50 protein-coding genes, 1 tRNA gene and 1 other RNA gene (1 of these 52 running past the window's edge) are annotated in these 57,671 nt (G+C 62.5%); 14 read left to right on the forward strand and 38 right to left on the reverse strand.

Translation table 11 applies throughout. The features are described 5' to 3' along the window. Window positions 1-349 precede the first annotated feature (349 nt). The 13 genes from rpsO to rlmE all read right to left on the reverse strand — a co-directional run bounded on the left by rpsO (window position 350) and on the right by rlmE (window position 13,438). A complete protein-coding gene (gene rpsO / locus GQB00_RS09190; RefSeq protein WP_111494389.1) occupies window positions 350-619 on the reverse strand; it encodes a 30S ribosomal protein S15 in 270 nt (89 codons plus the stop codon). Between the two features lie 99 nt (window positions 620-718). Further along, window positions 719-1,627 carry a tRNA pseudouridine(55) synthase TruB gene (gene truB, locus GQB00_RS09195; protein WP_165855995.1) on the reverse strand — a complete coding sequence of 303 codons (909 nt, stop codon included), beginning with the start codon at window positions 1,625-1,627 and terminating at the stop codon, window positions 719-721. Then, entirely contained in the window at window positions 1,624-2,040 is a 417-nt protein-coding gene (rbfA, locus tag GQB00_RS09200) for a 30S ribosome-binding factor RbfA (protein WP_165855996.1), read from the reverse strand. The genes truB and rbfA overlap by 4 nt, the downstream gene beginning before the upstream one ends. Window positions 2,041-2,172: 132 nt before the next feature. Further along, a complete protein-coding gene (gene infB, locus GQB00_RS09205; RefSeq protein WP_165855997.1) occupies window positions 2,173-4,698 on the reverse strand; it encodes a translation initiation factor IF-2 in 2,526 nt (841 codons plus the stop codon). A gap of 18 nt (window positions 4,699-4,716) precedes the next feature. After that, on the reverse strand, window positions 4,717-6,210 hold the full coding sequence (gene nusA / locus GQB00_RS09210; RefSeq protein WP_111494381.1) for a transcription termination factor NusA: 1,494 nt from the start codon (window positions 6,208-6,210) through the stop codon (window positions 4,717-4,719). 43 nt (window positions 6,211-6,253) lie between these two features. Beyond that, a complete protein-coding gene (gene rimP / locus GQB00_RS09215; protein ID WP_111494379.1) occupies window positions 6,254-6,715 on the reverse strand; it encodes a ribosome maturation factor RimP in 462 nt (153 codons plus the stop codon). Between the two features lie 317 nt (window positions 6,716-7,032). Further along, window positions 7,033-7,117, reverse strand: a tRNA-Leu gene (locus tag GQB00_RS09220). Between the two features lie 7 nt (window positions 7,118-7,124). Continuing rightward, window positions 7,125-7,550: a preprotein translocase subunit SecG gene (secG, locus tag GQB00_RS09225; protein WP_165855998.1), complete on the reverse strand. Its 426-nt coding sequence runs from the start codon at window positions 7,548-7,550 to the stop codon at window positions 7,125-7,127. Between the two features lie 11 nt (window positions 7,551-7,561). Continuing rightward, a complete protein-coding gene (gene tpiA / locus GQB00_RS09230; protein ID WP_111496749.1) occupies window positions 7,562-8,308 on the reverse strand; it encodes a triose-phosphate isomerase in 747 nt (248 codons plus the stop codon). A gap of 82 nt (window positions 8,309-8,390) precedes the next feature. After that, window positions 8,391-9,737 (reverse strand): phosphoglucosamine mutase, encoded by a 1,347-nt coding sequence (glmM, locus tag GQB00_RS09235; protein WP_165855999.1) that lies wholly within the window; start codon window positions 9,735-9,737, stop codon window positions 8,391-8,393. After that, a complete protein-coding gene (gene folP, locus GQB00_RS09240) occupies window positions 9,734-10,561 on the reverse strand; it encodes a dihydropteroate synthase (protein ID WP_165856580.1) in 828 nt (275 codons plus the stop codon). Before folP ends, glmM begins: the two co-directional genes overlap by 4 nt. A 129-nt stretch (window positions 10,562-10,690) precedes the next feature. Further along, window positions 10,691-12,643: an ATP-dependent zinc metalloprotease FtsH gene (gene ftsH, locus GQB00_RS09245; protein WP_228276689.1), complete on the reverse strand. Its 1,953-nt coding sequence runs from the start codon at window positions 12,641-12,643 to the stop codon at window positions 10,691-10,693. Between the two features lie 171 nt (window positions 12,644-12,814). Continuing rightward, complete coding sequence (gene rlmE / locus GQB00_RS09250) at window positions 12,815-13,438, reverse strand: 23S rRNA (uridine(2552)-2'-O)-methyltransferase RlmE (protein WP_111494369.1); 624 nt, start codon at window positions 13,436-13,438, stop codon at window positions 12,815-12,817. 190 nt (window positions 13,439-13,628) lie between these two features. Here rlmE and yhbY point away from each other — a divergent pair, with 190 nt between their 5' ends. After that, a complete protein-coding gene (yhbY, locus tag GQB00_RS09255) occupies window positions 13,629-13,940 on the forward strand; it encodes a ribosome assembly RNA-binding protein YhbY (protein WP_111494367.1) in 312 nt (103 codons plus the stop codon). Between the two features lie 85 nt (window positions 13,941-14,025). Here yhbY and greA read toward each other — a convergent pair whose 3' ends face one another. From greA to grpE, 7 genes are all read right to left on the reverse strand, one after another. Continuing rightward, window positions 14,026-14,505 (reverse strand): transcription elongation factor GreA, encoded by a 480-nt coding sequence (gene greA, locus GQB00_RS09260; protein ID WP_111494365.1) that lies wholly within the window; start codon window positions 14,503-14,505, stop codon window positions 14,026-14,028. 5 nt (window positions 14,506-14,510) lie between these two features. Continuing rightward, on the reverse strand, window positions 14,511-17,726 hold the full coding sequence (gene carB, locus GQB00_RS09265) for a carbamoyl-phosphate synthase large subunit (protein ID WP_165856001.1): 3,216 nt from the start codon (window positions 17,724-17,726) through the stop codon (window positions 14,511-14,513). 76 nt (window positions 17,727-17,802) lie between these two features. Continuing rightward, window positions 17,803-18,945, reverse strand: a complete 1,143-nt coding sequence (carA, locus tag GQB00_RS09270) for a glutamine-hydrolyzing carbamoyl-phosphate synthase small subunit (RefSeq protein ID WP_165856002.1) — start codon at window positions 18,943-18,945, stop codon at window positions 17,803-17,805. 341 nt (window positions 18,946-19,286) lie between these two features. Further along, window positions 19,287-20,093 carry a 4-hydroxy-tetrahydrodipicolinate reductase gene (dapB, locus tag GQB00_RS09275; protein ID WP_165856003.1) on the reverse strand — a complete coding sequence of 269 codons (807 nt, stop codon included), beginning with the start codon at window positions 20,091-20,093 and terminating at the stop codon, window positions 19,287-19,289. A gap of 11 nt (window positions 20,094-20,104) precedes the next feature. Continuing rightward, the gene (gene dnaJ, locus GQB00_RS09280; RefSeq protein WP_165856004.1) at window positions 20,105-21,229 is read right to left on the reverse strand and encodes a molecular chaperone DnaJ; all 1,125 of its coding nucleotides are present in this window, start codon (window positions 21,227-21,229) and stop codon (window positions 20,105-20,107) included. Between the two features lie 165 nt (window positions 21,230-21,394). Further along, on the reverse strand, window positions 21,395-23,323 hold the full coding sequence (dnaK, locus tag GQB00_RS09285; RefSeq protein WP_111494355.1) for a molecular chaperone DnaK: 1,929 nt from the start codon (window positions 23,321-23,323) through the stop codon (window positions 21,395-21,397). 114 nt (window positions 23,324-23,437) lie between these two features. Continuing rightward, window positions 23,438-24,031, reverse strand: a complete 594-nt coding sequence (gene grpE / locus GQB00_RS09290; protein WP_165856005.1) for a nucleotide exchange factor GrpE — start codon at window positions 24,029-24,031, stop codon at window positions 23,438-23,440. Between the two features lie 225 nt (window positions 24,032-24,256). On the opposite strand from grpE, the gene recN reads away from it, so the two are divergent. Next, window positions 24,257-25,936 carry a DNA repair protein RecN gene (gene recN / locus GQB00_RS09295; RefSeq protein WP_165856006.1) on the forward strand — a complete coding sequence of 560 codons (1,680 nt, stop codon included), beginning with the start codon at window positions 24,257-24,259 and terminating at the stop codon, window positions 25,934-25,936. A 224-nt stretch (window positions 25,937-26,160) separates the two neighbouring features. On the opposite strand, the gene fur is transcribed toward recN, so the two are convergent. Continuing rightward, on the reverse strand, window positions 26,161-26,577 hold the full coding sequence (gene fur, locus GQB00_RS09300; protein WP_111496748.1) for a ferric iron uptake transcriptional regulator: 417 nt from the start codon (window positions 26,575-26,577) through the stop codon (window positions 26,161-26,163). Window positions 26,578-26,696: 119 nt separating this feature from the next. Between fur and GQB00_RS09305 the strand changes: the two genes are divergently transcribed. After that, window positions 26,697-27,035, forward strand: a complete 339-nt coding sequence (locus GQB00_RS09305) for an outer membrane protein assembly factor BamE (RefSeq protein WP_111494349.1) — start codon at window positions 26,697-26,699, stop codon at window positions 27,033-27,035. Window positions 27,036-27,054: 19 nt separating this feature from the next. Here GQB00_RS09305 and GQB00_RS09310 read toward each other — a convergent pair whose 3' ends face one another. From GQB00_RS09310 to GQB00_RS09320, 3 genes are all read right to left on the reverse strand, one after another. Beyond that, the gene (locus tag GQB00_RS09310) at window positions 27,055-27,336 is read right to left on the reverse strand and encodes an RnfH family protein (RefSeq protein WP_207950762.1); all 282 of its coding nucleotides are present in this window, start codon (window positions 27,334-27,336) and stop codon (window positions 27,055-27,057) included. Window positions 27,337-27,341: 5 nt separating this feature from the next. Next, window positions 27,342-27,788: a type II toxin-antitoxin system RatA family toxin gene (locus GQB00_RS09315; RefSeq protein ID WP_111494347.1), complete on the reverse strand. Its 447-nt coding sequence runs from the start codon at window positions 27,786-27,788 to the stop codon at window positions 27,342-27,344. 72 nt (window positions 27,789-27,860) lie between these two features. Further along, window positions 27,861-29,507, reverse strand: coding sequence for a sodium-dependent transporter (locus GQB00_RS09320; protein ID WP_165856007.1), 1,647 nt, complete (start codon window positions 29,505-29,507; stop codon window positions 27,861-27,863). A 305-nt stretch (window positions 29,508-29,812) separates the two neighbouring features. On the opposite strand from GQB00_RS09320, the gene smpB reads away from it, so the two are divergent. The 3 genes from smpB to ssrA all read left to right on the forward strand — a co-directional run bounded on the left by smpB (window position 29,813) and on the right by ssrA (window position 32,321). Further along, window positions 29,813-30,298, forward strand: coding sequence for an SsrA-binding protein SmpB (gene smpB, locus GQB00_RS09325; RefSeq protein ID WP_111494343.1), 486 nt, complete (start codon window positions 29,813-29,815; stop codon window positions 30,296-30,298). A 139-nt stretch (window positions 30,299-30,437) separates the two neighbouring features. After that, complete coding sequence (locus tag GQB00_RS09330; protein WP_165856008.1) at window positions 30,438-31,880, forward strand: wax ester/triacylglycerol synthase family O-acyltransferase; 1,443 nt, start codon at window positions 30,438-30,440, stop codon at window positions 31,878-31,880. Between the two features lie 74 nt (window positions 31,881-31,954). After that, window positions 31,955-32,321: a transfer-messenger RNA gene (gene ssrA, locus GQB00_RS09335) on the forward strand. Window positions 32,322-32,381: 60 nt separating this feature from the next. Here ssrA and GQB00_RS09340 read toward each other — a convergent pair. Further along, window positions 32,382-32,609, reverse strand: a complete 228-nt coding sequence (locus tag GQB00_RS09340; protein ID WP_165856009.1) for a hypothetical protein — start codon at window positions 32,607-32,609, stop codon at window positions 32,382-32,384. Between the two features lie 340 nt (window positions 32,610-32,949). Here GQB00_RS09340 and GQB00_RS09345 point away from each other — a divergent pair, with 340 nt between their 5' ends. Further along, window positions 32,950-33,951 carry a Solitary outer membrane autotransporter beta-barrel domain gene (locus GQB00_RS09345; protein ID WP_111494337.1) on the forward strand — a complete coding sequence of 334 codons (1,002 nt, stop codon included), beginning with the start codon at window positions 32,950-32,952 and terminating at the stop codon, window positions 33,949-33,951. Between the two features lie 18 nt (window positions 33,952-33,969). Here GQB00_RS09345 and GQB00_RS09350 read toward each other — a convergent pair whose 3' ends face one another. Further along, a complete protein-coding gene (locus tag GQB00_RS09350) occupies window positions 33,970-34,413 on the reverse strand; it encodes a copper chaperone PCu(A)C (protein ID WP_165856010.1) in 444 nt (147 codons plus the stop codon). A 494-nt stretch (window positions 34,414-34,907) separates the two neighbouring features. Between GQB00_RS09350 and GQB00_RS09355 the strand changes: the two genes are divergently transcribed. Next, complete coding sequence (locus GQB00_RS09355) at window positions 34,908-36,044, forward strand: efflux RND transporter periplasmic adaptor subunit (protein WP_111494333.1); 1,137 nt, start codon at window positions 34,908-34,910, stop codon at window positions 36,042-36,044. Beyond that, window positions 36,044-39,115, forward strand: a complete 3,072-nt coding sequence (locus tag GQB00_RS09360; protein ID WP_165856011.1) for an efflux RND transporter permease subunit — start codon at window positions 36,044-36,046, stop codon at window positions 39,113-39,115. The genes GQB00_RS09355 and GQB00_RS09360 overlap by 1 nt, the downstream gene beginning before the upstream one ends. A gap of 89 nt (window positions 39,116-39,204) precedes the next feature. Here the strand turns inward: GQB00_RS09360 and GQB00_RS09365 are convergent, their stop codons facing one another. Then, a complete protein-coding gene (locus GQB00_RS09365) occupies window positions 39,205-40,935 on the reverse strand; it encodes a carbohydrate-binding module family 20 domain-containing protein (RefSeq protein ID WP_165856012.1) in 1,731 nt (576 codons plus the stop codon). 297 nt (window positions 40,936-41,232) lie between these two features. Continuing rightward, window positions 41,233-42,732 (reverse strand): malate dehydrogenase (quinone), encoded by a 1,500-nt coding sequence (gene mqo, locus GQB00_RS09370; RefSeq protein ID WP_111494327.1) that lies wholly within the window; start codon window positions 42,730-42,732, stop codon window positions 41,233-41,235. Window positions 42,733-43,005: 273 nt separating this feature from the next. On the opposite strand from mqo, the gene nhaD reads away from it, so the two are divergent. Continuing rightward, window positions 43,006-44,253 (forward strand): sodium:proton antiporter NhaD, encoded by a 1,248-nt coding sequence (nhaD, locus tag GQB00_RS09375; protein ID WP_165856013.1) that lies wholly within the window; start codon window positions 43,006-43,008, stop codon window positions 44,251-44,253. A gap of 22 nt (window positions 44,254-44,275) precedes the next feature. Here nhaD and GQB00_RS09380 read toward each other — a convergent pair whose 3' ends face one another. Further along, window positions 44,276-45,031 (reverse strand): lysophospholipid acyltransferase family protein, encoded by a 756-nt coding sequence (locus tag GQB00_RS09380; RefSeq protein WP_165856014.1) that lies wholly within the window; start codon window positions 45,029-45,031, stop codon window positions 44,276-44,278. A 255-nt stretch (window positions 45,032-45,286) separates the two neighbouring features. On the opposite strand from GQB00_RS09380, the gene GQB00_RS09385 reads away from it, so the two are divergent. The 3 genes from GQB00_RS09385 to GQB00_RS09395 all read left to right on the forward strand — a co-directional run bounded on the left by GQB00_RS09385 (window position 45,287) and on the right by GQB00_RS09395 (window position 47,705). Beyond that, entirely contained in the window at window positions 45,287-46,495 is a 1,209-nt protein-coding gene (locus tag GQB00_RS09385; RefSeq protein ID WP_165856015.1) for a sulfite oxidase, read from the forward strand. Window positions 46,496-46,508: 13 nt separating this feature from the next. Then, window positions 46,509-46,868: a c-type cytochrome gene (locus GQB00_RS09390; RefSeq protein WP_165856016.1), complete on the forward strand. Its 360-nt coding sequence runs from the start codon at window positions 46,509-46,511 to the stop codon at window positions 46,866-46,868. Window positions 46,869-47,057: 189 nt separating this feature from the next. Next, window positions 47,058-47,705 carry an NAD(P)H-binding protein gene (locus GQB00_RS09395; protein ID WP_165856017.1) on the forward strand — a complete coding sequence of 216 codons (648 nt, stop codon included), beginning with the start codon at window positions 47,058-47,060 and terminating at the stop codon, window positions 47,703-47,705. 43 nt (window positions 47,706-47,748) lie between these two features. Here GQB00_RS09395 and msrB read toward each other — a convergent pair whose 3' ends face one another. Further along, the gene (msrB, locus tag GQB00_RS09400) at window positions 47,749-48,177 is read right to left on the reverse strand and encodes a peptide-methionine (R)-S-oxide reductase MsrB (protein WP_111494315.1); all 429 of its coding nucleotides are present in this window, start codon (window positions 48,175-48,177) and stop codon (window positions 47,749-47,751) included. A gap of 11 nt (window positions 48,178-48,188) precedes the next feature. Continuing rightward, window positions 48,189-48,836 (reverse strand): peptide-methionine (S)-S-oxide reductase MsrA, encoded by a 648-nt coding sequence (msrA, locus tag GQB00_RS09405; protein ID WP_165856018.1) that lies wholly within the window; start codon window positions 48,834-48,836, stop codon window positions 48,189-48,191. 243 nt (window positions 48,837-49,079) lie between these two features. Between msrA and GQB00_RS09410 the strand changes: the two genes are divergently transcribed. Next, the gene (locus GQB00_RS09410; RefSeq protein WP_165856019.1) at window positions 49,080-50,054 is read left to right on the forward strand and encodes a metallophosphoesterase; all 975 of its coding nucleotides are present in this window, start codon (window positions 49,080-49,082) and stop codon (window positions 50,052-50,054) included. Window positions 50,055-50,227: 173 nt separating this feature from the next. Here the strand turns inward: GQB00_RS09410 and GQB00_RS09415 are convergent, their stop codons facing one another. From GQB00_RS09415 to pqqE, 7 genes are all read right to left on the reverse strand, one after another. Next, window positions 50,228-50,716, reverse strand: a complete 489-nt coding sequence (locus tag GQB00_RS09415; RefSeq protein ID WP_228160497.1) for a CDP-archaeol synthase — start codon at window positions 50,714-50,716, stop codon at window positions 50,228-50,230. Between the two features lie 3 nt (window positions 50,717-50,719). After that, a complete protein-coding gene (locus GQB00_RS09420; RefSeq protein WP_165856020.1) occupies window positions 50,720-52,099 on the reverse strand; it encodes a class II fumarate hydratase in 1,380 nt (459 codons plus the stop codon). A 113-nt stretch (window positions 52,100-52,212) separates the two neighbouring features. Next, window positions 52,213-52,497: a hypothetical protein gene (locus GQB00_RS09425; RefSeq protein ID WP_111496745.1), complete on the reverse strand. Its 285-nt coding sequence runs from the start codon at window positions 52,495-52,497 to the stop codon at window positions 52,213-52,215. A gap of 144 nt (window positions 52,498-52,641) precedes the next feature. Further along, window positions 52,642-54,399, reverse strand: coding sequence for a NahK/ErcS family hybrid sensor histidine kinase/response regulator (locus GQB00_RS09430; protein ID WP_165856021.1), 1,758 nt, complete (start codon window positions 54,397-54,399; stop codon window positions 52,642-52,644). After that, a complete protein-coding gene (ercA, locus tag GQB00_RS09435; protein ID WP_165856022.1) occupies window positions 54,383-55,546 on the reverse strand; it encodes an alcohol dehydrogenase-like regulatory protein ErcA in 1,164 nt (387 codons plus the stop codon). Before ercA ends, GQB00_RS09430 begins: the two co-directional genes overlap by 17 nt. A 107-nt stretch (window positions 55,547-55,653) precedes the next feature. Beyond that, a complete protein-coding gene (locus tag GQB00_RS22065) occupies window positions 55,654-57,492 on the reverse strand; it encodes a prolyl oligopeptidase family serine peptidase (RefSeq protein ID WP_165856023.1) in 1,839 nt (612 codons plus the stop codon). A gap of 7 nt (window positions 57,493-57,499) precedes the next feature. Then, a protein-coding gene (gene pqqE, locus GQB00_RS09445; RefSeq protein ID WP_207950647.1) for a pyrroloquinoline quinone biosynthesis protein PqqE crosses the window boundary here: on the reverse strand, window positions 57,500-57,671 show its 3' portion. Its footprint extends 956 nt past the window's final position; only the last 172 of its 1,128 coding nucleotides appear in the window; the start codon falls outside the window, past its right edge; it ends in the stop codon at window positions 57,500-57,502.

Here is a 57,671-nt window from a genome sequence, read left to right on the forward strand (position 1 = left end):
GGCTTTCATCACCGACCGGTGTCGGAAACAGCTCTGGATGTCCTGCGATAACCGAATTGTGCCGGCGGGACTGGCGATACTCGACAGGGCGGTCGTTCGTGACGGGCCCATGGCAAGGACCGACAGCGTCGGCATTGCGCCGGATCCCCGGGCCATAGCCCCGAATCCGGTGTTCGCTGCGGCGCAGCGTGAAAGGCGAGATAGACTGCCGGGAGAGCAGAGCTCTCCGGGCAGAACCGGCAGGGACCCGGTTCCATCTTTTCAGCATCGGCACCCTTGCGGACGCCTGAGCTGCAAGACAACGGAGGCCGGGACGCACTGCCGTTTCAGACAAAGACTCAGTCGTCTCTTAGCGACGCAGACCGAGACGCTGGATCAGGTCCAGGTAGCGATCGGCGTTCTTCTTTTTCAGGTAGTCCAGCAGCTTACGACGCTGGTTAACCATCCGAATCAGGCCACGGCGGGAATGGTGATCCTGCTTGTTGGCCTTGAAGTGATTCTGCAGCTTGTCGATGTTGGCGCTCAGCAGTGCAACCTGCACTTCCGGGGAACCGGTGTCGCCTTCACCTTGCTGAAAATCAGTGACGATCTGTGACTTCTCTGCGGCAGACAGTGCCATAACTCACCTCTTGGTTTGCGATGCCTTTCGTATTCGGCCGAACCGCGCATCTCTACAGCCCGGCTAACCTGACCGCCCGCTACACAGCGTTAACGGCGTTCAGGCCTGCTTCACCAGACGACGCGGGCTAACCCGACCATCCGGCAACTGCTCGCCCAATCCGAGAAAGCGCTCGTCTCCGTAGAGGCGAACCCATCCCGGCGGGTGACCCGACATTTTAACGGGTTGTCCGTTCAATATCGATACAATCTGCTCATCCTGAAGCATTATTTTCGGGAAGGCTTCCAGCGCGGCGTCCACCGGAACCAGCAGCGGGTCCAGCGACTGGCCTTCCTCGCGCATCCGTTCCAGCTCGGCGACGTCGTGCGCCTGATCAAGCCCGAAACCCGCGGCGCCGGTACGACGCAACCTCGTGACGTGCGCCCCGTAGCCCAGAGCCTCGCCAATGTCCTCCACCAGCGAGCGGATGTAGGTGCCCTTGCTGCAGGACACGGCAATGTCGAAGTGGCGGCCGTCGAACGACAGCAGCTCCAGGGAATGGATGGTCACCGGCCGCGCCGGTCGCTCAATCTCGATGCCTTCGCGAGCATACTCGTACAGCGGGCGCCCCTTGTGCTTGAGCGCCGAGTACATCGACGGGACCTGTTCGATCGCCCCCCGAAAACGCGGCAGCACCGCCTCCAGATCCACCTGCGACAGCCCTTCGGGCAGCGCCCGCTCGGCCATCACGGTGCCGTCGCTGTCGCCGCTGTCGGTGATCACGCCAAGTTGCCCGGTGGCGACGTAGGCTTTATCGCTGTCGAGCATCAGTTGGGAAAACTTGGTGGCTTCGCCGAAGCAAAGCGGCAGCACCCCGGTCGCCAACGGGTCCAGACTACCGGTGTGGCCGGCTTTGGCGGCGCCATACAACCGCTTGACCTGCTGCAGAACGCCGTTGGAGGTGACCCCCTGGGGCTTATCGATCACCAGGATGCCGTTCACCTCACGGCCTCGACGACGCCGGCTCAATCCCGGCTCTCCTCGTCGGAGTCGTCGGACGGTCCGACCGCCGGCTTCTTGCCCATAGCCTGGTCGATCAGGCTGTCGATGTGACGGCTCTGACCACCCAGCGTGTCGAAGTGGAAACGCAGCTGGGGAACCACCCGCAGCTTCATCGCCCGCCCGAGCTGGCTGCGCAGGAAGCCCGCCGCCTTACGCAGAACCTTGAGCGAATCCTGAACGCTTTCATCGTCTTCCGTGACCTCGTCGGCGGTCAGCAGCGAAATGTAAACGTCGGCATAGCCCAGGTCCCGGCTGACCTTGACGGCATTGATGGTGACCATGCCCAGACGCGGATCCTTGATCTCACGCTGGACCATTACGGCCAGTTCCTTCTGGATCTGGTCCGCAACCCGGTCAACCCGACTGAATTCTTTTGGCATGGTTACGCCCTGTCGTTTCGGCACCACCACAAACTGGAGGTGCCTTTTGCGAGCGGCTCAAGGCCCCTCTGAATGCACGGCGCCCCGGAGTCCGGGGCGCCAATCTGAGCTAGTGTCTAACCGGTCCGGCGATCAGCTTTCCAGCTGACGCTCGACCCTGACCCGGTCGAAGACCTCGATCTGGTCACCGACCTTGACGTCGTAGCCCTTAACACCGATACCACACTCGATGCCCTTCTTCACTTCCTGGACATCGTCCTTGAAGCGGCGCAGGGATTCGAGTTCGCCTTCGAAGATCACCACGTTGTCACGCAGGACCCGGATCGGCTTGTTACGGTAGACGGTGCCCTCGGTGACCATACAGCCAGCCACCTGACCGAACTTCGGCGAGCGGAACACATCGCGCACATCGGCGATGCCCACGATGTCCTCGCGGAACTCCGGTGCCAGCATGCCGGTCAGCGCTGCGCGCACATCATCGATCATGTTGTAGATGATGCTGTAGTAGCGCAGGTCGACGCCTTCCTGCTCCACCAGTCGCTTGGCGGAGGCATCGGCACGGACGTTGAAACCGAAGAGTACGGAGTCGGTGGCCAGTGCCAGGCTGACGTCGGTTTCGGCAATCCCGCCCACGCCGGAGGACACGATCTTGACCTGCACTTCTTCGTTGCCGATTTCCTGCAGAGCCTTGGTGATGGCTTCCAGGGAACCGCGCACGTCGGTCTTGAGGACAACGTTGAGGGTCTTGACCTCGTCTTTGCCCATGTTCTCGAACAGGTTCTCCAGCTTGGCCGCCTGCTGGCGCTGCAAACGCTGCTCACGCTCGCGCTTCTGGCGGAACTCGGCCAGTTCCTTCGCCTTGCGCTCGTCCGCTACCACGAAGAACTCGTCGCCGGCGTCCGGTGTTCCGTTCAGGCCCAGGATCTCGACCGGAATGGACGGACCCGCTTCCTTCACCTGGTCGCCGGTCTCGTTCATCATCGCCCGGACCTTACCGAAGTAGGCTCCGGCCACGATCATGTCGCCCTGACGGACGGTACCGTTCTGGACCAGGATAGTCGCCACAGAGCCGCGACCTTTTTCCAGGCTGGACTCAACGACAACACCCGCACCCGGTGCGGTCGGCACGGCCTCCAGCTCGAGGATCTCGGACTGCAGCAGAACCGCTTCGAGCAGATCATCAATGCCCTGACCGGAATGCGCGGACACGGGCACGAACTGTACGTCGCCGCCCCAGTCTTCCGGAATCACGTCCATACCGGCCAGCTCGGTCTTGATCCGGTCCGGGTCCGCCTGTTCCTTGTCCATCTTGTTGATGGCCACAACAATCGGAACACCCGCGGAACGGGCGTGATCCACGGCTTCCTTGGTCTGCGGCATCACGCCGTCATCGGCCGCCACAACCAGGATAACGATATCGGTGCTCTGGGCACCGCGCGCCCGCATGGCGGTAAATGCCGCGTGGCCCGGGGTGTCGAGGAAGGTGACCATGCCCTGGTCGGTTTCCACGTGGTAGGCACCAATGTGCTGGGTAATACCACCGGACTCGCCAGCCGCCACCTTGGTGCGGCGGATGTGATCCAGCAGAGAAGTCTTACCGTGGTCGACGTGGCCCATCACACTGATGACCGGGGCCCGTTTGACCTTCTCACCCTCAAAGGAAATTTCGCTCAGGACTTCTTCCTCGAACGCATCCTCGCTGGTGGTCTTGGGCTTGTGACCGAGCTCTTCAGTCACGAGCACAGCGGTTTCCTGATCCAGAGGCTGGTTGATGGTGGTCATGACCCCCATCCCCATCAGCGTCTTGATAACATCGGCCGCTTTTACGGCCATACGCTGGGCCAGGTCACCCACCGTAATGGTTTCCGGAATCTCTACTTCACGCACCATGGGTTTGGTCGGTTTCTCGAAACCATGCCTCTTCTGTTTGGGTTTCTTTTTCGCCCGCAGCGGTTTACGCGCGCCACCGTCGTCGTCCTCACTGAAGGACACCGGCTCGGCCGGACGGTTACGCGGTCCACGGTGGCCCGCCGATTTCTTCTTCGGCTTGCCATCGTCGCTGTCATCGGCGCGTTCGCGAGATTTATCCTTTTTCTTCTTCGCCTTGCGGTCTTTGCCACCATCAGCGTCGACCGGCGGTACCGGCACATCCTCGACAGGCACCGGCGCCTCGGCGTCCACCTCAGGCTCCGCTGCTTCCGGCTGTTCCGGCTCGGCCGGCGCCTGCTCCTCTGCAGCCGGGGCTTCAGCAGGACGTTCCTGCTCGGCTACCGGCGTTTCTACAGGGGCTTCCGGAGCCGCCTGGGGCGTTTCCTCGGCCACCGGCGCGTCTTCCTGCTCCGGCTGCTGCGTTTCAGTGCGCTTGATGTATGTGCGCTTCTTGCGAACCTCTACGTTGACCGTCTTGCCGCGTGTAGCGCCACTGCCACCGGTTTTCAGGGTGGTGGTGGTCTTGCGCTTGAGCGTGATCTTGCGCGGCTCGGCGTTGGCTTCGCCGTGGGTCTTGCGCAGGAAAGCCAGCAGTTGCTGCTTCTCATCACTGCTGACAGCGTCATTCTCAGAACGGGCTTTCAGGCCAGCCTCTACGATCTGGCGCAGCAAGCGGTCCACGGGAGCGCCTACATCATCGGCCAGCTGTTTTACGGTTACTTCAGCCATCTGGTCCTCCTCTCCCGATTATTCCTGGTCCTGGAACCAGGGCGCACGTGCGGTCATGATCAACTGGCCCGCACGCTCTTCGTCCATACCTTCGATGTCCAGCAGGTCATCCACGGACTGCTCTGCCAGATCGTCCATGGTCCGCACGCCCATACCGGCCAGCTTGAATGCCAGCGCACGGTCCATGCCGTCCATCGTCAGCAGATCTTCAGCCGGCTCGTTGCCCTCCAGGGCCTCTTCGCTGGCCAGAGCCTGATTGAGCAGGCGGTCCTTGGCGCGAGTACGGAGCTCGCTGACCATATCCTCATCGAATCCATCGATGGCGAGCATCTCGTCCATCGGTACATAAGCCACTTCTTCCAGGGTGGTAAAGCCTTCTTCGATCAGGACCCCGGCCAATTCCTCGTCGACATCGAGGTTCTCGGTGAAATGGTTCAGCAGGCGGTTGTATTCCTGCTCCTGGCGCTCGCCGGCCTCTTCCTCGGTCATGACATTGAGGGTCCAGCCGGTCAGCTCGCTCGCCAGGCGCACGTTCTGCCCGTTGCGACCGATGGCCTGGGCCAGGTTGTCCTCGGCGACCGCCACTTCCATGGTCTGGCGATCCTCGTCCATAACGATGGACGCCACTTCCGCCGGCGCCATGGCATTGATCACCAGCTGTGCCGGGTTGTCGTCCCACAGCACGATATCAACGCGCTCGCCGCCCAGTTCATTGGATACGGCCTGGACACGTGAACCCCGCATGCCCACACAGGCGCCAACCGGATCGATACGGCGGTCGTTGGTCTTGACCGCAATCTTGGCGCGGGAGCCGGGATCGCGGGCGGCGCCACGGATTTCGATCAGGTCCTCGGCAATCTCCGGCACCTCGATGCGGAACAGCTCGATCAGCATGGCCGGGTTGGTACGGCTCAGGATCAGTTGCGGCCCACGGTGGTCGGTCCGGATCTCGAGCAGCAGCGCGCGAACGCGATCGCCCATACGGAAGGTCTCCCGCGGAATCAACTGGTCACGCGGCAGCAGGGCTTCGGCGTTAGCACCGAGGTCCACAATCACGTTGTCACGGGTTACTTTCTTGACGGTACCGGAAATCAGCTCGCCGACCCGGTCGCGGTAGCTGTCGACGATCTTGGTACGCTCGGCTTCACGCACCTTCTGGAAAATAATCTGCTTGGCCGCCTGCGCGCCGATCCGGCCAAAGGCCACGGATTCGACCTTCTCTTCATGGACATCGCCCGGCTGGAGGCTGGTATCGATCTCCTCGGCCTCCTGCATGGTCAGCTCGGTACCCAGTGCGGGAACGGCCTCGTTGTCCACCACCAGCCAGCGCCGGAAAGTTTCATAGTCACCGGTGCGACGATCGATTTCGACGCGGATGTCCGCTTCCTCGTCTTCGTAGCGTTTCTTGGCTGCTGTCGCCAGGGCAAGTTCGATGGCCTCGAAAATGACCTCTTTTTCCACACCCTTCTCGTTGGAGACGGCTTCAACTACCAGCAAGATCTCTTTACTCATCAGATTGCCCTGCCCTTAACCCTTAGACTTGCAGTCAAACGAATTATTTAAAAACCGGAACGATGTTGGCTTTTTCGATACTGTCGATCGGAAGCAGATATTCGTGATCGTCCACGATCACGATGACGTCACTGCCCTCGACACCTTTGAGAAGGCCTTCAAACTTGCGGCGTCCCTCAAAGGCCATGCGCAGGCGGATTTTGACATTGTGCCCGGCCCAGGCTTCGTACTGTTCGAGCCGGAACAGAGGCCGGTCCATGCCCGGCGACGACACTTCCAGCGTGTATTCCGTCTGAATCGGGTCCTCAACGTCCATGACGCCGCTGACCTGGCGACTGACGGTTTCGCAGTCGTCCACGCTGACGCCGTTTTCCGCGTCATCTATAAAGATCCGGAGCATGGACTTGTGGCCCTGGGAGCGGAATTCAAGGCCCCAGAAATCGTAGCCAAGCCCTTCAATCACGGGACGCAGGATACTTTCGAGTTGCTTTACTTTGGCTGACAAGCTGTTGTCATCTCCACTCGTTTTCGTTCGGCACAAACAAAAAAAGGGCCTGTTATTCAGCCCTTTTTCGTGCAATCGGGCCTTGCGCCAGGCCCCTGAACCAAGAAGCCCCATCACGACACCGGGGCCTTCTGAAGTCATTACGTGCCAGAGGACGACTTCACCCGCGCCCTCTGCCGACAGACACCTGGCCTGCCTGAGCGGGCACGGCGCAGCCGATACCCACTGCAATAATCGCCGGAGTATAAGGACGCCGACAACACTGGTCAAGGACTGACCAAAAAAAACGGCTTGGAACTCCAAGCCGTTTTCTAAAATGGTGCCGAAGGCCGGACTCGAACCGGCACGGCTTGCGCCACTACCCCCTCAAGATAGCGTGTCTACCAGTTCCACCACTTCGGCAACAACCTTACTCAAGCTCGGGAAGCGAGGACTCGCTCCCGGCTTCAGGCTGATCTTCACCCGCGCCTTCAGAAGGCTGGGAGTCTTCCAGCGCCGGGGCCTCATCGGAGGCTGCTGCGTCGCTGTCGTCAGACTGCTCCGCGGCCGGCGCCTGCTGGACGGTCGGAATACCCGCTTCGCCGGCCACTTCGGCCCGCTGCTTGGCAAACACCGCCAACGTAAAACTCGTTACAAAAAACAGGATCGCGAGAAACGTGGTCACACGGGTCAGGAAGCTACCACTGCCCTGACTGCCGAACACGGTCTGCGATGCGCCGCCACCAAACGCTGCACCCGCGTCGGCGCCCTTGCCCTGCTGAATCAGAACAAGACCCACCAGCGCCACAGCAATTACGACGTGCGCAACGACAACCAGCGTTTCCATCCAATCCATATCAAACTCTCTTAAACCGCCTTACAGATGGCCAGAAAATCCTGCGCTTTCAGGGAAGCGCCGCCAATCAATCCGCCATCAATGTCTGGCTGGGCAAACAATTCCGCTGCATTTGCCGGCTTGACGCTGCCCCCATATAACAGGCTCAGCTCATCGGCCGGCGCCCCCAGTTCCGCGAGCACTTTGCGCATCGCCTGGTGCACGCCCTGGGCATCTTCCGCTGTCGCTGTCTTACCGGTACCAATGGCCCAGACGGGCTCGTATGCGACAACGATCTGATTCCACTGCTCGCCGCTGACGGACTTGAGCGCTTCTTTCAACTGCGCGCTCACCACATCAACTGCAAGCCCGGCTTCCCGCTGCTCCAGGGTCTCACCGACACACAGGATCAGGGCAATACCGCTCTCAACCCCCTGGACGATCTTGTCCGCAATAACCGCATCGGTTTCAGCGAACAACTCGCGACGTTCGGAATGACCCACAATAGCGTATTGACACCCGACATCCGCCGCCATGCGCCCGGACAGCTCACCGGTGTAGGCCCCTTCAGACCAGGGCGCAATATTCTGCACCCCAACCGGCGCGCTTCCCTGAAGAAGCGACTGCACGTCAGTGACGTACAGAGCGGGAGGAATAATAACAACCTCAACGCCATTATCAAGCGCGGACAAACCCTGCCGCACCTCGCCGACCAATTCTTTGGCCAACGTCCGCGAACCGTTCATTTTCCAGTTGGCGGCTACGATCTTACGTCGCATGAACATCCCTCATTCCAAGGGAGGGCGCACTATACAGGAGTCCTATAACGGACACAACCGAGTGACACCCTCATTTGCATTTTCAGGCGGCGGGCGCCTGCCTCACCACATCGGCGAGCTTCTCGGCCCACTGCCGCATTTGAGCCTCATCCTGCCCTTCGGTCATCACCCGAATCAGCGGCTCGGTCCCCGAGGCCCGCAGCAGCACGCGGCCGGTTCCCCCCATGGCCGCCTCAGCCTCGGCGACAGCATCCACGATCGCCGGCCGGGACAAGGGGTCGAAACGCTCGTCGACGCGGACGTTGATCAATACCTGCGGCAGCCGGGTCATTTCACGACGCAACTCGGCTACAGACCGGCCAGACCGCCAGGCCGCGAGCAACACCTGCAGCGCAGACACGATGCCGTCGCCGGTGGACGTGCAATCGCGCACCACCAGATGCCCGGAACCTTCGCCCCCGAGCTGCCAGTCGTTCGCCACCAGACGCTCCATGACGTAACGGTCACCCACCTTGGCCCGCTCGAACGGAATACCACGATCCTTCAGCGCGAGTTCGACGCCAAGGTTGGTCATCAGGGTACCGACGACACCACCGCGCAGCCGGCCTTCAGCCTGCCGCTGGGAAGCGATGATAAAGAGCAGCTCATCGCCGTCGATCACGCTGCCGTCATGATCCACCATCATGACCCTGTCACCGTCACCGTCAAAGGCAATGCCAATATCAGCCTGTTCGGCCTGAACCTTCTCCCGCAGCGCGTCCAGGTGTGTGGAACCTACGTTCAGGTTGATGTTGAGCCCATCAGGCTGGTTTGCCATAACGCTGATGGACGCCCCCAACTCCCGGAAGACTTTGGGAGCCACGTGGTAGGTCGCGCCGTGGGCACAATCCAGCACCACACGCAGCCCTTCCAGGGTAAACGCATTGGGCACCGTGCTTTTGCAGAATTCGACATAGCGCCCCGGGGCATCGTCAATCCGGGACGCCTTACCCAGCTCTTCCGGCTCACACACCTCGATCGCCCGGTCGAGCCAGGTTTCGATAGCCTCTTCGACGTCATCACTCAACTTAACGCCTTCGGCGGAGAAGAACTTGATGCCGTTGTCTTCGTGGGGATTGTGCGACGCGCTGATGACGATACCGGCGGACGCCCGGAACGTTCGTGTCAGGTAGGCGATGGCCGGCGTTGGCATGGGGCCCAGCAGCGACACGTCGACGCCCGCGGCCGACAACCCCGCCTCCAGGGCGGACTCGAACATATAGCCCGACAAACGGGTGTCCTTGCCGATCAGCACGCGATTGCGCTGCCCCTGCTTCTTGAAGACCTGCCCGGCAGCCCAACCCAGTTTAAGCATGAAGTCCGGGGTAATGGGGCCATCGCCCACACGCCCGCGGATCCCGTCCGTTCCAAAATATTTGCGTTCCGTCATTGAGCGACGTTCCTCAGTGCGGTGACCACTTTAACGGCGTCCACGGTTTCGCTGACATCATGTACACGTATAATCGCGGAGCCCGACATGGCGGATATTGTCGCGACTGCGAGACTGGCAGGCAACCGCTCACTCACTTCCCGTCCGGTAATATCGCCCAACATGGTCTTTCTGGACATGCCCACCAACAGCGGATAGCCCAGCGCGTTCATCTGTCCCAGCCCGGCCAGCAGCTGCAGGTTGTGCTCCAGGGTCTTGCCGAAACCAAACCCCGGGTCGAGGATAATATTCTCTCCCCGAACCCCCGCCGCCTTGGCCTCGGCCACCCGATCCATCAGGAAGGCACTCACGTCCGCCACCACGTTATCGTAATGGGGCTGCGCCTGCATCGAGCGCGGCTGACCCTTCATGTGCATCAAACACACGGGCAATCCGGTTTCAGCCGCTGCCTCCAGGGCGCCATCCAGCTGTAAGGCCCGCACATCGTTGATCAATCCGGCCCCGCGGGCGGCGGACTCGCGGATCACCTCCGGCTGACTCGTGTCGACGGAGATCGCCACATCCAGACGCTCACGGATCGCCTCGACCAGGGGGCACACACGGTCCAGCTCTTCCTGCACGGACACGTCCGCCGCGCCGGGGCGGGTGGACTCGCCGCCGATATCGATAAACGTGGCACCGTCACGAACGAAGCTCTCGGCCCGAACCAGCGCCGCATCAAGGCGATTGTAATTGCCACCATCGGAAAAGGAGTCCGGCGTCATATTGACGATCCCCATCACATGCGACTGGGAAAGGTCGAGCTCATGACCGGCGAAATTCATCTTCACAGGGATACTCCTCTTCTGGTGGGACCCATGCCCGTGAGCGGGCACGTAAAACAAAAACGCCGTCCCGCGGGACGGCGTTTGCAACTGCTTTGGCGACCGGAGTCAGCCGGGGCGGCAAGCGTCTCAGTGCTCGCCGGCCGGACCTCCGATGCCTTCGCCGGGGCGACGCCCGTTGCCCGAATCGGAAGACGGGCTCGAAGCCGGAGCCACATCGTCGTCCGAGGCATTGCCACCGGCGCCCGGGCCATTCCAGCCCTGCGGCGGCCGCGGCGTCTTGCCGGCCATGATGTCATCGATCTGGAAGCGATCGATGGTTTCGTAGCGCATCAGCGCATCAGCCATCATTTCCAGCTTGTCGCGGTTTTCGATCAGGATATTACGCGCCGTTTCGTAGCAGTCATCAATGATCGAACGTACTTCCTCATCGATACGCTGCGCCGTCTCCGGCGAGTAAACCGTCTGACTCTGGCCGGCCGAGCGGCCCAGGAACGGCTCTTCGCTGTCAGTATCGTACTGCAGCGGTCCCAGCTTCTCGGACAGCCCCCAGCGGGTCACCATGTTGCGCGCCAGACTCGTGGCCCGCTCAATGTCGTTGGAGGCGCCGGTGGTGACGCCGTCAAAGCCCAGCGTCAGCTCCTCGGCGATACGGCCACCGAACAGGCTACAGATCGAGCTGATCAGGTAGCGCTTGGAGTGACTGTACTTGTCCTCTTCAGGCAGGAACATGGTCACACCCAGCGCGCGGCCACGCGGAATAATGGTCACCTTGTAGACCGGGTCGTGCTCAGGCATCAGACGCCCGACAATCGCATGACCGGACTCGTGAAAGGCCGTATTCAGCTTCTCTTTCTCGTTCATCACCATGGACTTGCGCTCGGCGCCCATCATGATCTTGTCCTTGGCCAGCTCCAGCTCCTCCATGGAAACCAGGCGCTGGTTACGACGCGCCGCAAACAGGGCGGCCTCGTTCACCAGATTGGCCAGATCGGCGCCAGAGAAGCCCGGCGTACCGCGAGCAATGACCTTCGGATCGATATCGTCGGCCAGCGGCACCTTCTTGAGGTGCACTTTAAGCACCTGCTCCCGGCCAATGATGTCGGGCAGGCTGACCACCACCTGGCGGTCGAAACGGCCCGGGCGCAACAGCGCCGGGTCGAGAACGTCCGGACGGTTGGTGGCGGCGATGACGATAACGCCCTCGTTGCCCTCAAAACCATCCATCTCAACCAGCAACTGGTTCAGGGTCTGCTCGCGCTCATCGTGACCGCCACCCAGGCCGGCGCCACGATGGCGACCGACGGCATCGATCTCATCGATAAAGATGATGCACGGGCTCTGCTTTTTGGCCTGCTCGAACATGTCGCGGACACGGGACGCGCCGACACCAACGAACATTTCCACGAAGTCGGAACCGGAGATGGAGAAGAACGGCACCTTGGCCTCACCGGCAATGGCCTTGGCCAGCAGGGTCTTACCGGTACCCGGCGGGCCCACCATCAACACGCCTTTGGGAATGCTGCCACCCAGGCGCTGGAACTTGCTGGGATCACGCAGGAAGTCGACCAGTTCTTTGACGTCTTCCTTGGCTTCGTCGCAACCGGCCACGTCACCGAAGGTGGTCTTGATCTGGTCCTCGCTCATCAGGCGGGCCTTACTCTTGCCGAAGGACATGGGGCCCTTGCCGCCTCCGCCACCCTGCATCTGTCGCATGAAGAACACGAACAGGGCGATGATGATGAGGATCGGGAAAGACGCTACCAGCAACTGGGTCCAGATGCTCTGGCGGTCAGGCTCCTTACCCACGATCTCGACGTTGTTGGCCAACAGATCGTCCATCAGCTTGTTGTCAGGCACCTGCGGACGGATTGTCTGGAACCGGGAGTTATCCTCGCGCACCCCCTGGATCTCCAAGCCATCCACCGTGACCTGCTTGACTTGTCCCTGCTGCACCATTTGCACGAACTGGGAATAATTTACCTGCTGACCACTCGTCGTCGGCGAAAAGTTTTGGAAAACCATCAGCAAGACGGCCGCTATGATCAGCCAGAGAACCAGATTTTTAGCCATATCGTTCAAGGATCGTCACCTGTGAATGTTTGGACCGCCCCGCAGCGCGATCCCTGGGGAAGAAGCCAGACTCATGGCCAAGCACTCCCTTTTACCTCAACCTTACATCAATTGTACGCCCCTTCACTAGGAATGGAGCTGCGTCGAGGCGGTCCGGACGGCAAAACCGCTCAGCCGTCCTCATCCGCCGCGAAAACCGCGACAGACCTGATAGACCTCCCGGGAACGTGAGCGTGACGCTCCCGGCTTACGACTCACAACAGAGCCGAAATTATCCTTCATATCCTTGAGAAGGGCGTCGAAACCCTCCCCCTGAAAAACCTTGGCGACAAACACGCCATCCGGCCGCAGCACCTGCTTGGCCATGTCCAGGGCCAGTTCCACCAAATCCATGGCTTTGGGAATATCCACGGCCGGCATACCACTCATATTGGGGGCCATATCGGAAATTACAACGTCGGCGCGCGCATCCCCGAGGCGATCGAGCAACTCGTCCAGCACCGACTGCTCGGTGAAATCGCCCTGGACAAACTCAACACCGGCGACCGGATTCATCTCCAGTATATCGCTGGCCAGCACACGGCCATTGTGGCCGACCCGCTCCATGGCCACTTGGGACCACCCGCCCGGCGCCGCCCCCAGGTCGACAACCATCTGACCCGGCTTGAAAAAGCGGTCCTTGTCGTCAAGTTCGATCAGCTTGTAGCTGGCCCGGGAGCGATAACCGTCCACCTGGGAACGCTTGACGTACTCGTCATCAAAATGCTCTTTCAACCAGCGCTTGCTGGACTTGGAACGCGCCAAACCTGACCTCCGAAAGCCGACACCGGAACCTTTACGAGCGCTAACATGCCCGAGACGGCCCTGATTCATAATACGTAGTGACGGCGATTCACCGCCCTTGGACGGACTGGTACACTTTCAGGATTATACGGGATCGGCCCAGCCCATGCCGCCCGAGAATTTTAAATCGCATTCATAAAGAGACTGAATTATGAGCCTGTCGCCCGAACAGCGCCGGGAGTACCGCGCCATTGCCCACCATCTCAAGCCTGTTGTCATGATTGGCGACAAGGGATTGAGCGAAGGCTTGCAGCAGGAACTGGAGCGCGCCCTGGACGACCATGAACTGATCAAGGTCAAAATCGCCAGCCCGGACCGTGACGAGCGCCGCGAAGCCATCGAAGCGCTGTGCCAGGAGTCGGGCGCCGAACTGGTGCAGATGATCGGCAAGATTGCCGTCATTCTCCGCCGCGCGGCCAAGCCGAACCCCAAGCTGTCCAACCTCCAGCGCCACAAAAACTAAGGCGCCCCGGCGCGCCTCTACAAGCGCCAGGCGGAATCAAAAAAGCCGGCATGTCGCCGGCTTTTTTGGGTGTGGCGGGTACGGATCAGAGGTGCTCGACACCTTCGATTTCGTACTCGACCGTGCCGGAAGGCACGCGTACCGCAACCACGTCCCCCTCGTTCTTCCCGATCAGGGCACGCGCAATCGGCGAGGTCACTGACAGCTTGCCGGCCTTGATATCCGCCTCATCCTCGCCACAGATCTGGTAGCGAACCTCTTCCTCGGTCTCCACATTGACCAGCTGCACAGTGACACCAAAGATCACCTTGCCGGTGTTATCCAGCTTGGTTACATCGATGATCTGGGCGGCAGACAGCTTGGATTCGATTTCCTGGATCCGGCCCTCAATGAAGCTCTGCTGCTCACGCGCGGCGTGATATTCGGCGTTCTCTTTCAGGTCGCCGTGCTCACGCGCTTCGGCAATGGCCTCGATCACACGGGGACGATCTTCGGACTTGAGCTTCTGCAGCTCCTCCCGGAGACGCTCCTCGCCATTGACGGTCATCGGCACTCGGTTGTTCATAATCTTCAAATTCCTGCGTGTAAGTCCTGGAGCCGACGCACAGTCCGCTCCGGTCCGAATTTAATGGCGCGACAGAAGGCTTCGCCACCCGCCAGGGTCGTGGTGTAGGTCACCTTGTGCTGCAACGCAGACTGGCGGATCTGGGCGGAATCGGAAATCGCCTTGCGCCCTTCGGTTGTGTTGATGATCAACTGGATCTGATCGTTCTTGATGGCGTCGACAATGTGCGGACGGCCTTCGCGCACCTTGTTGACCCGCTCAACGTCGATGCCAGCTTCAGCCAGCGCTTTGGCGGTTCCGGTCGTGGCCACGAGACGGAAACCGGCGTCGATCAGGTCCCGGGCCACCGCCGCGGCTCCGGCCTTGTCGACATCGCGCACGGAGATAAACGCGGTACCCTTGGCGGGCAACTGGGTGCCGGACGCCAGGGACGCCTTGGCGAAGGCCTCATCGAAGCTGTCACCCAGACCCATCACCTCACCGGTGGACTTCATTTCCGGCCCCAGGATCGGGTCGACCGACGGGAACTTGTTGAACGGGAAGACCGACTCCTTCACGGCATAATACGTGGGCACCACCTCTTCCGTGAAGCCCTGCTCCTGCAGGCTGACACCGGCCATGCAACGGGCCGCCACCTTGGCCAGCGACACACCGATCGCCTTGGACACAAACGGCACGGTGCGCGAGGCCCGCGGGTTCACTTCGATCACGTAGATGGTGTCGTCCTGCCAGGCCAACTGGACGTTCATCAGCCCCACCACTTCCAGTTCGATGGCCATGCGCTTGACGGTTTCGCGCATCTCGTCCTGGACGTCCTTGGGCAGCGTGTAGGGCGGCAGCGAACAGGCGGAATCGCCGGAGTGCACGCCGGCCTGCTCGATGTGCTGCATGATGCCGCCGATCACCACGTCCTTGCCGTCGGATACCGCGTCGATATCCACCTCGATGGCCGCGTTGAGGAAATGATCCAGCAATACCGGGCTGTCGTTGGAGACCAGAACGGCGTTGCGCATGTAGCGCACCAGCTCTTCCTCGTCGTAGACGATTTCCATGGCCCGACCGCCCAGGACATAGGACGGGCGCACCACCAGCGGATAACCGATTTCACGTGCTGCCATGACGCCTTCCTCATGACTGCGCACGGTGGCGTTCCTGGGCTGCCGCAGGTTCAGGCGGCCAATCATCTGCTGGAAGCGCTCACGGTCCTCGGCACGGTCGATAGCATCCGGGGTGGTGCCGATAATCGGCACGCCGGCCGCTTCCAGGCCACGCGCCAGTTTCAGCGGCGTCTGACCGCCGAACTGGACGATCACACCCGCCGGCTTCTCGATGTTCACGATCTCGAGTACATCTTCCAGGGTGATCGGCTCAAAGTAGAGGCGATCGGAAGTGTCGTAGTCGGTGGACACGGTTTCCGGGTTGCAGTTGATCATGATGGTCTCATAGCCGTCATCGCGCATGGCGAAGGCGGCATGGACGCAGCAGTAATCAAACTCGATGCCCTGACCGATGCGGTTCGGGCCGCCACCGATCACGACGATCTTCTTGCGGTCGGACGCTTCGGCCTCGCACTCCTCCTCGTAGGTTGAGTACATGTAGGCGGTATCGGACGCGAACTCCGCCGCACAGGTATCGACCCGCTTGTAGACCGGGCGGATGTCCAGATCGTGCCGGTGCTTGCGCAGGCTCGCCTCGGAAATGCCCAGCAGCTTGGCCAGACGCGCGTCGGAGAAGCCTTTACGCTTGAGACGGAACAGGGTGGCGTGGTCGATATCGGTCTTGCCGGCGGTCTTGAGCGCGGCCTCTTCCTTGACCAGGTCTTCAATCTGGACCAGGTACCAGGGATCCACATGCGTATGGCGATAGACCTCTTCCACGGTCATGCCGGCACGGAACGCATCGCCGATGTACCAGATACGCTGGGCACCGGGCACGTTCATTTCCTGGATCAGGGTCTCACGACCATCTTCGGTCTCGACATCGACCATTTCCTCGAAGCCTTCGGAACCCACTTCCAGACCGCGCAGCGCTTTCTGCATGGACTCCTGGAAGGTCCGACCGATGGCCATGACCTCACCCACGGACTTCATCTGGGTGGTCAGGCGGGCGTCGGCCTGGGGGAACTTCTCGAAGGTGAAGCGCGGAATCTTGGTAACGACGTAGTCGATGCTCGGCTCGAACGACGCCGGCGTCACACCGCCGGTGATGTCGTTCTGCAGCTCGTCCAGGCTGTAGCCAACCGCCAGCTTGGCGGCGATCTTGGCGATCGGGAAGCCGGTCGCCTTGGACGCCAGCGCGGAGGAACGGGACACCCGCGGGTTCATCTCGATCACCACCATGCGGCCGGTGTCCGGGTGAATACCGAACTGGACGTTGGAGCCGCCGGTTTCCACGCCGATCTCACGCAGGACCGCCAGGGAGGCGTTCCGCATGATCTGGTATTCCTTGTCGGTCAGCGTCTGGGCCGGCGCGACAGTGATGGAATCGCCAGTGTGCACGCCCATGGCGTCGAAGTTTTCGATGGCACACACGATAATGCAGTTGTCGTTCTTGTCCCGAACGACCTCCATCTCGTATTCCTTCCAGCCGATCAGCGATTCGTCGATCAGCAGCTCGTTGGTGGGAGACAGGTCAAGACCGCGTTCGCAGATCTCCTCGAATTCCTCGCGGTTGTAGGCAATACCGCCGCCGGAGCCGCCCATGGTGAAAGACGGACGGATGATGCAGGGGAAGCCAATGTTGTCCAGCACCTGGAAGGCTTCTTCCATGGAGTGGGCCATGGACGCTCGCGGGCACTCCAGGCCGATGGACTTCATGGCCTTGTCGAAACGGTCGCGGTCCTCGGCCTTGTCGATGGTGTCGGCGTTGGCACCGATCATTTCCACGCCAAGCTCTTCCAGCACGCCGTGCTTTTCCAGGTCCAGAGCGCAGTTGAGCGCGGTCTGGCCGCCCATGGTCGGCAGCAGGGCGTCGGGGCGCTCTTTCTCGATGATCTTGGCGACCGTCTTCCAGGTAATCGGCTCGATGTAGGTGGCGTCGGCCATGGCCGGGTCGGTCATGATCGTGGCCGGGTTGGAGTTCACCAGGATGACCCGGTAACCCTCTTCTCGCAGCGCCTTGCAGGCTTGCGCCCCGGAATAGTCGAATTCGCACGCCTGCCCGATAACAATGGGTCCGGCGCCCAGGATCAGAATGCTCTTGATGTCAGTACGTTTTGGCATTTCTCAGTAAACCCGTCAGCAGCTTGATTCAGTCTTCAGCGAGGGCCGCGCCCGCCGGCGCGGCATGGCAGGTGCTTCAGGAGCCCTGCGTGGCTGCCCTCTGATCCATCAGGCGGATAAAGGCATCGAACAGCGGCGCCACATCATGCGGCCCCGGGCTGGCTTCCGGGTGCCCCTGGAAGCTGAAGGCCGGACGATCGGTTCGGCGAATGCCCTGCAAGGTGCCGTCGAACAGGGATTTGTGGGTCATCACCAGGTTGTCCGGCAAGGTGGACTCGTCCACCGCAAAACCGTGGTTCTGGCTGGTGATCATCACCGTACCATCCTCCAGGTTCTGCACCGGATGGTTGGCGCCGTGATGGCCGTGGCCCATTTTCAGGGTCTTGGCACCGCTGGCCAAAGCCAGCAACTGATGACCGAGACAGATGCCGAACACCGGCAGCTCGGTTTCGAGAATCTCGCGGATCGCCTCGATGGCGTAGTCGCAGGGCTCCGGGTCGCCCGGGCCATTGGACAGGAACACGCCGTCCGGCTTCATCGCCAGCACCTCGGCGGCCGGCGTCTGCGGCGGCACAACCGTGATGTCACAACCCCGGCTGGCCAGCATGCGCAGGATGTTGTACTTGATGCCGTAATCGTAGGCGACAACCTTGAATCGCGATGCGCCCTGCTCACCGTAGCCATCCGCCAGGGTCCAGTCCGTCTGACTCCACTTGTAGGTGGTGGTGCTGCCCACTTCCTTGGCCAGATCCATGCCCTTGAGCCCCGGAAACGCCCTGGCCAGCTCCAGCGCTCGCTCTTCGGTGGCGTTCTCGCCGGCGACGATGGCGCCGTTCTGGGAACCCTTGTCACGCAGGATGCGGGTCAGTCGGCGGGTATCGATGCCGGCGATTCCGATGCGGTTGCTGTCCTTCAGGTACTGGTCCAGGGTCTTGGTCTGGCGCCAGTTGGAAGCGAGGAGCGGAAGATCCCGGATAATCAGGCCGGCGGCCTGGATGTCGGCGGATTCGACGTCTTCTTCGTTGACACCGGTATTGCCGATGTGGGGATAGGTCAGGGTGACAATCTGGCGGGCATAGGACGGATCGGTAAGAATCTCCTGGTACCCGGTCATGGCCGTATTGAAGACGACCTCGCCACTGGTTTCACCATCGGCGCCGATGGCGATTCCTTTGAACAGGCTTCCGTCTGCGAGGGCAAGGATTGCTGGTGTACTCAAGGCTTGTATCCTCATCGAGTGGCGTATCGTAAGTTCCGGATCAGGTCTGACCCTCTCGCGGGCAAGAGCGACGACCCCAACGTCACGAACAGGAACGCAAGCGCAAATTCAGGTCGCAAAAAAGCGAGAGGGAGATAGCACTCCGTCCCGCTTCTTTGTCTGCCAGTGAAGATGGCGTGCGCTTCCCTGGCTCTTTAAAAATTACGCTTGGTGCAGCTAAACCGCCTTATTATAAAATCCGGGCACCTCAATGTCCATTGAAAAGCACCACCGGACGCCCCGACACCAGGTCGACAGGCATCCGTGATAACCGGCACCCGTCTCGTTCAGCCACACTCCCTTCAGGATCCCTTCAGGCCGAGCACGTCCTGCATGTCGTACAGACCGGCCGGGCGATCCTGGAGCCACTGGGCCGCCCGCACCGCGCCCTTGGCGAACGTCATACGGCTGCTGGCCTTGTGGGTCACCTCGACACGCTCACCGATACCGGCGAACAGGACCGTGTGATCCCCGACCACATCGCCACCGCGAATGGTCTCGAAGCCGATCTCGTGACGCGGGCGCTCGCCGACGAAACCTTCACGGCCGTAGACGGCGCATTCCTTCAGATCGCGCCCCAGCGCATCGGCCACCACTTCCCCCATACGCACCGCGGTGCCGGACGGGGAATCTTTCTTGTGCCGATGGTGCGCCTCGATGATTTCCACATCGTAGTCGTCACCGAGAGCCTGGGCCGCGGTCCGCAGCAGATTGAGCACGACGTTCACACCCACACTCATGTTGGGCGCGAACACCACCGGAATGGCGTCCGCCGCCTGGGCCAGCTCGGCCCGCTCGGCCTCGGTCATGCCCGTGGTGCCGATCACCATCATCTTGCCGTGCTCATTGCAGAAGCGGGCGTTGTCCAGCGTCAGGTCCGGGAAGGTGAAATCCACCAGCAGATCGAAGGCATCCCGGACGTCGGCCAGACTGGACGCCAGCGCCACGCCGTTGCGACCAATACCGGCCACTTCGCCGGCATCGGCGCCCACCAGGCTGCTGGTCGGATCGACGATCGCCGCCCCCAGCTCCAGGCCTTCCGCCTCATCGACCGCCTCGATCAGGACTTTACCCATGCGCCCGGCGGCGCCGATGATTGCTACCTTCATGCTGCCCTTCCCTAGAATTTCATTTCGTCAAAGAAGCTCTTCACACCCTCGAACCAGGAGGTCTTGCGCGGCGCGTGGTTGCTGCCACTCTGCCCGTCCAGGGTCTGCTGGAACTCCTCAAGCAACTCTTTCTGGCGCTTGGTCAGCTTGACCGGCGTCTCCAGGATCACTCGGCACAGCAAATCGCCGGCCGGCCCGCCGCGCACCGGAGTGACGCCCTTGTTGCGCAGGCGGAACAGTTTGCCGGTCTGCGTCTCCGGCGGGATCTTGAGTTTGACCCGACCATCCAGCGTGGGCACTTCCAGCTCCCCACCCAGGGACGCATCCACGATACTGATCGGCACCTCGCAATACAGATTACGACCGTCGCGGGTGAAAATGGAATGCTCGCGCACGGAGACCTGGACGTAAAGGTCGCCGGCCGGACCACCGTCAATGCCCATTTCACCCTCACCGGACAAACGGATACGGTCGCCGGTGTCGACACCCGGCGGCACTTTTACCGACAGGGTCTTGGGTTGCTCGAGACGGCCGGCGCCCCGGCACTTCTTGCACGGATTCTTGATAACCTTGCCCGACCCCCGACAGGTCGGACAGGCCTGCTGAACCGCGAAGAATCCCTGCTGCATGCGCACCTGACCGATACCACCGCAGGTACCGCAGGTTTCCGGCTGACTGCCCTTCTCGGCGCCGGAGCCATCACACTCGTCGCACTCGACGTGTCCCGGCACATTGATCTGCACGGTGGTGCCTTTCACCGCCTCTTCCAGATCCAGCTCCAGGGTATAGCGCAGGTCCGCACCACGGTTGCTGCGACCGCGGCCGCCCCCGAAGATATCGCCAAAGACGTCACCAAAGATATCAGAGAAGCTGGCGCCACCGCCGCCGAAGCCGCCACCACCGGCCTGGCCGTCCACACCGGCGTGGCCGAACTGGTCATACGCGCTGCGCTTGCCCGCATCGGCCAGCACTTCATAGGCCTCGCTGGCTTCCTTGAACTTGTTCTCGGCCTCCGTGTCATCCGGATTACGGTCCGGATGGTATTTCATCGCAAGCTTACGATACGCGCGCTTTATTTCCTTGTCGTCCGCATCCCGGGAAACTCCGAGAACTTCGTAATAATCGCGTTTGGCCATGACTGATACCTGTTGCAGACCCCGGCCTCACCGGGATCTTGTGACTGCCTATTCCCATTGCCCCCGGCGCACGCTGGCCACCGGGCACAATTTCTCAAACCTTCAAACGCGCAAAACGCGGGGAGATGAATCCCCGCGTTTTGCGGCTAGCGGAAGACGTTGCGCTTAGCGCTTGTCTTCATCTTTCACTTCTTCGAACTCAGCGTCGACGGCGTCGTCGCCGCTGGACTGGGCCTGCTCACCCTGGGCGGCGCCTTCGGCACCTTCCTGAGCGGCCTGGTCGGCGTACATCTTCTGGGCCAGTTCAGAAGAGACCTCGGTCAGCTTCTGGGTCTTGGCCTCGATGTCGTCCTTGTCGTCACCCTTCAGCGCCTCTTCCAGCTCGCTGATCGCGGTTTCGATGGACTCTTTTTCCTGCTCGTCGACCTTGTCGCCGGCTTCGCTCAGGGTCTTGCGTACGGCGTGAACCATGCCGTCGCCCTGGTTGCGAGCCTGGATCAGCTCCTCGAACTTGCGATCCTCTTCGGCGTTCGCCTCAGCGTCGTGGACCATCTGATCGATCTCGTCCTCACTCAGGCCGGAAGAAGCCTTGATCACAATGGACTGTTCTTTACCGGTGGCCTTGTCCTTGGCGGACACGTTCAGGATGCCGTTGGCGTCGATGTCGAAAGTGACCTCGATCTGCGGCACACCGCGCGGCGCCGGCGGAATGTCGGCCAGATCAAAACGGCCCAGCGACTTGTTCTGGGTCGCCTGCTTGCGCTCACCCTGGACCACGTGGATGGTCACAGCGGTCTGGTTATCATCGGCGGTCGAGAAGGTCTGCGACTTCTTGGTCGGGATCGTGGTGTTCTTCTCGATCAGCGGCGTGGCCACACCACCCATGGTTTCGATACCCAGGGTCAGCGGGGTCACGTCCAGCAGCAGAACGTCTTTCACGTCACCAGACAGAACCGCCGCCTGGATGGCCGCGCCCATGGCAACCGCTTCGTCCGGGTTCACGTCCTTGCGCGCGTCCTTGTTGAAGAAGCTCTTAACCTTCTCCTGGACTTTCGGCATACGGGTCTGACCGCCCACCAGAATCACTTCGTCGATCTCGGAAGCGTCCACACCGGAATCCTTCAGCGCGACCTTGCACGGCTCGAGACTGCGGTCGACCAGGTCTTCCACCAGCGCTTCCAGCTTGGCGCGGGTCAGCTTCAGGTTGAGGTGCTTGGGACCGCTCTGGTCCGCCGTGATGTACGGCAGGTTGACGTCGGTCTGCTGGCTGCTGGACAGCTCGATCTTGGCTTTCTCAGCCGCTTCCTTCAGGCGCTGCATGGCCAGGGAGTCGCCGCGCAGATCAATACCGCTGTCCTTCTTGAACTGGTCCGCCAGGTACTCGATGACCTTCAGGTCGAAGTCTTCACCACCCAGGAAGGTGTCACCGTTGGTGGCCAGCACTTCGAACTGGTGCTCACCGTCCACGTCGGCGATCTCGATGATGGAGATATCGAAGGTACCGCCACCCAGGTCGTAGACAGCAACCGTGCGATCACCGCCCTTCTTGTCCAGGCCGTAGGCCAGGGCCGCCGCGGTCGGCTCGTTGATGATCCGCTTGACGTCCAGACCGGCGATCTTGCCTGCGTCCTTGGTGGCCTGACGCTGACTGTCGTTGAAGTAGGCCGGAACGGTGATGACCGCTTCGGTGACTTCTTCGCCGAGGTAGTCTTCGGCGGTCTTCTTCATCTTCTTCAGCACTTCCGCGGAAACCTGCGGCGGTGCCATCTTCTTGCCCTTCACTTCCACCCAGGCGTCACCGTTGTCGGCCTTGGCGATCTTGTAGGGCACCATCTTGATGTCTTTCTGGACAACGTTGTCCTCGAAGCGACGACCGATCAGTCGCTTGATGGCATACAGGGTGTTGTCCGGATTGGTGACGGCCTGACGCTTGGCTGACTGGCCGACCAGCGTTTCACCGTCTTCGGTGTAAGCGATGATGGACGGCGTGGTGCGATCGCCTTCCGCGTTCTCGATGACCTTGACCTTGTCACCATCCATGATGGCTACACAGGAGTTCGTGGTCCCCAGGTCGATACCAATAACTTTGCTCATTGATTGACTCCAGTTCCTTTAGTTGCCGAATCTGCCTGATTCGCAATGGTTCATTCTGTCTTTGGCTCGGCTTGTCGAGCGTTTACTGCCTATATTGGCTCGGTAAGCGCGTTTTCAAGCCTGCTCGTCGATTTTTGCGCTGTCGTCGGGACGTGCCACGACCACCATGGCCGGACGCACCAGACGATCGTTCAGGGTGTACCCCTTCTGGATGCAGGACACCACGCTGTTGGGCTCCGCATCCGGCGCGGGCACCATGGACATGGCTTCGTGGAGCTGCGGATCGAACGGCTCGCCAACGGGATCAACGGCCTGCACGTTGAACTTCTCGAGACTGCTGCGGAACAGGCTCAGGGTCATTTCCGCTCCCTCGCGAATGGAGGCAACCACGTCGTCCGATGCCGACTTGCCCTCGGTGCTCTCGACGGCCTTTTCCAGGCTGTCGATCACCGGCAGCAGTTCCTTGACGAACTTCTCCAGCGCGAACTTGCGCGCCTTTTCCACATCGATGTCCGCGCGACGACGCACATTCTGCATTTCCGCCTGGGTGCGCAGGACCAGGTCCTTCTGCTCGGAAAGCTGGGCCTGAAGGACTTCAACCTCGCCCTGCCCCTCGGCGACGGGCTCCTCGGTCGGCGCTTCAGTCGCCTCGGGTGCCTCGTTCAGCTCTTCCTCAACCTGCTCGTTGCGGGATTCATCTGCGCTCATCAGTCACTCCTGATCTATCTGCAAAATGGCGGCATGCCGCCCTTCTTGACTAGCTTGCCGGGGATATGGGGATCACCCGTGAGGACTTCAACCACTTTGGCGAGATTACTTGCAGACTGAATAAACACTGTATATATTCACAGCCACTGTATGAATTAACAGTGATAACGCATCCAACCAGACTTCACCGCGCCATTCAGGGCGCACACGATCCGGGAGGGCTTCATGCTGAACCAACTGATCGTCGCCAACTACGCCATTGCCGAGCGCGTTGAACTGCGGTTCCGCCAGGGCATGACCACGCTGACGGGGGAAACCGGGGCGGGCAAGTCCATCGTCCTTGACGCCCTCGGTCTGGTCCTCGGCGGCCGCGCAGACGCGGGCGCCGTGCGGCACGGAGCCAAGCGGGCCGACATCACCGCCCGCTTCGACGTCAGCCGGATTCCCGAAGCCACCGACTGGCTGGAAGCCCACGACCTGGACGACGAGCATGAGTGCATCCTGCGCCGCGTGATCAGCAGGGACGGTCGCTCACGTGCCTACATCAATGGCCAGCCCTGCCCGCTGGCCGACCTGCGCCAGCTTGGCGGCATGCTGATGGACATCCACAGCCAGCATCAGCATCAATCCCTGCTGCAGAAAGACACCCACCGCAAACTGCTGGATGAGTTCGCCGGCGCCGAGAAGCTTGCCGAGTCCACGCGAGACGCCTGGAAAGCCTGGCAAAAAAGCCGGCAACGGCTCACCGAACTGCGCAGCAACCGCGACGAGAATGAGGCAAAACTGCAATTGCTTCGCTATCAGGTGGAAGAGCTGGACCGTCTGGCGCTGGCCGAAGGCGAGCTCGACGATCTGGAGGCGGAACAGGCCCGGCTGGCCCACTCCGAAACGGTTCTGCGCAACTGCCATCAGGCCGCCCAGCTGTGCAGCGAAGAAGAGCCCAGCGCAGCGTCACTGATTCAGCAGGCCCTGCAGCAACTGGAGCAGCTTCCGGTGGACGTCCCGGCTCTGGCCGACACCCTGCAGATGCTCAACGAAGCCCAGATCCAGATTAACGAGGCGGGTAACAACCTGCAGCATTTCGTGGAAGATTACGACGCCGACCCGGCTCGCCTGGAAGAGGTGGAAGGTCGCCTGAGCACGGTCTACGAACTGGCCCGCAAACACCGGGTCGGCCCCGAGCAGCTGCTGGAACTGCACCGGCAACTGCAGGAGGAACTCGCGCAACTGGACGGCGGCGAAGGCAGCCTGGAGCAGTTGGAAGCTGAAGTCGACGCGTTCCGGCAGACCTGGCAGGAACAGGCGGACGCGCTGACCGCAAAACGCGAAGACGCGGCCGCACGGCTGGACACACGCATTGCCGAGGAACTGGCGTCGCTGAGCATGCCCTCGGTGCAGTTCGTCACCCGGCTCGCGCGCCAGGAATCGGACACCCCAGCCGCGGTTGGCAACGAGGACATCGAATTCCTGATCAGCGCCAACCCGGGGCAGCCCGCACGGTCACTGAGCAAGGTGGCCTCGGGCGGCGAACTGTCCCGGATCAGCCTGGCCATCCAGGTCGTCGCGGCCCAGACATCAACAATCCCCACCCTGGTCTTCGACGAAGTCGACGTGGGTATCGGCGGCGGCACCGCCGAAGTGGTAGGTCGCCTGCTGCGACAGCTCGGCACCAATGGCCAGGTCCTGTGCGTGACCCACCTGCCCCAAGTAGCGGCACAGGCTCACCAGCACCTGTTCGTCAGCAAGTTCAGCGAGCGGGACGCCACCTTCTCACGTATTGAAACACTCAACGACGACGGTCGCGTCCGTGAGGTCGCCCGCATGCTGGGCGGCGTGGACATGACCGACCAGACCCTGGCCCACGCCCAGGAGATGTTCCAGAAGGGGCAGGCCGTTCACCACTGAACGGAACGGCTTGGCCCAAACAGGAACTGATAGCGGCACTGTGGCGCCCGCAGCACCACGGCGCTCACACTGACATTTCCCCCACGCTCAACCCCGAGCGGATTCCGAGGCAGGTTTTCCTGCCTCTTTTTTTTATTGCACGTCCCGATGACTGAAACAAAAACGCCCCCGAAGCGGAACTTCAGGGGCGCTGGCATGCCTGACACGGAAACCGGAAGCGCTGATCAGCTCTTCTTGGCCGGTTTTACGTACAGGATCAGACTGTGATCAACAAGCTCGTACCCGTGCTCTTCGGCGATCTTGCGCTGCCGTTCCTCGATGACCTGATCAACAAATTCGACCACTTCACCACTTTCGGTACAGACCATATGGTCGTGGTGATCTTCCCGCGCAATTTCGAACACGGCGTGACCGCCCTCGAAATTGTGCCGCAGGACGAGGCCCGCCGCCTCAAACTGGGTCAGGACTCGATAAACGGTCGCCAGACCGACGTCATCACCGGCTTCGAGAAGTTTCTTGTAAACATCTTCTGCACTGAGATGATGTTCATCGGATGCTTTCTCAAGGATGTTGAAAATCTTGACCCGAGGCAGGGTCACCTTGAGGCCAACCTTGCGTAATTCAGCGTTTTCGGATGACATGCTGGTGTTTCGCTCTTTGGTGATGTGTCTGCTTCCGTTATGATAGCCAGCCAGACGGTTACCGGCCATTTCCAGGGCCGCCCCTGTAAGCATCTCAAGATAGAGGATTTCACCCCCTGATGCAAAAGCCCGCCGCCTTACTCTCCCTTGTCCTGACAGCCATTCTGAGTGCCGGCTGTGCGTTCCCTGGCGTGTATAAAATCAACGTCCAGCAGGGCAACATCGTGGACGACGAATCCCTGGCTCAACTGGAAAAAGGGATGCCCCGAAACCAGGTCCACGCCATCCTCGGAACCCCCATCATGCTTAACGCGGTGGACGATTCGAGGGAGTACTACCTGTACACCTTCCAGGAGGCTGGAGGGGACATTCAGGAGCAGCGGGTGATCGTCTATTACGAGGGGGATTCGTACGATCACTTCGAAGCTCAGATGCTCGAAGAAACCCCCGCATATTGAACCTCTTAATCGAGGATATTTAACTTTTTTTGCGTGCCCGGTTCAGCCGGGCCTGCTTGGGATCGATTTGCAGCGGTCGGTAGATTTCCACCCGGTCGCCCGCCCTCAAGGGATGGCTCCTGGGCGCTTTGATGACCTTGCCGAAAATCCCCATGTCGGCGCTTTCCGCATCAATCTCCGGAAACAGGGTCTGGATGTCCGATGCCATCACCGCGTCGAACGCAGACGTCCCCTCCGGCACGTCCACCGGACGAATTTCCTGACGCTCCGGCGTGGCATAAGCCACTTCCACGCGAATCAACGAGCTCACGCCGTCGCCTCCCCATACACAGCCAGGGCCCGCTGACAGAACGCATCCACCATGGTATTGGCGGCCTGGCTGACAATGGCGTTCAGGGTCATGCGAGCCAGCGAGCTATTGGGCTCGAATTGCAGTCGCAGCACCACTTTACAGGCCCTGTCCTCCAGGGCGATGAACTCCCAGGATCCGCCGAGGTTGCTGAATGGCCCTTCCACCAGGGACATATGGATCGCACGGGGCGCCTCAAGGCTGTTGCGGGTGGTCAGCCGATGGCGCACACCGGACTTGGCCACCTCGATGGACGCCACGATTTCCTGATCGTCCGCCTGGTGGATCTCCGTGCCGGCACACCAGGGCAGGAATTCCGGGTAACGGTCAATATCATTGACCAGGGCGTACATCTGCTCGGCGGAATGCCAGACCAGTGCTGATTTCTCGATCACTTGAGCCATGCGTGAACTACAACTTTCCGGTTGAACAAAAAAGGACCTGCGAAGCAGGACGCGGGCGACCTGCCAACGGCGTCAGACACTATGATAAAGCAAATCATCGCTCGATGGGGCCGCCTCCTGCCCCGCCCCGGAAGGAGCCGCCTGCTCCAGCGGTCTCAAACCGGCCTCGCCTTCGCCGGACGCGTCCGGCAAGACCTCCGGCTCCGATGTCGGTTCCAGCGAGGGAGTATCGGAGCGTGCCGGCGAGGCCGGCTCCCCGGCGCCCTCAGCGGGCATTGCATCAGGCCCGGCAGCCGGCGCGCACCAGAACAGCTTGTGGTTCCCGGAACACAGTGAAGAACCGGACTGCATGGCGTAATGGATGCCCACGTACAGGATGATCACCGGCAGAACCAGACGGATGGTCCACAGCCAGAGCCCCTTGAACAGTCGGGGCGCTCTGCCGATCAGCCTGTAGGTCACGACTTCCGGCAGCGCCCAGCCAACGAAGAACGCCAGCAGCAGACTGACCACCGGGATCAGGACCGTGCTGGTCAGCAATTCGATCCAGCGATAGGCGGTCCCGCCGAGGATGCTCGCCTCGGACCAGATGTTGAACGAAAACAGGCTCAGCAGACCGACAAGCCAGGCCGCTACGCCGACCAGCAGCACACTCCAGCCCCGCGGCGCCGCCAGCCGCTCCTGCAACCAACTCACCGCCGGCTCCAGCAACGCCAGCGACGAGCTCCACGCCACCAGCACGATCAACACAAAGAACGCGGTCGCCACGAACTGACCACCGGGCAGCATGGACAGGCTTTCCGGCAGGGACAGGAACACCAGACTGAAGCCCTGCACAGCCCCCGGCAGGCTGGCGGTTCCGGAAAAAACCAGGGCATAGATGACCAGACCCGCCAGCATGGCAATGAGAGTGTCCACCAACGCGACCGCAAACACGGAGCGCTTGATCGGCGTCGTGGGTGCCGAATAGGCACCGAAAACGATCAGGATGCCGGTTCCCAGCGAAAGGGTGTAGAACGCATGGGTCAACGCCATGCGCACCCCATCCAGGGTGACGTCCTCGGGACGCATGCGCAGCAGGAAATCCACAGCGGCCGGCAGGTTGCCGAAGACGGCGCTGTAATAAAGCAGTGCCAACAGCAGCACCATGAACAACGGCAGCACCACGCGCATCGCCCGCTCCAGGCCGTTGACGACCCCCTGTCCGGAGACCACCAGAACCATCACCAGGAAAGCCGCATGCCACCCCATGAACGCCCGGTACCCATCGGCCTGCTGGACCAGCGAACTCAGGTTGGACGCCAGCGCCGCCGGCGCCGCATCGGTGAGCTGACCGTAGGCCGCGTAAAACACATAGGCCAGGCAGATACCGCCGATCACGGCGTAGAAGGACAGGACCAGAAAACCGGCCAGCACACTCAACCGCCCACTCCAGACCCAGCGGGTCGGCGCTCCGGCCTCACGTCGCAGGGCATCGATGGACAACACCACCCCATGCCGGGCTCCGCGCCCGATCACCGACTCGGTCAGCATCAGGGGAACAATCAGCCCCAACAGGCAAAACAGATAGACCAGGATGAAAACTCCGCCGCCGTTGTCACCCGCCATCGCCGGAAAGGTCCAGATGTCGCTCAGCCCGACGGTCGCCCCGGTGGTGGCCCAAAAGAAAGTGGTTCGGTGGGTCCAGGAACCGACTGGTGTTTGATAACGTCCCCGCATTCAAGGAGCCTCTGACTCGTTCCTCAGTTAAGACCAGGGGAACGACATGCCGCCCCTGAATTCCAATGCCGACGAAGCCGTCCCAAACCATCCAGTCCCCAGGGCTTCCAGGCGTCCATTGCTGGGCGGCATTGTAGCGGAAACCCGCAAAACCATTCACCTGCGCCGGACTGCCCCGTGACCCGTTTGACATTACTGGGCTACAATGCGTCGTTTCGCCGGGGCGGGCATCGGCTGCCGCAACTGGACAGACCGGACGGCGCCAACGCTCCACCAAGGCTTTTTCGAGGACAAACCACGCATCCATGAGCAAGAAGAAACCGGGCAAACCGACCAGCAGCACCATCGCGCTGAACAAGAAGGCCAAACACGAATACCACATCGAGGAACGCTTCGAGGCCGGGCTGGCGTTACAGGGCTGGGAGGTCAAATCCCTGCGTGCGGGCAAGGCACAGCTGGTGGATGCCTACGTCCTGCTCAAGGGCGGTGAGGCCTTCCTGCTGGGCGCGCACATCACCCCGCTCAACACAGCGTCCACCCACGTCATCTGCGACCCGATACGGACCCGCAAGCTGCTGCTGCACGCCAAGGAAATCGCCAAACTGATCGGCGTCACCCAGCAACAGGGCCACACCTGCATCCCGCTGGCCCTGTACTGGAAGAAGAACATGGTCAAATGCGAAATCGCGCTGGTGAAAGGCAAGAAGCAGTACGACAAACGCCAGACTGAAAAAGAGCGCGACTGGAACCGTCAAAAGCAGCGGATCTTGCGTGAAGTCAATCAGGGCTGACGTTTAATCCTTCTTAATTTTTACGTTCTTCCGAGCGGGCAAAATCTGGGTCTATACTGACTTGTCCGGGTGGAATCGCCGTCGCAGCAAAGCCGGCGACATCCCCATCCTCTCCACACGGACAGAAGAGAGGCTCGCAATGACTCGCACTCGAACGCCCATGACAGCCGTTGACCGCGCGTGGCTGCGCATGGAATCCCAGGAAAGCCCGATGATGATCGGGGCCGTACTGATTTTTGACGAGGCGCTCGATCTGACGCGCTTTCGGCAGGTACTGGAAGAACGCTTCCTCCGTTTCCGCCGCTTCCGGCAGATCGTCGAACACCGCGGCGACAAAACCTACTGGCGGGACGACCCCACCTTCGACCTGGACAACCACCTGCACGTTGTCGCCCTGCCCGGCGACGCTGGCCAGGATGCCCTGCAGGACCTGGCCAGCGACCTCAACAGCACGCCCCTGAGCCCCAGCAGACCACTGTGGCAGGTGCATTACATCGAGAACTATCAGGGCGGCAGCGCGCTCATCGCCCGCATCCACCACTGCATCGCTGACGGCATTTCACTGGTGCGCGTCCTGCTGGCACTGACCGACAACAAGCCGCACCGACACCTGCATACCGTCCCGGCCACCCCACGCTACGATGAGTCGCGCTGGGAGCGCTTGGGGCGCAAGGCCAGGGAACTCAAGCACAGCGCCGGCGCCGGCATCGAGCAACTGCGCCACTTCGGCCACAACGTCTGGAAAAAACCCACCTACCCGCTCGAACTGATGCGCACCGGCGGGGAGGTGGGCCTGGAGTGCCTCAAACTGGGACTGACACCATCCGACCCACCCACACTACTCAAGGGCGACCTGGGCGGCCGCAAACAGGTGGCCTGGGCCAACCTGCCCCTCAAGGACGTCAAGACCACCGCCCGGGCCCTCAAGGGCACGGTCAACGACGTCTTGATGACGGCGGCCACCGGCGCCATCCATCAATACTTGACCGATCAACAGGAAACCCCGCCCGACTGCGGCATCCGCGTGGCCGTGCCGTTTAACCTGCGTCCGCTGCAGCAACCGATCGAGACCCTGGGCAACCAGTTCGGCCTGGTGCTGGTGCCGCTGCCGGTGGACGTGGACTGCCCGCGCATGCGCTTCCGCCAGGTGCAGGACCACATGAACCGCCTCAAGCGCAGCTGGCAGGCGCAAGTCACCTACAGCCTGCTGGATCTATTCGGACGCGGCCCCGATATTCTCGAACGCCGCGCCCTGCGACTGCTCAGCCGCAAGGCCTCTGCGGTGCTGACCAACGTGCCCGGCCCGCGGCGCCCGGTGTACCTGGCCGGCGCCCGTCTGTCGACGCCCATGTTCTGGGTGCCCCAGACGGGCGGCATCGGCATCGGCATGAGCATCTTCAGCTATGCCGACCGGGTGCTGTTCGGGATCATCGTGGACAAGAAACTGGCGGTGGATCCGCAGCGAGTGATGGACGCGTTCGAGACGAGCTTCTACGACCTGGCCGAGGTAGCAGGCACGCCCGGCACCTATCCTCAAGTGGAACGACGCGCGGTGGAGCGCCGCAAGGCGTCCTCGTTCTAAGCAGAAATAACCATGCCGGCCCGGTCGATAATCCTTGAAGTCACCGGGACCGGCCCCATATACTTGTTGTGCAAGGGGACGATATGGCTTCGACGCCGGTGACGAACCCTTGGGTGCATGTCGAGATGGCAGCCAATCTCGTTAATCCAAAGCTGCTTTAAAATAGTCGCAAACGACGAAAACTACGCACTGGCGGCGTAAGCCGTTCCAGTCGTCCTGACTGGGGTGCCTACTACCCAGAAGCAACACCTCAGGACGTCATCATTAGTAGGACGCTCTATCCGTCAGAGCTCACTGGCTGATAGCTAAGATATAAAGAGCTCGCCTCTTACACCCTGACCTTCGGGTCGTTTGAGGTTAAACGAATAGAAGGAAACTAAGCATGTAGATCTCAAGGCTGAGTGCTGGCGGACGCGGGTTCGATCCCCGCCGTCTCCACCAAACACCCAGAAAAAAGCCGCTCAATCGAGCGGCTTTTTTTATGTCTTCGAACTCAACACATCACTGCCCAACCGCCACCGGCGATGCCCCCACCTGGCGCGCCTCGATGTCGACGGTCAAAGCGCGCAGCAATGCGTCGGCCTGGGGGCGGGTCATGCCCACCTGCACCAGCTCACCGTCCGGGTCCACAATGACGTGATGCTCGCGAATGACGCCTCCGTCCTCACCGCTGTGGGACACCTTCATCAGCTTGTAGCCATCTTCGTTCTTCAGCACGGTAACCGGCATTCGGCCCTCCCAGTGTTGATGTCACCGTTATAAAGCCAGTGTGCCATGCCGCCATAAGCGATAGTGTAGCGTTTTGAAATGCAATTGTTTTCTGGATTTCACATTTTGCACTTTCGTAGCTGATTGTTTTCTCGACATTTCCATAAAATTACGTGAACAATCAATTCCATGCCCACAATGAAACATCGCGTGTATCGTCTCATCGCCAGCCCGGCAGGTTGCCATTGATTCCCGGCCATTACGTTCGGTAAAGCCGACTACAAAAAACTACCCGCCGCCAACACGCCACCCGGAGTTGGCTAAACTGCACGTGTCGACCATCAAACGGGAGATTTCTTGCATGCCGAGGGCGATCCGTTTCTGCTGGCCGATGGTGGCGCTCTTCTGCCTCAGCAGTCATGCCCATGCCGACAGCGACATCGACCGAGCCACCCAGAACGTTCTGTCTGCCAACTATACCCTGGGCGCCCTGCTGACCAACGGCGAAGCCGTCCGTTTCGGCTTCTGGGATTTCAATCCCAACGACGTCTTCGAGCTGGATAACGACGAGTTCGGCAACACCGACTCCGCCCAACTGCGACAAAGCATCGCCACCGCCAGCCTGCCCTTTAACTGGACCTACCCGTTTCGCGATACGGACGACCAGATCCTGCTTTCGGCGCACCTGGCGTACATCTCCCAGTCCCAGGATGTGAAACTGGTCGTGTCCGACGAGTCCGGTACCGACAAGCTGGAGGAAACCCTGCTATTCGCAGGCGTTGGTGCCGGCTTTCGCCACCACATAGGCGACCGGACGGATGTAACCGTTGGATCCTCGCTGAGCTGGGTGCGCTACCGCAACGATACGAACTACCGTACAGAAGCTTCCCGCGAGGTGCAGTCCGAGCTGGACGGCCTGCTGACCAACATCAAGGTCGACGCCGTGCTCGCCGAGCCGCGACTGCAGGTGACCCACACACTGCCCATGCTGGGCGCCCGCTGGCATTTCTTCAGCGATTACCACTACCTGTTCGGCACCACAATCAACACCGATCGCAACGCCCACGAGGCCAAGCCGGAAGCCTGGTACTGGTTCAACGGCTTCAAGATTCGCGACCCCCTGTTCTCGCGCTGGCTACCGGGGCAGAACATCTGGTTCCGACTGGCGCGGGTGGACGTAGGCGGCGATATCGGCGATCAGCTGGGTAACGATCATTACTACGAAGCGGGTCTGGCGTGGCTGCTGCGGACCGGCAGCCGCGTGCCTTTCCTCGACAACATCGGCATTGGCATCAATTTCAATTATGGCAGCGTGCTGCGGGGCGGCAGCCTGGTGCTGATGCTGAACGAGGACTGGTTCTGAGACGGAGGTCGGCCACCGTCAGTTTTGAGACGGAGCGTCCGCTTCGGATTCGCGAGCGGGCACCTGCCGGACCTGGACCTCGATATCAACGCTCTCACCGTGGAATTCGAGCGTCATGGGGAAGCGATCCCCCTCTTTCAGGGGGTCGGTCAAATCCATCAGCATGACGTGATAGCCGTTGGGCTCGAACCGCATGGTTTCACCGGGCCCGATCAGAACCCCGCCATCCACGACTTCCATACGGACGGTGCCACCTTTCTGGCGGCTCTGGTGCAGGCTGGCGTGAGCCGTCCAGGGTGCCTGAACCGCCTCCAGCCGGATAGGCTCGTCGCGATGGTTGGTCACCGAAAAATAGACAGCCCCGTTGATGGGCGATACCGGCGGCGTGGGTCGGGCCCAGGGATGATGCACTTCAATCCCTTCCTGCTCGACCTCTTCAGCGCCAGTCAGACCGGCTGACATCAGCAGCACACCCGCCAGTAGCGCACACGCGAATCGACGCCCCGTCCGCACCTTGTCCCCTCCAGCCATTCCAGCGCACTGTTCTTTTTAGACGTTCGTTCTTTATTATTCCTTCATACTAGAAGAGCCCCTACCAAGCGTCACGCTTCCCTGCGGCACAGAATGGCGTCCGGATCGGTCGCAAAAGCGTAACAAATTGATCGCAATGCACCTTTTTGCCTATCCTAGTGGGTGGCAAAATCAACCACCCGTATCGTCTTGGATGGTGCCCGATTGTGACCATTAGCATTCCCTCGCCCAACCCGCTTCGCCGGGACGGTCCATGAGGGCGACGATGCCTCGCAGCCGGCCATCGATCAGGAAGGCCCGAGCGGTCCACCAACAGCGTCGCGACAATGCCTGTACGACAATGCCTGCGGGGCAGTGTCATCATGTCGTGACGCTGGTCTGGTGGACTAAATCCGTGACCATGTGTTGAAAATCAGGACTTTCTCATGCGCACCGCCTCACGCTTTGCCGTTGTCATTATTGCCCTGCTGGTCGTACTCGGCGGCATTTTTGGCTATACCTTCTATCGCTTCGGCGAAATGCAGAAGCAGTTTTCGCAACCGCAGCCGCCAGCCATCATCGAGGCGACAACCGCCGAGCAGGCGTCCTGGACGCAGTCAATCAAGGCCGTGGGCAGCGTGACCGCCGTCAACGGCATCGAAATCGCCAACGAGGTCGCCGGGGTGATCGAGGAACTGCGCTTCGAATCCGGTGACCGGGTGGAGCGGGGCGACATCCTGCTACGCCTGGACAGCGCGACCGACGAGGCCGCCCTGCGCACCCAGCGCGCCGAAGCCAAGCTGGCGGAACAGCAGTTCAAGCGCACCGCCGACCTGCTGCCGCGCAAGGCCATCTCCCAGGCGGAATACGACGAAGCCCAGGCCAACCTGGAAGCGGCCAACGCCCGCACCAACGAGGCCCAGGCGACGCTGGAGAAGAAGGTCCTCAAGGCGCCTTTCGCCGGCACCCTGGGTCTGCGTCTGGTGGATCAGGGCCAGTATCTGGCAGCCGGCACCTCCATTGTTGAAATCAACATGCTCGACCCGATCTACGTGGATTACACCGTGTCCGAGAAAGAGCTGGCCAGTATCGACGTGGGCCACCGGGTCCGGGTCACCGTGGCTGCGATCCCGGATAAAGAGTTCGAAGGGCAGATCAGCGCCATCAACAGCTCGGTCAACCCGGAGAGCCGGACCGTGCGTGTGCGCGCCACCCTGCGAAACCCCGAGCGGGAACTGCGACCGGGGATGTTCGCCACCGTACACACCCTGCGTCCGGACCAGCGCGACGTCGTCGCGGTGCCGCGCACGTCGATCTCGTTCAACACCTACGGCGATTTCGTCTATGTCATCACCGAAAACGATGACGGTGAGCTGGTGACCGAACGCCGCACGGTCGAGACCGGCTCCAGCCGCGACGGTCTGGTGGAAGTGACCAGTAACCTGGACGTCGGTGAGCGGATCGTCGCCACCGGGTTGCTGAGGCTGCGCGCCGGCCAGCGAGTCCAGATCGAGGATCCATCCCAGTCGTCTGACTCCGCGGATACGGCGGACACCACCAGCGGCACGGAGGCCGGCGAATAATGCGCTTCACCGACATATTCGTTCACAGGCCGGTCCTGTCGACGGTCGTCAGCCTGCTGATCCTGCTGCTGGGCGTACGCTCGGCCATGGAAATGGAGGTGCGGGAATATCCATTGCTGGAAAGCACCACGGTGACCGTCACCACCGCCTACCCCGGCGCCAGCTCCGACCTGGTCAAAGGCTTTATCACCACGCCGTTGCAGCAGGCCATCGCCGAGGCCAACGGCATCGACTACCTGACCTCCACCAGCACCCAGGGCACCTCCACCATCGAAGCCCACATGGAGCTGAACTACGACGCCAACGCGGCGCTGGCGGAAATCCAGGCCAAGGTGGCGAGCCAGCGCAACGTGCTGCCCCAGGACTCGGAAGATCCGGTCATCACCTCTACCACCGGTGACAGCACGGCGCTGATGTACATCGCCTTCTACAGCGACACCATGCCGGTGCCGCAGATCACCGACTACCTGACACGGGTCGTCCAGCCCAAGCTCCAGGCCCTGTCCGGCGTGGGCAAGGCGGACCTGCTGGGGCGGACCTTTGCCCTGCGGGTCTGGCTGGATCCGGAGCGTCTCGCCGCGATCGACATGACACCCACCGAGGTGGTGCAGGTACTGGTCCAGAACAACTACCAGGCCGCGGTCGGCAACACCAAGGGCGACCTGGTCAAGATCAGCCTGACCAGCGATACCGACGTGGGCGATCCCAACCAGTTCCGCGATCTGGTCATCAAGGAGTACGAAGGCTCGCTGATCCGCCTGCAGGACATCGCACGGGTCGAACTGGGTTCGGAAAGCTATGAAAACCTGGCCCTGTACAAGGGCAAGCCCTCCACCTACGTGGCCATCGAGATGTCCCCCGGCGCCAACCCGCTGACCGTGGCCGAGCTGGTCAAGGACGAGCTGCCGGGCATTGAGGCGCAGCTGCCGTCCGAACTGAAAGTGGACCTGCCCTACGACGCTTCCGAGTTCATCGAGGACTCCATCAACGAGGTCATCCAGACCCTCTGGGAAGCGGTGCTGATCGTCCTGGTGGTGGTTTTCCTGTGCCTGGGGTCACTGCGGGCGGCGATCGTGCCGTCGGTGGCGGTGCCGCTGTCGATCATCGGCGGCGCCTTCATCATGCTGGCGCTGGGCTACTCGCTGAACCTGCTGACGCTGCTGTCGCTGGTGTTGGCCATCGGACTGGTGGTGGACGACGCCATCATCGTGGTGGAGAACGTGCACCGGCACATCGAAGAAGGGGAGTCGAAGTTCAACGCCGCCCTCAACGGCGCCCGGGAGATGGCCACGCCGATCATTGCCATGACCACCACCCTGGTGGCCGTGTACGCGCCGATCGGCTTTATGGGCGGCCTGGTCGGCGCGCTGTTCACGGAGTTCGCCTTCACCCTGGCCGGTACGGTGGTGATTTCCGGGATCGTGGCCCTGACCCTGTCACCGATGCTGTCCGGCAAGGTGCTCAAGCCCCACGGCAAACCCACCAGGTTCGAAACCAAGGTGGAGAACTTCTTCAATGGGCTGTCCAGCCTTTACAGCCGTGGGTTGGCCTCCTCCTTGGAAACCAAGTCGGTGACCATTTTCTTCGCGCTGATCGTCCTGCTGTCCATCGGCGGCATGGTGATGCTGAGCCAGAGCGAGCTGGCGCCGGAGGAAGACCAGGGCATCCTGCTGTTCCAGGGCAAGGGACCGCAGACCTCGACCCTGGACTACCTGCAGAAGTACGGCGCCCAGATGCAGGAGGAATTCGAGCAGGTACCGGGCTACGACCAGAGCTTCATGCTGCTGGGGATTACCAACCCCAACGAGGCGTTTGGCGGCTTCAAGATGAAGTCCTGGAGTGAGCGGGACATTTCCCAGTTCGAGGTCCAGCCGATCCTGCAGCAGCGCATGGCCGGCATCACCGGCTTGCAGACGGCGGTGTTCGCCATTCCGTCCCTGCCCGGCTCCAGCGGCGGTCTGCCGTTCCAGTTCGTCATCACCACCGGCAACAGCTACGAAGAGCTCAACGCCGTGGCCGACGACCTGATGGCCAAGGCGCAGCAGAGCGGCAACTTCATGTTTCTGCAGAAGTCCATCGAGATCGACCGCCCCATCTCCACGATCCATGTGGACCGGGACCGGGTCGCCGACCTGGGGCTGTCCATGCAGGACGTCGGGCAGGCCATGTCGAGTATGCTGGGTGGCGGCTACATCAACCGCTTCAATATGGAAGGCCGGTCCTACCAGGTCATCCCGCAGGTGGAGCGCTACGCCCGCAAGAACGTCGAGGCGCTGAACGACTACTACATCCGGGCCGACTCCGGCGAGCTGGTACCGCTGAGCAGCGTCGTAAGCTTCAGCCACGCGGTGGAGCCATCCCAGCGAACCCAGTTCAACCAGCAGAATTCACTGACCATTCAGGGGATCCCGCTGGTACCTCAGGGCGAAGCCATCAACTTCATCACCCAGACGGCGGACGAACTGTTCCCGCAGGGCTTCACCTACGACTTCATGGGGGACTCGCGCCAGTACGTGCAGCAGGGTAGCGCGCTAGCGGTGACCTTCTTCCTGTCGCTGCTGGTGATCTACCTGGTGCTGGCCGCCCAGTTCGAAAGCTGGCGTGACCCGCTGATCATCCTGGTGTCGGTCCCCATGTCGGTGGCCGGGGCCATGGCGTTCATGGTGACCGGCTTCACCACCATGAACATCTACACCCAGGTGGGGCTGATCACGCTGATCGGCGTGGTGTCGAAGAACGGTATCCTGATCGTGGAGTTCGCCAACCAGCTCCAGCACGAAAAGGGACTGAACAAGCTGGACGCGGTGATCGAAGCCTCGGCCATTCGCCTGCGGCCGATCATAATGACCTCCCTGGCCCTGATCGTGGCCATGGTGCCGTTGCTGATCGCCGTCGGCCCCGGGGCGCAGAGCCGCTTTGCCATCGGCCTGACCATCGCCACCGGCCTGGGTATCGGCACCTTCTTCACGCTGTTCGTGCTGCCGGCGTTCTACGTGCTGCTGGCCAAGGACCACAACGCCAGCCAGGACGAGGCGGCCAAAGCGGGAGGAGAACCGGCCGAGTCGCATTGATCGGCTGGACGCCATGAAACGGAAAAGGGGCCTCCGCGGAGGCCCCTTTTTTTGGCGTTTGCTTTGAGCTATGTGCCCAAGTCTTCGATTTAAAAACTCGCCGTCGCCGTTACCGACGACCCGGCGCTCTGCCCCGCCAGCGCATTGTTGCTGCCGCTTTGCCACACCAGATCGGCGGTCGGATCGGTTTCATCCCGCTTGATGCACTTCCACTCAACGGCGGTATCGGCGGGAATCGCCACGTCACCCTGCCAGGTGGGGTAATTGTCCGGCGACAGGATCACCGCCGAGGCCGGATCCCAGTTGCCCAGCGTGGCAACGCTGCCGGTCACATAGACGCTCTGGCCGCTGACGGTGGTGCCGTTCTGGCATTCGAAGGTCACGGTCACGTCAGTACCGGTGTCGCCGCCGGAGCCGGAATCGTCGTCGCCGCTGCCGTCACAGGGCGCGGCGGTGTGCAGCGCGGCGGCCTCCATGGCGGCCACATCCAGGGTCACCTGGCCGCCGGAGACGGTCGCACAGCTGCTGTCGCCCGCCACATTGCGGTAGCTGCCGTCCGGCAGGTTGGTGCTGAACGTGCGGCTCAGGGCAGCGCCTTCCCGGTTGATCACCACAAAACCCTTGGCGCCGCGACCGAAGGCGATCTGATTGTTGCCGTTGTCCCACCAGTTGTTAACGCCGGTGCCGTCGGTTTCGTTGCGGAAAGCCACCATGTTGGCGATGGACGACCAGCGATGCTCGCAGATCCAGTCGCTGCCGCACTGGGCTTCGCCGTTCTGGTAGACGGCGCTGGAGGGCGGGCCCTGGTCGCTGTCGGAGAAGGCGTAGCTCGACATCACCTTGGGATAGCCGTAGGGCCAGGCCAGCATGAACACGTTGGCTAGGTTGTACAGGGAGCCATCCTGATAGGTCAGCACGTTGCTGCCGCCGGCGCCGTGGCCGCGCTGGTTGTCGTGGTTATCGGTGAAGACCACGGCGTTGGTGCCGCCGATAAAGCCCCAGTCCTCGCCGAAGTTGCTCAGGTAACTGAGCTGCTGGTTCTTGAACACATCGCCGATGTTGGCGCTGTACTTGAACTCGGTGACATCGCCCTGCCCGGTATACTCGGTCGAGCTGATGGCCTCACCGCCCAGGTCGATCACTTCCTGGAACGTGTAGAAGTCGCCGTTGATGCGCCCCAGGATGCCGGCGATGTCGGATGGCGCCATGTGCTTGGCGGCATCCACCCGCATGCCTTTCACGCCCAGGTTGATCATGCCGTTGATGTAGTCGGCAATGGTCTGCTGGACATACTCAGCGGAGGTATCCAGGTCCGGCAGCCCCACCAGCTGGCAGTTACGCACGCGCCCGGCATCGCTGCTGTAATCACCGCTGTTGATCGTGCAGACGCTGTGGAAATCGTTACTGCTGTAGATGGGGTAGCTCATGCTTGAGCTGTCGTAGGAGGAGCCGGCGGTGCCGGTGCCCGAGCCGTTGGCCATGTGGTTGATGACCGCGTCGGCGTAGACGTCCACGCCCACCGCATTACAACGGGACACCATGTTGGCGAAGGCGGCGGCATCACCACTGCGGCTGTTCAGCGTGTAACTGACCGGCTGGTAGCGGGTCCACCATTCACTGCCCTGGATGTGCTCCTGGGGCGGCGAGACCTGGACCGCGGAAAAGCCCTTCGGGCCGAGGAAGTTTTCGCATTCCTGGGCGACATCGTCCCAGGACCATTCGAACAGATGCACGAAGACCCCGGCCTGGGCCTGGGATTGCGCACCGAAAAACAGCAGAGCGGCCGCCAGCCATGGCAGCCCGTATTTGGCGTGTTGCATTGTTATCTCCTTGCCGACCTCCGAAGGGAGGCGCTTGTTGTCTTTGTTGGGAGAACACCCACCACAGATTCAGCGGAATCCGGGTGTCCGTGACCAATGTCAGATGCAGGCCTCACCGGGGCAACAGCCATGCGCCGCCAATTCACGGCGTAGACGACAGGAGGAACTCACTGATAGCGGGGCGTAATGATGCGTTTTGCGACACACCGGAAGACAGAAATGCTGGATGCACTTGAGGAGGAGAGGCGTCCGGCCACGCGCCAGGCGTAACCGGACCGGCCGGACGGCCGCGAGCGATCAGGACGGCTCGCGGGTCTTGTCCAGCTGCAGCGTGGACAGGGTGCGGTTGCGCACCTGCTCCAGCAGCTCGGCGTCGTCCACTAGGGACTGGCCGTAAGATGGGATCAGTTCGCGGATGCGGGCCTGCCACTCCGGCGACTTGACCCGGTCGGCGAAGCAACGCTCCAGGACATCGACCATCGCGCTGACGGCGGTCGACGCCCCCGGTGACGCGCCCAACAGGGCAGCCAGGGAGCCGTCTTTTGCTGCCACGATTTCAGTGCCGAATTCCAGCTTGCCACGACCATCAGCGGATTTCTTGATGATCTGCACCCGTTGGCCGGCATTCTGCAGCTTCCAGTTCTGCTCCTGGGCATCCGGGAAGAAGTCACGCAGCGACTCGATCCGGGCCTGATGGGACTGGAACACTTCCTTGATCAGGTAGCGGGTCAGGTCCATGTTGCCCTTGCCCACCTGCATCATCGGCATGATGTTGCCACCGCGCACAGACGAGAACAGGTCGAATACGGAACCCTGCTTCAGGAACTTGGTGGTGAACCCGGCAAACGGACCAAACAGCAGCGCCGGTTCGCCGTTAATGATGCGCGTGTCCAGGTGGGGTACGGACATGGGCGGCGCGCCCATCGGCGCCTTGCCGTAGACCTTCGAGTGGTGACGCTTGACCACGTCGGGCTTCTGGCACACCAGCCACTGCCCGCTGACCGGGAAACCGCCGTAGCCCTTGCTTTCCTCGATCTCGGACTTCTGCAGCAGCGGCAACGCCCCGCCACCGGCGCCGAGAAACACGAAACCGGCTTCGATCTTCTTGGTCTCGCCGGTTTTCTCGTCGCGCACACGCACTTTCCAGCGACCGTTGTCGCGCTGGGCCAGGGTTTTCACCGGGTGGTTCAGCAGCAACTCGAAGTTGGGCTGCTTGGCCAGGTAATCGATCATGTTGCGGGTGAGCGAGCCGAAATCCACGTCGGAGCCGTGGGTCACACGGGTCGCCGCCACCGGCTGGCTGGTGTCCCGGCTGCTCATGATCAGCGGCATCCAGTCGCGGAGCACCTCCGGCGAGTCGGTAAACTCCATCTCCTTGAACAGATGGTGCTGGCTGAGCAGTTCGTGACGCTTGCGCAGGAAGGCCACGTTCTCCTCGCCCCAGACAAAGCTCTGGTGCGGTGTCGCGTTGATGAACTTCTGGGGTTCGGGGAGGATGCCCTGCTCCACGAGATGGGACCAGAACTGGAGGGAGAGTTCGAAAGCCGCGTTGATGTTCAGAGCCCGTTGAATCTGAATCCCGCCGTCAGCGGTTTCCGGCGTGTAGTTCAGCTCGCAGTAGCCGGCGTGACCGGTACCTGCGTTATTCCATCCGTCGGTGCTTTCATGGGCCACGTGATCAAGACGTTCCACCATGACGATGTCCAGGGACGGATCAAGCTGCCTGAGCATCATGCCGAGCGTGGCGCTCATGACGCCACCGCCGACTAGCACGACATCTGCCTGTCTTGCAGTCATTAGCTTGCTACCTTCAATCTGATGTGATCGAAACGATTCATAGTTTTTATGAGGGGGTGATTATCCGTTTTTTTGCCGCAATATGAAATTGAATAAGGCAATAGGTACGAATCTGGCATGATCAGGGCAATGAAACCGGTGGTCGATCAACGCCGGTACGCGTAAAATCGCCGCTTTGCCGCACGTAGCGCCCCTATTGCTTCGCCCGCGGCCACCAATAACAGCAACAAATAACGTCCGATACAAAAACAGCCCGCGGGTGGTTTGTCCTATATGCACTGGTTGGATATTGTCCTGATCTCGTTTGCCGTGCTCGCGTTGCTCGGCGTCATCTTCGAAGAAGTCACACACGTCAACAAAGCCAAGGTCACGCTCTTCTTCGGCACCCTTTCCTGGATCCTGCTGTTCGTGACCAGCGGTTCCCGCTCTCATACCGAGCTGGTGCAGCAAGGCCTGGAAGACAGCATTTCCGAGATCGCTTCTTTGTGGCTGTTCCTGGTGGCGGCAATGACCTTCGTGGCCTACCTGAACAAGAAAGGCATGATCGAGAACCTGATCTACCTGGTCATGCCCAAACGCATCAAGGAAAACCAGCTGTTACTGCTGGTGGGGCTGTTCTGCTTCATCTTCTCGTCCCTGGCCGACAACATCACCGCCACCCTGGTGTCCTGCGCGCTGATCCTGTCGCTGCACCTGGAGCGCAAGAAACAGGTGCGGTTTATCACACTGGTGGTGTTCGCGGTCAACTCCGGCGGGGTGTCGCTGATCACCGGTGATGTCACCACGCTGATGATCTTCCTTGCCGACAAGGTGGAAATCCTCACGCTGCTGGCCCTCTCGGTACCCGCCGCCTGTGGCGTCTTCTTCCTGGCGCTGTTGCTGTCCCGCGGCATGAAAGGCGAGGTGGAACTGGTGCACGACCGTAACGAGGTGCGCCGGGTGGACATCGTCATCGCCTGCCTGTTCCTGGCCACCATCATCGGTACGATCGTGTGCAACGTGCTGTTCGAGATTCCGCCGGTGCTCACCTTCCTGTTCGGGCTGTCGATGATGTTCCTGACCTCCCGGTTCCTGAGTACGGACTCCGACCTGGACCCGATCATCGAGTACGTGCGCACCATCGAGTTCGACACCCTGTTCTTCTTCCTGGGCATCCTGCTGATCGTGGGCATGCTCAAGGAAATCCAGGCGCTGGGTGCATTTGTCGACGTGTACCAGGTGTTGCCCCCGATCGCCGCCAACTACCTGATGGGCATCTTCTCCTCGCTGATCGACAACGTGCCGCTGACCGCCGCGCTGCTGAAGGCCGGTATCGACATGACGCCGGGCGAGTGGTTGGGGCTGACCTATGCGGTCGGCGTGGGCGGCTCGCTGCTGGTGATCGGCTCCGCCGCCGGTATCGTCGCCATGAGCAAGATCCCGGGACTCACCTTTGCCAGCTACCTGCGCTACAGCGCCTTCCTGCTGGTGGCCTATACCATCGGTTACGCCGGGGTCTACGCGCTGGGTTTCTTGCTCTGAAGCCCAGGCCCGGAGGTGGAGGCTAGCGCTCCCCCCGGGCCCGCTCGATGCGGCCGCGCACCGCTTCCATCAGTTCCGGCAGCTGCTCACGACCGTAGCCGGCCGTGTCCAGCGGTTCACCCACCACAAAATCCACCGGCTGTCCCAGGTTGATCTGGCAGGTCCGCGCCGGCAGCACTTTCTCGTTGCCGCGAATGCCTACCGGCACGATCACCGCCTGCGTATCCAGCGCCAGGTGGAAACAGCCCTTCTTGAACGTGCCCAGCGAGCCGTCGGCCGAGCGCGTGCCTTCCGGTGCGGCCCAGAGCACGATGCCGCTCTCCATCATGTCGCGGGCCGTCTGCAGGTCCTCCAGCGCACGCTGGTGGTTGGAGCGATCGATCGAGGGAAATTCCCCCGCCCGCATGGCCGGGCCCAGCAGCGGGATCCGGAACAGCTCTTTCTTGGCCAGCATGCGGATCGAACCCGGCAGCGCCACGAAACTCAGGGGAATGTCATAGTGACTGGCGTGGCTGCATAGGATGAGGTAGCGCCGGCCATCCTCGAAATCCGGGATGCGCCCCTCCACGTTCAGGTTCACCCGCACCAGACGCAGCAGCAACGCCGACCAGTCCCGCGTGTAGCGATCCACCCGTTCCCGTGTCAGCCGCCCCAGCAGGGCCCGCACCAGGATCAGCGAGGAATACAGCGACGTCACCCCGATCGAGCCCAGAACAACCATCACGCGCCGCATTAACGTGGCGGACTCCACGATCGGATTCACCGTCAGCCGGATCATACGTCTACTTCCTTCGTCGCTGCGCGGCCCCAGGCCGGCAAAAAGCCGCCATATTAGCGCTTCGAAAAATAGCGGAACAGTCTAAGCCTGAGCTTGATCACCCCTCCCCGCCCGTCTAAAGGAAATGTATAGGTGCGCGTCATGCAGTCGCCATGAGCAACGTCACTCATCGCCGTTCAAAACAGCAACATGGTTTGTCCTGACAACACGCTGACGAGACAGCGCGTCTTCGCGACAAGAATAAGGAGAAGAACCATGCCTCAACACCCTACCCGACGTGACGCGCCGACTCTCAGTCGACGCCAGATCCTGATTGGCGGAGCCGGCACCCTGGCCTCCGTCAGCCTGCTGGGCCTGACGCCGCTGGCCCGCGGCCAGGAAGCCCTCCCCATTCCGGACTTCATCAAGTGGAAACGCACCGACGCCCTGATCGTCCACAGCAACAAGACCATGGAGACCCGTCGCGGCGCCATCGGCACCGGCGTGGTGACCCCCAGTGACATCCTGTTCGTGCGCAACAACCTGCCCACGCCGCCCGAGACCATCGTCGCCGACCGTGACGCCTGGAAAGTGGCGTTCAGCGGCGTCACCGCGCCGCGCTCGATGACCCTGGGTGAGCTCAAGACACTCGGCGTGGAAACCGTCGCCACCGTATTGCAGTGCTCAGGCAACGGACGCGCCTTCTTCCCCCACGGCGCCAGCGGCTCCCAGTGGAGCGTCGGCGCCGCCGGCTGCGTGATCTGGACGGGTGTGCCCATGCGCGAGGTTATCAGAGCCCTGGGCGGCCCCGAATCCGGCGCCCAGTACCTGACCAGCACCGGTGGCGAGGAGCTGCCCGAAGGCCTGGACGAAAAGAGCGTGGTGGTGGAACGTTCGGTGCCGCTGGATGCCATGGAACAGGCCCTGTTGGCCTACGAGATGAACGGCGAACCCCTGCCACTGACCCACGGCGGTCCGCTGCGCATGGTGATCCCGGGCTACTACGGCGTGAACAACGTGAAGTATGTCAAGCACGTCGCCCTGACCAGGACGCAGTCCGACGCCAAGATCCAGGCGTCCGGCTACCGCGTCCGCCCGGTGGGCGAGAAAGGCGCGCCGAAACAGCCGTCGATGTGGGCGATGAATGTGAAATCCTGGATTACCGGCCCACTGGACGCCGCCCCGGCCGGGCGCAACCTGATCCATGGCGTCGCGTTCGGCGGCACCGAATCGCTGCACGGGGTCGAGGTGTCGCTGGATAACGGCGAAAACTGGCGGGCGGCGCCATTCATCGGTCCCGATCTGGGCCCGTTCGCCTGGCGTCCCTTCGTCCTCGCGGCGGACCTGTCCGCCGGCGAGTACCGAATGGTCAGTCGCGCCACCGACGCCAAGGGCAACAGCCAGCCCCGTGAACGGCCCGACAACGAACGCGGATACGGCCACAACGGCTGGGAAGACCACGGCGTCACCGTCACGGTGAGCTGACGGGACGCGCGCGATGCTGAGAATCCTGCTGTTGGCTTTGGGCCTGGCGGCTGCCGAGGTATTTGCTCAGGATCCGGGCCGGATCGTGTTCACCCAGACGGCACAGCCCACCTGCGCCCTGTGCCACACCCTCGCGGATGCCGGCTCGAGCGCCGAGATCGGCCCCGATCTGGACCAGCTCAAACCCACGGCGGAACAGGTGGTCACCGCGGTACGCTACGGTGTCGGGATCATGCCGGCGTTCGAAGAGAGTCTGTCGGAGGCGGAAATCGATGCGGTGGCGCAGTACGTGGCCCGGGTGACCGGAGCCGATCTGAACGCGTCGAACGGCGCTGGCCATCACGGCGACCGGAAAAAAATGCATCCTCCCTGATGCGATCCTGCTTCCTGCTACCGTTTTGGCCACAACGGTTGGTACCGCGCTATTCAACAACACGATGCAGTCGCTGTACTGAGCAGTGTCGGTCATTCCCATGACAGTCACATGACAATGTCGTTCCCGTCCTGTGCCATACTCCCGGTTCCGTTTCAGCCGCCAACGCCGATGCACAAGGACACGCCCATGGAACTGCTACTGTTTGGTGCCACCGGTGCGGTGGGCCGTCAGGTGCTGCAACAGGCCCTCGATACGCCCGGGATCCGACGGATCACGGCTCCCACGCGCCGGCCTCTGGCGCCACACGACAAACTGGACAATCCGGTGCTGGATTTCCGCTCGCCGCTGCCCGATGCCGACTGGTGGCGCGCCGATGCCCTGATCTGCTGCCTGGGCACCACGCTGAAACAGGCTGGTGGCAAGGCCGGTTTTCACGCCATCGACCACGACCTGGTGCTGGCCGTGGCCCAGCGCGCCCACGATGCCGGAACGCCGGTCATGGTGCTCAATTCGTCGATGGGCGCGAACGCTCGCAGCCTCAGCTTCTACCTGCGAACGAAAGGCGAGGTGGAGCAGGCGCTGCAGACCATGGGGTTTGATCGACTGGTGCTGGTGCGGCCGTCGCTGATCGACGCACAGCGGGAAGAAAAGCGGCGGGGAGAGGACCTGGGGCTGATGCTGGGCCGGCGTCTGGGCTCACTGATACCGGCCCGCTATCGACCGGTCACGGCCCGCGACATCGCCGCCTGCATGATCGACAGCGTGTCGCGCCCCGGCGCCCTGGAAATGATCGGGTCGGACGCCATCGCCCGGGCCGGGAACAGCCCGGGCTAGTGCCCCTTAACCAACATTCCGCCTATTAAGGGGCTCCAGGGACTCAGGCCTGCTTCTGGCGGAACTCCATGGCGACGGAGTTCAGGCAGTAGCGCTGGCCGGTGGGCGGCGGACCGTCCGGAAACACGTGCCCCAGGTGGCTGTCGCAGCGCGGACAGCGGATTTCCGTGCGCACGCGGCCCAGGCTGGTGTCTTCCAGATAGCGGATGTGGTCCGGATCGAACGGCGAGAAAAAGCTGGGCCAACCGGTGCCGGAGTCGAACTTGTGCTCGGACGTGAACAGCGGCAGGTCGCACAGCCGGCAGTGGTAGACGCCGTCCATCTTGTTGTCGAGCAGGGTGCCGCAGAACGGCTGCTCGGTGCCGTGGTCCAGCAGCACGGTGCGCTCTTCCTCGGTCAGGCCGGCGGCCTTCTGCTCGATTTCTTCCGCAGTCAGCGGGGTCAGGTCGTAACCCGCTTCGGATTGGGACATGGTCTTACTCCTCATGCCTGATCATCGTTGAATTCGGGTTTCAGTCGGTCACCGAACTGATCCCGAAGTTTTTCCACCTTGGGCGCCGCAGCCGCCATCACATAGGGCTGGAACGGATTCCGCGCAGCAAAATTCTGGTGGTAGTCTTCCGCCGGGTAGAAGGCGTCGAGCGGCTCCAGGGTGGTGACCACCGGTGCCTCATAGACCCCCGCTTCATCCAGCTTGCGGATATAGGCCTCGGCCACCCGCTTCTGATCCTCGTTCTCGTAGAACACCGAGGAGCGGTACTGGGTGCCGCGGTCGTTGCCCTGACGGTTGAGTTGGGTCGGGTCGTGGGCCACCGAGAAGAAAATCCGCAGCAGCTCACCGTAGCTGGTCCGCGCCGGGTCGTAACGCACTTCGATCACCTCCGCGTGGTCGGTGGTGCCAGTGCAGACGGCATCGTAGTTGGCGGTGTCCGCACTGCCGCCGGCATAGCCGGAGGTCACGGCGGTAACGCCATCCAGCGCCATATAGACGGCTTCGGTGCACCAGAAACAGCCGCCACCGAGTACCGCGCGCTGCTCGCCGGCGTCGGCGGGCAGCTCCAGGTCGTTGTCCGGTGCCGGGAACCGGCTGCGGGGCACGCTCATGCCCGGCAGGTCACAGGACTGGCTCATGATTCCTCCTGAGGTCGCATTACCCTTCGTAAACTCTCATTTTGTCGATATCCACAGGCATTTACCAATCGCGGATGTCACCCATTGCCTCGTGTCCTGCATCCGACATGAGCCGTCGGTAACGGTTCCACGTTTACGACCCATCGGCTTGGGGCCATACTGAAAGCAGAATCCCGTCACCTTTCAGCGTGTCCATCGCGTCCATGCGCCATCCCAGAAGCGGCAGGATGCAAGGAGCGGACAATGACCCATGTTGCACCGAAACCGCAACACGACGACGAATTGCTTGAATACCGGCTCGCCCTGCGCCTGGGCCCGGTCCACGCCCGCCAGCGGCTGGGTATCGAACGCGAGTTCGAATCCCGCCTGGTCGACCCCGGCGGTCATTTCTGCCATGTGGAAAAGTGGTATTCCCTGCACGGCCTGATTCGCGGCTGCCTGCGCCTGAGCGGCCTGCTCGGACGTGCCGAGAGCAACGCCCGGCGCATGCGCACGGTTGAGCATCGCTTCGTGCTCCCCCACCTGCCCGAAGCCTTCGAAGGCTTCCGCATTCTGCACCTGACCGACCTGCACGTGGACATGGACGCGCCCATGCTGGAGGCCATCATCCAGCACGTCGAAGGCATCGACTACGACCTGTGCGTGCTGACCGGTGACTACCGCAAGCTCACCTGGGGCCCGATCGAGGCCAGCCTGGAAGGCATGCGACGCCTGCGCCGCGTGCTGCGCGGCACGCCCCTGGCGGTACTGGGCAACCACGACAGCATCCGCATGCTGCCGCCGCTCGAGGACATGGGCTACCAGGTGCTGCTCAACGAGCACACCGCCATCGAACGCGACGGCAACCATCTCTACGTGGCCGGCGTGGACGACGCTCACTTCTATAAGGTGGACAACCTGCAGCGCGCCGCCGAGGGCATCCCCAACGGCAAGGCTACGCTGCTGCTCAGCCACACGCCCGAAATCTGGCGGCAGGCGGCCCATGCCGGCTACGACCTGTTCCTGTGCGGCCACACCCACGGCGGCCAGATCTGCCTGCCCGGCGGGATTCCGGTGCTACTGGATGCGGATTGCCCGCGCTTCGTCGGCAAGGGGCCGTGGCAACATGCGGGAATGCAGGGCTACACGTCCTGCGGTGCGGGGACGTCAATGGTTCACGCGCGGCTGAACTGCCCGCCGGAGGTGAATCTGCATACGTTGACGCGGGGGACGGGTTAGAAGCTTAGGGATCCGGACGGGCCCTCGCGATCCCCGGCAGCCCGGCAGGCTGCTCCGAAGCTGAAGCTTCGGCTACATGGGGCCTGGGAAACCGCGAAAATGTAGCGGAAGCTTTAGCTTCCGAGGCCGCCGCAGGTGGCCCGCCGCAAACCTCAAGATCCGCAACCGCCCCCTCAATGCGGCTGCCGGCGGATGCCCAGCCGATACAGCAGCGGCGAGAGCAGCATGTCCGCCAGCATGAACAGCAGCACGGTGACGGCCACCTCCTGCCAGTTGTAGTCCAGCCAGAATGCCCCCATGCCCACCGGCAGGATCGCTTCAGGAAGCTGATCCAGCCCGGTGGCGCGGGAGCTGGAGCGCAGATGCCGGCGGCGCTTGATGAAGCTGCTGAACAGATCCCCCAGCAACGCCAGCGCGCCAAACATCACGCCGAACGGACCACCCAGTCCCAACAACAGGCTCACCACCGTGCAGGCGGTGACGCCGATGATCAGGCCGCGCCAGGTCTTGCTGTCCCCCAGCAGGCGTTCGCCGTCGCGCCATAGCCGGCCGCCGTCGACCGGCTGCGCGCCGTGGCGCCCCAGCAGGTAACGCCCCAGCACCGGCGACCCGTTGGCCGCCAGCAGGAGCAGCAACAGCTGGACGGTCAGTTCAAACGACACGGGTCAGCTTTCCAGCCCCCCGTGGGTCAGTTTCAGGGGATCGAGAATGGCCTCCAGTTGGCTGCGGGACAGATCCGTGCGTTCCTCCGCCACGTCCAGGATCGAGCGGCCGCTGGCGTAGGCTTCCTTGGCGATCTCCGCCGCCCGGCTGTAGCCGATTTCCGGGTTGAGGGCAGTGACCAGCACCGGATTGCGCCCCACCGCTTCGGCCAGGTGGTCGGCGTTGACGGTAAAGCCGGCGATGGCCTTATCCGCCAGCCCCCGGGAGGCATTGCTCAGCAACTGCAGCATGTCCACCAGGTTGGCGCCCACCAGCGGCAGCATGACGTTGAGCTGGAAGTTGCCGGACTGCCCGGCCATGGCGACGGTGCTGTCGAGTCCCATCACCTGCACCGCCACCATGGCGGTGGATTCGGGAATCACCGGGTTCACCTTACCCGGCATGATGCTGCTGCCCGGCTGCAGGGCCGGCAGACTGATCTCGGCCAGGCCGTGGATGGGACCGCTGTTCATCCAGCGCAGGTCGTTGGCGATCTTCATCAGCACCACCGCCACGCCACGCAGCTGGGCGGAGAAATTCACCGGAGCGTCCACCGCACTCTGACCGACGAACTTGTGATCCAGGGACCGGAAATGCAGGCCGGTATCGTCGTTCAGCGCGGCGACGAAACGCTCGGCGAACTGGCTGTGTGCGTTGACGCCGGTGCCCACGGCGGTGCCGCCCTGGGGCAGCCCCAGCAGGTCGTCGCAGGCCCATTCCACCCGCTTCTGGGCGGCGGCCAGTTGCTCGCGCCAGGTCTGCAGTTCCTGCCCCAGGGTGACCGGCATGGCGTCCATCAGGTGGGTGCGCCCAGTCTTGACGGTCTCCGCCAGTTCCGCTTCCCGCTCGTAGATAGCCCCCTGCAGGTGCGACAGCGCCGGGACCAGCACCGCCTGGGCCTGGGTGACGGCACTGACGTGGATGGCGGTGGGTATCACGTCGTTGGAGCTCTGGCTCATGTTGACGTGGTCGTTGGGATGCACGTCGTCGCCGTCCATCCGCGCCAGGCGGGCAATCACCTCGTTGACGTTCATGTTGGTGCTGGTGCCCGATCCGGTCTGATAGACATCGATCGGGAACTGGTCGCGGTGCTCGCCCCACAACAGGGTGTCGCAGGCCTTGAGGATCGCGTCCCGGTGCGCATCCTGCAGCAATCCCAGCTTGGCGTTGGCCTGGGCCGCCGCACGCTTGACCCGCACCACCGCCTCAATGAACGCCGGCGGCATGGGACGGCCGCTGATCGGGAAATTGTCGACGGCACGCTGGGTTTGCGCGCCCCAAAGCGCGTCAGCCGGCACTTTGACGTCGCCCAGGCTATCCTTTTCGACCCGGAATTCACTCATGGCAGCCTCCTTTACCTGAACATGAAGCCTATGACTATGGCATGAAAGAGTGGCGTAAGAGAGTGGCGTGACAGAGCGCTGACGACACGACCTGAGCCTGGCCCAACCGGCCATCAGCCCTCTGGATTATGCCTGAGCCTCACATGATCACAGACCCCGGTCACTTGAGAAAAGTTCAGGATCAGGGTGTGGACCGTGTTGGTGTACGTGTCGTGCAGGTGAAACTTGAACCGTTTCTGCGGCTCGCCCTGGAGATACGCATCGTATTCCCGGACCAGTTCACGCACGTCGCCTCCGGAGTCCTGCGACCAGGTGGCATTAAACGGCCCCAGGACCGCGCCGCCGCTGAGACACACGGTCACTTCGTGGTTGGTCAGAGCGTTTTCGGTGGTTTGCATTGTTTTCACCTCGCTTTCAACCGATTCCCGGAACCCGGCGGGCTCGCCGGGCACTCCCCTTCCAGACGGTGACGTCCATTCCAGAAGTGTAGTCAGGTTTGCCGGCGACGATGTAGGACGTTCGGAGGGCTGGCCGGTCCGGACTCAGGCAAACAGGCTGGTCAGCAGGGCGCGCAGGCGGTTGGGTTTGACGGGCTTGTTAAGCACCGGGAAATACTGGGTTTTCAGGAAACGCCGGCAGGCGTCGCTGCGATCGGCGGTGATGATGGCGGCGGGAATATCCCGCCCCACAGCCCGCCGGATGGCGTAGATCGCCTCGCAGCCGGTACGCCCGTCGTCCAGGTGGTAATCCGCCAGGATCGCTTCGGGCACGGTTACTGTCCCGTCTTCAAGGCCCCGCAGCGCGACCTGCGCGTCGGCGACGCAGGACACCTCGCAGCCCCACTGTGCCAGCAGGGCCTCCATGCTCGCCAGGATGTCCGGCTCGTTGTCGATCACCAGGATACGCCGCCCCGCCAGGGAATGCGGCTCCGGCATCGCCTGGCCGGCCCCTGCGGCCGCCGGCCGGGGATGCGCCAGCGGCAGGATCACACTGAAGCGCGAACCGACGCCGGGGCGGGAGTGCACCTCGATGCGATGGTCCAGCATGCGCACCATGCGGTCGACAATGGCCAACCCCAGCCCCACCCCCTTGCGTCCGCCCGTGTGGGGGGCGCTGAGCTGATGGAACTCACGGAAGATATCCTCCAGCCGGTCGTCGGGAATGCCCATGCCCGTATCCCAGACTTCGATATGCAGGTCGTCCGTGCGGCGGCGAACGTTCAGCAGCACGCCGCCCTCCTGGGTGTAACGAAACGCGTTGGTGAGCAGGTTGCGCAGGATGCGGGTCATCATGCGGGCATCGGTGTGGACGATGCCCGGCCGGGACCGGACTTTCAGCCGCAGGTGGGCGTTCTCCGCCACCGGTTCGAACTCGCCGGCCAGGGCCTGGATGAGGTCGTCGATGTCCAGGTAGGTGCGGTCGGGCTGGATCGCCTGCTGGTCCAGCTTGGAGATGTCCAGCAGGTCCGCCAGCAGGTCTTCGGCGCCTTCCAGCGCCCGGTGCACGCGATCGACCAGTTGCGCCTCGGCGTTCGGCAGGGCCCGGTCCTGCAGCGTCGAGACCAGCAACCGGGCGGCGTTGAGCGGCTGCATCAGGTCGTGACTGGCCGCCGCCAGGTACTTGTCCTTGCTACGGTTGGCTTCCTCGGCGGCCTGGATCGCCACCACCAGCTCCGCCTCGATTTTCTCGCGTTCGCCAATCTCCCGGCGCAGGCCGCTGTTGGCGTCGCGCAGCGCGGCGGTGCGTTCCTTGACCCGCAGCTCCAGTTCGCTGTTGACCTGTTCCAGCCGCGCCCGGGCCTGCTGGCGTTCGGTGATGTCCGCCACGAACGCCTCCACCACTTCCGGCCCCAGATCCGGGCGCCACAGCAGGGTCAGCGCCACGTCCACCTGACCGCCGTCGCGGCGCATCAGGCGCAGCTCGCGGGCACGCACCTGGCCGTCGGACAGCAGCGTCAGGCGCACGTGGTCGAAATCCCGCACGCTGGCAAACAGCTGCTCGCGCAGGCGCACGATGGCGCCGGTCAGCGCAGCCGGCGATGCATAGCCGCAAATGTCCGCCATCGCCGGGTTGCAGGAAATCAGGCCGCCGCGCAGGTTGCCCTGGAAAATGCCGTGCAGGGCGTTGTCGAACAGCCACTTGTAGCGGTTGCGCTCGGCTTCCAGGTCGGCGATCCGCTCCAGCAGCGCCGGGTAATAACTCTTGCGCGCCGAATGGCTGCCCAGGCCGAGCAGGTCTTCGACGTTGTAGTCGCCGGCACCGCCGTCATCGCGACCGGGGGTATCAGAGGGCTTCTTCATACACTGCTTCAACGTCCCGCCGGGACGACTTGCGTGGGTTGGTCAGGATGCACGGGTCCTGCAGGGCGAAACCGGACAGGGACGGAATATCGTCCACGCGCACGCCCAGCTCGCCGAGGCGTTTCTCCAGCCCCACGTTGCGTTTGAGTTCGGCGATCCGGCCCAGCAGGCGCTGGCGCACGGTGGCCGTGGTCATACCCCGGGTGTCGATGCCCAGCGTCTCGGCAATGCGCTTGAAGCGGTCCTCGCAGGCGCTGTAGTTGTAGGCGACGACGTGGTCCAGCAGCATCGCGTTGCACAGGCCATGAGGCAGGTCCAGGAAGCCGCCCAGACTGTGGGACATGGCGTGCACCGCCCCCAGGATGGCGTTGGAAAAGGCCAGACCGGCCTGCATTGAGCCCAGCATCACCTGCTCGCGCAGGTGGGCGTCGGACGGGTTGGCCACCAGCGGCTCCAGATGGGTGTTGATCAGGTGGATCGCCTCCAGCGCGTGGGAGTCGGTCAGCGGGCCGCTGCCGGTAGAGACGAACGCCTCGACGGCGTGCACCATGGCGTCCACGCCGGTGCAGGCGGTCAGGAACACGTCCATGGTCTGGGTCACTTCCGGGTCGATCAGCGCCACATCGGGCACCACCGCCTTGGAAATGATGGAAAACTTGAAGCGCCGGTCCGGGTCGGAAATGATCGCGAACTGGGACACATCCGCCGAGGTGCCGGCGGTGGTCGGAATCAGGATCAGCGGCGGCGACGGCAGTGTGATGGTGTCGACGCCCTCGAAGTCGAGAATGCTGCGCCCATGGGCGCTGACGATGCCGATGCCCTTGGCGCAATCCATCGGGCTGCCGCCGCCGATAGCGACGATCACGTCACAGCCCGCCGACCTGTAGAGTTCCGCGCCGTGCATCACCTCCGCAACCCGGGGATTGGGGGACACGCCGGTAAAGACGGTGACGGCGAAACCCGCTTCCAGCAGCAAGGCCTCGACCTCGAAGACCCAGCCGGCGGCGGCCACGCCGGGGTCGGACACCAGCAGCACCCGGCGCGCGCCGAAGTGGCTGGCAAAGTTGGCGACCGCCTTGCGGGATCCGGCGCCAAAGACGATTTCGGGAGCAACGAATTTGCGCAGGTTCGTGACGTCTTGAGCCATGGTCGATCTCATTATTATTGTGTTGTGTCGAATGCGCTTGAGCGCTTACCCAGTTTAACGGAAGACCGACGGTTCCGCCCTATTCCGGATCGACCTCGGGCGGTCGGTCAGCCCTCCTCCAGCGCCTGCCGGAAGAAGCGTAACGTCCGCTCCATCACCGTGACCTGATTCTCCGCATGACGGAAGCCGTGGCCCTCGTCGGCGAAACGCACCACCTCCACCGGCACGCCGCAGCGACGCAGCACGTGGGCCATGGACTCGGTCTGCTCCGGCACCACCACCGCGTCCTGCTCGCCCTGGAAGAAAATCACCGGGCAGGTGATGCGGTCGGCCCAGAACAGCGGCGTACGCTGCTGCCAGGTCACCCGCTCGGTGTCCGGATCGCCCAGCAACCAGTCCAGGTAACCGGATTCAAAGCGATGGGTCATGTGGCGCAGGGACTCCGGGTCGCTCACCCCGAACAGGCTGGCGCCGGCGCGGAACACCGGGCTATGGATCAGCGCGTTGAGCACCGTAAACCCACCGGCGCTGCGCCCCATGATGAAGGCCCGCTCGCCGTCCACCAGCTGTTCCCGCGCCAGGTGGCTGACGCCGTCGCAGATGTCCTCGTGATCGGACGCCCCCCAACGCCCCTGCAGCGCCATGCGGAACGCCCGGCCGTAGCCGGTGCTTCCGCGGTGATTGACGTCCGCCACCGCAAAGCCGTGAGATGTCCAGAACGCCACTTGGGGATCGAACACCGGATAGGCGGCGGACGTGGGCCCGCCGTGTACGCGCATGACCACCGGCGGCGGCTGGCTCGCCTCCACCATCGGCCGGTACAGGAAGCCGTGTACCGGCTGACCGTCGCGGGCATCGAGGCTGAAGGGCTCCGGCGGCGCCATTTCCTGGCAGGCGGGCGTCTGCTCACCGCCCGCCAACGTCTCACAGTCGCCGGTTTCCGGGTCGATGCGCACGACGCTGTCGAGCCGGTAGGGGCTGCGGGCAATCGCATGGATCCGGCGATCCATCACCTGCAGGTGGCGGAAATCGGTGTACGCCTCCGCCAGCCGCCTCTCGAGTCGGCCCTGCTCATCCACCAGCACCAGTGAGCCCAGGCCGGACTGGTACTGGACGCGCGCCCAGCGCTCGCCGTCCAGCCAGGCGTCATGGCGCTCATCCAGCTGCCAGGGGGCGTTGGCGTGATCGCAGCGATCCCGCGACAGTATCCGCCAGCCGTTGCCGTCATCCACCCGGTAAGGCAGCCACCAGCCACCGTGGTCCGACAGCGCGTAGAGGGCATCGCCGACATAGCGCGGCTGCTGGATCGACGCCGGTGCCGGGGCGGAGCAGTCTTCCACCGCCGCCACCTGGCCGGAACGGTCCAGTACTGCCCGCCGCAGCCGGGTCTGCTCCCAGGGCATCGCCGGCAAGGTCCACTCGACCCAGGCCAGCAGGCGGCCGTCGGCCGACAGCGTGGGGCAGCCCATATTGATCGGCCCGCGCTCGGCCCCGGCCAGCGTCAACAGGGCACCGGTCTCCACCTCCAGCGCCACCAGGCTCTGCCCCACCCCGAAGCCGTCGTCCAGGTGCTCGCACACCGCCAGGATGCGGCCGCGACGCGGGTCCGCCACCAAACCGCCAAAACGACACTCGGGTTTGTCGCTCACGGCGCTGAGCGCGCCGCTGTCCAGGTCGAGGCGATAAATTTGCTGGTCGCCGCCGCTGACCAGGTAAACGGCGCCCTGCATCACGCAGAACGCACCGCCCCCGTAGCCGTTGACCTGGCTGCGCACGCCGAACTCGCGGGGCGTCAGCCGGCGGGCTTCGCCGTCACGCCAGGCGTGCAGCCCCACCAGCCCGGTGGCCGGATCGCTCTCCAGCCAGAACACGCCGCCCTCGGCACAGCGCAGGTTGTCGCGCTGGGCGTAGGCACCCACGGCGGCGTGCGCGGAAAGAGCGGCCACCGGAGGGTCAGGCCTTGACGATCACCCGCGAATTGCGGGCGTTACGGTAGGTCAGGTCCGCCAGGCCGGCGGTGGCGTGGTCCGCCGCACGCCGGGCCGCCAGCACGCGTTCGTGATGGGGCGACTTGTCGCACACCGGGTCGGCGTTGTCAGCATCGCCGGTCAGCAGGTAGGCCTGG

This window comes from Marinobacter sp. JSM 1782161 (assembly GCF_011421605.1).
GTDB lineage: Bacteria > Pseudomonadota > Gammaproteobacteria > Pseudomonadales > Oleiphilaceae > Marinobacter_A > Marinobacter_A bohaiensis.

Coding starts and splice junctions, on each gene's coding strand:
- rpsO (WP_111494389.1), bottom strand. CDS start 619: ATGGCACTGTCTGCCGCAGAGAAGTCACAGATCGTCACTGATTTTCAG.
- rbfA (WP_165855996.1), bottom strand. CDS start 2,040: ATGCCAAAAGAATTCAGTCGGGTTGACCGGGTTGCGGACCAGATCCAG.
- infB (WP_165855997.1), bottom strand. CDS start 4,698: ATGGCTGAAGTAACCGTAAAACAGCTGGCCGATGATGTAGGCGCTCCC.
- nusA (WP_111494381.1), bottom strand. CDS start 6,210: ATGAGTAAAGAGATCTTGCTGGTAGTTGAAGCCGTCTCCAACGAGAAG.
- secG (WP_165855998.1), bottom strand. CDS start 7,550: ATGGATTGGATGGAAACGCTGGTTGTCGTTGCGCACGTCGTAATTGCT.
- tpiA (WP_111496749.1), bottom strand. CDS start 8,308: ATGCGACGTAAGATCGTAGCCGCCAACTGGAAAATGAACGGTTCGCGG.
- glmM (WP_165855999.1), bottom strand. CDS start 9,737: ATGACGGAACGCAAATATTTTGGAACGGACGGGATCCGCGGGCGTGTG.
- folP (WP_165856580.1), bottom strand. CDS start 10,561: ATGAATTTCGCCGGTCATGAGCTCGACCTTTCCCAGTCGCATGTGATG.
- yhbY (WP_111494367.1), top strand. CDS start 13,629: ATGAGCCTGTCGCCCGAACAGCGCCGGGAGTACCGCGCCATTGCCCAC.
- greA (WP_111494365.1), bottom strand. CDS start 14,505: ATGAACAACCGAGTGCCGATGACCGTCAATGGCGAGGAGCGTCTCCGG.
- carB (WP_165856001.1), bottom strand. CDS start 17,726: ATGCCAAAACGTACTGACATCAAGAGCATTCTGATCCTGGGCGCCGGA.
- dapB (WP_165856003.1), bottom strand. CDS start 20,093: ATGAAGGTAGCAATCATCGGCGCCGCCGGGCGCATGGGTAAAGTCCTG.
- dnaJ (WP_165856004.1), bottom strand. CDS start 21,229: ATGGCCAAACGCGATTATTACGAAGTTCTCGGAGTTTCCCGGGATGCG.
- dnaK (WP_111494355.1), bottom strand. CDS start 23,323: ATGAGCAAAGTTATTGGTATCGACCTGGGGACCACGAACTCCTGTGTA.
- grpE (WP_165856005.1), bottom strand. CDS start 24,031: ATGAGCGCAGATGAATCCCGCAACGAGCAGGTTGAGGAAGAGCTGAAC.
- recN (WP_165856006.1), top strand. CDS start 24,257: ATGCTGAACCAACTGATCGTCGCCAACTACGCCATTGCCGAGCGCGTT.
- fur (WP_111496748.1), bottom strand. CDS start 26,577: ATGTCATCCGAAAACGCTGAATTACGCAAGGTTGGCCTCAAGGTGACC.
- GQB00_RS09305 (WP_111494349.1), top strand. CDS start 26,697: ATGCAAAAGCCCGCCGCCTTACTCTCCCTTGTCCTGACAGCCATTCTG.
- GQB00_RS09315 (WP_111494347.1), bottom strand. CDS start 27,788: ATGGCTCAAGTGATCGAGAAATCAGCACTGGTCTGGCATTCCGCCGAG.
- GQB00_RS09320 (WP_165856007.1), bottom strand. CDS start 29,507: ATGCGGGGACGTTATCAAACACCAGTCGGTTCCTGGACCCACCGAACC.
- smpB (WP_111494343.1), top strand. CDS start 29,813: ATGAGCAAGAAGAAACCGGGCAAACCGACCAGCAGCACCATCGCGCTG.
- GQB00_RS09330 (WP_165856008.1), top strand. CDS start 30,438: ATGACTCGCACTCGAACGCCCATGACAGCCGTTGACCGCGCGTGGCTG.
- GQB00_RS09340 (WP_165856009.1), bottom strand. CDS start 32,609: ATGCCGGTTACCGTGCTGAAGAACGAAGATGGCTACAAGCTGATGAAG.
- GQB00_RS09345 (WP_111494337.1), top strand. CDS start 32,950: ATGCCGAGGGCGATCCGTTTCTGCTGGCCGATGGTGGCGCTCTTCTGC.
- GQB00_RS09350 (WP_165856010.1), bottom strand. CDS start 34,413: ATGTCAGCCGGTCTGACTGGCGCTGAAGAGGTCGAGCAGGAAGGGATT.
- GQB00_RS09355 (WP_111494333.1), top strand. CDS start 34,908: ATGCGCACCGCCTCACGCTTTGCCGTTGTCATTATTGCCCTGCTGGTC.
- GQB00_RS09360 (WP_165856011.1), top strand. CDS start 36,044: ATGCGCTTCACCGACATATTCGTTCACAGGCCGGTCCTGTCGACGGTC.
- GQB00_RS09365 (WP_165856012.1), bottom strand. CDS start 40,935: ATGCAACACGCCAAATACGGGCTGCCATGGCTGGCGGCCGCTCTGCTG.
- mqo (WP_111494327.1), bottom strand. CDS start 42,732: ATGACTGCAAGACAGGCAGATGTCGTGCTAGTCGGCGGTGGCGTCATG.
- nhaD (WP_165856013.1), top strand. CDS start 43,006: ATGCACTGGTTGGATATTGTCCTGATCTCGTTTGCCGTGCTCGCGTTG.
- GQB00_RS09380 (WP_165856014.1), bottom strand. CDS start 45,031: ATGATCCGGCTGACGGTGAATCCGATCGTGGAGTCCGCCACGTTAATG.
- GQB00_RS09385 (WP_165856015.1), top strand. CDS start 45,287: ATGCCTCAACACCCTACCCGACGTGACGCGCCGACTCTCAGTCGACGC.
- GQB00_RS09390 (WP_165856016.1), top strand. CDS start 46,509: ATGCTGAGAATCCTGCTGTTGGCTTTGGGCCTGGCGGCTGCCGAGGTA.
- GQB00_RS09395 (WP_165856017.1), top strand. CDS start 47,058: ATGGAACTGCTACTGTTTGGTGCCACCGGTGCGGTGGGCCGTCAGGTG.
- msrB (WP_111494315.1), bottom strand. CDS start 48,177: ATGTCCCAATCCGAAGCGGGTTACGACCTGACCCCGCTGACTGCGGAA.
- msrA (WP_165856018.1), bottom strand. CDS start 48,836: ATGAGCCAGTCCTGTGACCTGCCGGGCATGAGCGTGCCCCGCAGCCGG.
- GQB00_RS09410 (WP_165856019.1), top strand. CDS start 49,080: ATGACCCATGTTGCACCGAAACCGCAACACGACGACGAATTGCTTGAA.
- GQB00_RS09420 (WP_165856020.1), bottom strand. CDS start 52,099: ATGAGTGAATTCCGGGTCGAAAAGGATAGCCTGGGCGACGTCAAAGTG.
- GQB00_RS09425 (WP_111496745.1), bottom strand. CDS start 52,497: ATGCAAACCACCGAAAACGCTCTGACCAACCACGAAGTGACCGTGTGT.
- GQB00_RS09430 (WP_165856021.1), bottom strand. CDS start 54,399: ATGAAGAAGCCCTCTGATACCCCCGGTCGCGATGACGGCGGTGCCGGC.
- ercA (WP_165856022.1), bottom strand. CDS start 55,546: ATGGCTCAAGACGTCACGAACCTGCGCAAATTCGTTGCTCCCGAAATC.